The organism is Rhizobium sp. A22-96, assembly GCF_053521805.1.
Genome location: NZ_JBNWDQ010000006.1, coordinates 168,540 through 224,566, shown reverse-complemented (window position 1 = coordinate 224,566; position 56,027 = coordinate 168,540). Strand labels below are relative to the sequence as shown.

57 protein-coding genes (1 of these 57 only partly in view) are annotated in these 56,027 nt (G+C 59.8%); 31 read left to right on the top strand and 26 right to left on the bottom strand.

Annotated features, from left to right (window positions below):
- Positions 1–27 precede the first annotated feature (27 nt).
- Entirely contained in the window at positions 28–1,230 is a 1,203-nt protein-coding gene (locus ACQZ6F_RS25810) for an NAD-dependent formate dehydrogenase (protein ID WP_449094586.1), read from the top strand.
- Between the two features lie 68 nt (positions 1,231–1,298).
- Positions 1,299–1,799, top strand: coding sequence for an HPP family protein (locus tag ACQZ6F_RS25805; protein ID WP_449094585.1), 501 nt, complete (start codon positions 1,299–1,301; stop codon positions 1,797–1,799).
- 635 nt (positions 1,800–2,434) lie between these two features.
- Here the strand turns inward: ACQZ6F_RS25805 and ACQZ6F_RS25800 are convergent.
- Both ACQZ6F_RS25800 and ACQZ6F_RS25795 read right to left on the bottom strand, forming a co-directional pair.
- Positions 2,435–3,526: a porin gene (locus ACQZ6F_RS25800; protein WP_449094584.1), complete on the bottom strand. Its 1,092-nt coding sequence runs from the start codon at positions 3,524–3,526 to the stop codon at positions 2,435–2,437.
- Positions 3,527–3,928: 402 nt separating this feature from the next.
- Positions 3,929–4,414, bottom strand: a complete 486-nt coding sequence (locus ACQZ6F_RS25795) for a GNAT family N-acetyltransferase (protein WP_449094583.1) — start codon at positions 4,412–4,414, stop codon at positions 3,929–3,931.
- Positions 4,415–4,848: 434 nt separating this feature from the next.
- Here ACQZ6F_RS25795 and ACQZ6F_RS25790 point away from each other — a divergent pair, with 434 nt between their 5' ends.
- The 11 genes from ACQZ6F_RS25790 to ACQZ6F_RS25740 all read left to right on the top strand — a co-directional run bounded on the left by ACQZ6F_RS25790 (position 4,849) and on the right by ACQZ6F_RS25740 (position 14,649).
- Positions 4,849–5,463 carry a cupin domain-containing protein gene (locus tag ACQZ6F_RS25790; RefSeq protein ID WP_449094798.1) on the top strand — a complete coding sequence of 205 codons (615 nt, stop codon included), beginning with the start codon at positions 4,849–4,851 and terminating at the stop codon, positions 5,461–5,463.
- A 120-nt stretch (positions 5,464–5,583) separates the two neighbouring features.
- The gene (locus ACQZ6F_RS25785) at positions 5,584–6,525 is read left to right on the top strand and encodes an ABC transporter substrate-binding protein (protein ID WP_068399354.1); all 942 of its coding nucleotides are present in this window, start codon (positions 5,584–5,586) and stop codon (positions 6,523–6,525) included.
- An 89-nt stretch (positions 6,526–6,614) separates the two neighbouring features.
- Positions 6,615–7,412, top strand: a complete 798-nt coding sequence (locus ACQZ6F_RS25780) for an ATP-binding cassette domain-containing protein (RefSeq protein WP_449094582.1) — start codon at positions 6,615–6,617, stop codon at positions 7,410–7,412.
- Positions 7,413–7,414: 2 nt separating this feature from the next.
- Entirely contained in the window at positions 7,415–8,422 is a 1,008-nt protein-coding gene (locus ACQZ6F_RS25775) for an ABC transporter permease (RefSeq protein ID WP_246662799.1), read from the top strand.
- A gap of 3 nt (positions 8,423–8,425) precedes the next feature.
- A complete protein-coding gene (locus tag ACQZ6F_RS25770; RefSeq protein WP_449094581.1) occupies positions 8,426–9,517 on the top strand; it encodes a phosphotriesterase family protein in 1,092 nt (363 codons plus the stop codon).
- Between the two features lie 28 nt (positions 9,518–9,545).
- Positions 9,546–10,316 carry a glutamine amidotransferase gene (locus tag ACQZ6F_RS25765; RefSeq protein ID WP_449094580.1) on the top strand — a complete coding sequence of 257 codons (771 nt, stop codon included), beginning with the start codon at positions 9,546–9,548 and terminating at the stop codon, positions 10,314–10,316.
- 4 nt (positions 10,317–10,320) lie between these two features.
- A complete protein-coding gene (locus ACQZ6F_RS25760) occupies positions 10,321–11,235 on the top strand; it encodes a ribokinase (protein ID WP_449094579.1) in 915 nt (304 codons plus the stop codon).
- Positions 11,232–12,074, top strand: a complete 843-nt coding sequence (locus tag ACQZ6F_RS25755; RefSeq protein ID WP_449094578.1) for a BtpA/SgcQ family protein — start codon at positions 11,232–11,234, stop codon at positions 12,072–12,074. The genes ACQZ6F_RS25760 and ACQZ6F_RS25755 overlap by 4 nt, the downstream gene beginning before the upstream one ends.
- A complete protein-coding gene (locus tag ACQZ6F_RS25750; RefSeq protein WP_449094577.1) occupies positions 12,071–13,333 on the top strand; it encodes a Zn-dependent hydrolase in 1,263 nt (420 codons plus the stop codon). The genes ACQZ6F_RS25755 and ACQZ6F_RS25750 overlap by 4 nt, the downstream gene beginning before the upstream one ends.
- Positions 13,334–13,477: 144 nt before the next feature.
- Positions 13,478–13,972, top strand: coding sequence for a MarR family winged helix-turn-helix transcriptional regulator (locus tag ACQZ6F_RS25745; protein WP_449094576.1), 495 nt, complete (start codon positions 13,478–13,480; stop codon positions 13,970–13,972).
- Positions 13,969–14,649, top strand: coding sequence for a GNAT family N-acetyltransferase (locus tag ACQZ6F_RS25740; RefSeq protein ID WP_449094575.1), 681 nt, complete (start codon positions 13,969–13,971; stop codon positions 14,647–14,649). The genes ACQZ6F_RS25745 and ACQZ6F_RS25740 overlap by 4 nt, the downstream gene beginning before the upstream one ends.
- Positions 14,650–14,675: 26 nt before the next feature.
- Here ACQZ6F_RS25740 and ACQZ6F_RS25735 read toward each other — a convergent pair whose 3' ends face one another.
- A complete protein-coding gene (locus tag ACQZ6F_RS25735) occupies positions 14,676–15,887 on the bottom strand; it encodes an MFS transporter (protein WP_449094574.1) in 1,212 nt (403 codons plus the stop codon).
- Between the two features lie 79 nt (positions 15,888–15,966).
- Between ACQZ6F_RS25735 and ACQZ6F_RS25730 the strand changes: the two genes are divergently transcribed.
- The gene (locus ACQZ6F_RS25730) at positions 15,967–16,773 is read left to right on the top strand and encodes an AraC family transcriptional regulator (RefSeq protein ID WP_077467417.1); all 807 of its coding nucleotides are present in this window, start codon (positions 15,967–15,969) and stop codon (positions 16,771–16,773) included.
- A 6-nt stretch (positions 16,774–16,779) separates the two neighbouring features.
- On the opposite strand, the gene ACQZ6F_RS25725 is transcribed toward ACQZ6F_RS25730, so the two are convergent.
- Positions 16,780–17,406, bottom strand: coding sequence for a LysE family translocator (locus ACQZ6F_RS25725; RefSeq protein WP_449094573.1), 627 nt, complete (start codon positions 17,404–17,406; stop codon positions 16,780–16,782).
- Positions 17,407–17,555: 149 nt separating this feature from the next.
- Entirely contained in the window at positions 17,556–18,881 is a 1,326-nt protein-coding gene (locus ACQZ6F_RS25720; RefSeq protein ID WP_077467416.1) for an MFS transporter, read from the bottom strand.
- Between the two features lie 429 nt (positions 18,882–19,310).
- On the opposite strand from ACQZ6F_RS25720, the gene ACQZ6F_RS25715 reads away from it, so the two are divergent.
- From ACQZ6F_RS25715 to ACQZ6F_RS25665, 11 genes are all read left to right on the top strand, one after another.
- Complete coding sequence (locus tag ACQZ6F_RS25715; protein ID WP_449094572.1) at positions 19,311–19,754, top strand: hypothetical protein; 444 nt, start codon at positions 19,311–19,313, stop codon at positions 19,752–19,754.
- A 74-nt stretch (positions 19,755–19,828) separates the two neighbouring features.
- On the top strand, positions 19,829–20,179 hold the full coding sequence (locus tag ACQZ6F_RS25710) for a hypothetical protein (RefSeq protein WP_449094571.1): 351 nt from the start codon (positions 19,829–19,831) through the stop codon (positions 20,177–20,179).
- Positions 20,180–20,192: 13 nt separating this feature from the next.
- Positions 20,193–20,792, top strand: a complete 600-nt coding sequence (locus ACQZ6F_RS25705; protein WP_449094570.1) for a TetR/AcrR family transcriptional regulator — start codon at positions 20,193–20,195, stop codon at positions 20,790–20,792.
- Between the two features lie 252 nt (positions 20,793–21,044).
- Entirely contained in the window at positions 21,045–22,076 is a 1,032-nt protein-coding gene (locus ACQZ6F_RS25700) for a 2-aminoethylphosphonate ABC transporter substrate-binding protein (RefSeq protein WP_449094569.1), read from the top strand.
- The gene (locus tag ACQZ6F_RS25695; RefSeq protein ID WP_449094568.1) at positions 22,076–23,221 is read left to right on the top strand and encodes an ABC transporter ATP-binding protein; all 1,146 of its coding nucleotides are present in this window, start codon (positions 22,076–22,078) and stop codon (positions 23,219–23,221) included. Before ACQZ6F_RS25700 ends, ACQZ6F_RS25695 begins: the two co-directional genes overlap by 1 nt.
- Positions 23,214–24,083: a 2-aminoethylphosphonate ABC transporter permease subunit gene (locus ACQZ6F_RS25690; RefSeq protein ID WP_077467410.1), complete on the top strand. Its 870-nt coding sequence runs from the start codon at positions 23,214–23,216 to the stop codon at positions 24,081–24,083. The genes ACQZ6F_RS25695 and ACQZ6F_RS25690 overlap by 8 nt, the downstream gene beginning before the upstream one ends.
- Positions 24,067–24,864, top strand: coding sequence for an ABC transporter permease subunit (locus tag ACQZ6F_RS25685; RefSeq protein WP_077467409.1), 798 nt, complete (start codon positions 24,067–24,069; stop codon positions 24,862–24,864). Before ACQZ6F_RS25690 ends, ACQZ6F_RS25685 begins: the two co-directional genes overlap by 17 nt.
- Positions 24,865–24,971: 107 nt before the next feature.
- A complete protein-coding gene (locus ACQZ6F_RS25680; protein WP_449094567.1) occupies positions 24,972–25,874 on the top strand; it encodes a LysR family transcriptional regulator in 903 nt (300 codons plus the stop codon).
- Positions 25,875–26,028: 154 nt separating this feature from the next.
- Positions 26,029–27,183 (top strand): TIGR03364 family FAD-dependent oxidoreductase, encoded by a 1,155-nt coding sequence (locus ACQZ6F_RS25675; RefSeq protein WP_449094566.1) that lies wholly within the window; start codon positions 26,029–26,031, stop codon positions 27,181–27,183.
- Complete coding sequence (gene phnX / locus ACQZ6F_RS25670; protein ID WP_449094565.1) at positions 27,180–27,983, top strand: phosphonoacetaldehyde hydrolase; 804 nt, start codon at positions 27,180–27,182, stop codon at positions 27,981–27,983. The genes ACQZ6F_RS25675 and phnX overlap by 4 nt, the downstream gene beginning before the upstream one ends.
- Before the next feature lie 121 nt (positions 27,984–28,104).
- Positions 28,105–29,106: a hypothetical protein gene (locus ACQZ6F_RS25665; protein ID WP_449094564.1), complete on the top strand. Its 1,002-nt coding sequence runs from the start codon at positions 28,105–28,107 to the stop codon at positions 29,104–29,106.
- A gap of 25 nt (positions 29,107–29,131) precedes the next feature.
- Here the strand turns inward: ACQZ6F_RS25665 and ACQZ6F_RS25660 are convergent, their stop codons facing one another.
- Entirely contained in the window at positions 29,132–30,151 is a 1,020-nt protein-coding gene (locus ACQZ6F_RS25660; protein ID WP_449094563.1) for a LacI family DNA-binding transcriptional regulator, read from the bottom strand.
- Positions 30,152–30,258: 107 nt separating this feature from the next.
- Between ACQZ6F_RS25660 and ACQZ6F_RS25655 the strand changes: the two genes are divergently transcribed.
- Complete coding sequence (locus ACQZ6F_RS25655) at positions 30,259–31,452, top strand: phytanoyl-CoA dioxygenase family protein (protein ID WP_449094562.1); 1,194 nt, start codon at positions 30,259–30,261, stop codon at positions 31,450–31,452.
- Between the two features lie 7 nt (positions 31,453–31,459).
- Positions 31,460–32,269: an SDR family oxidoreductase gene (locus ACQZ6F_RS25650; RefSeq protein WP_449094561.1), complete on the top strand. Its 810-nt coding sequence runs from the start codon at positions 31,460–31,462 to the stop codon at positions 32,267–32,269.
- Positions 32,270–32,360: 91 nt separating this feature from the next.
- On the opposite strand, the gene ACQZ6F_RS25645 is transcribed toward ACQZ6F_RS25650, so the two are convergent.
- The 11 genes from ACQZ6F_RS25645 to ACQZ6F_RS25595 form a co-directional block, all read right to left on the bottom strand.
- Positions 32,361–33,515: an alpha-D-ribose 1-methylphosphonate 5-triphosphate diphosphatase gene (locus tag ACQZ6F_RS25645; protein WP_449094560.1), complete on the bottom strand. Its 1,155-nt coding sequence runs from the start codon at positions 33,513–33,515 to the stop codon at positions 32,361–32,363.
- Positions 33,502–34,248 carry a phosphonate C-P lyase system protein PhnL gene (locus ACQZ6F_RS25640; RefSeq protein ID WP_449094559.1) on the bottom strand — a complete coding sequence of 249 codons (747 nt, stop codon included), beginning with the start codon at positions 34,246–34,248 and terminating at the stop codon, positions 33,502–33,504. Before ACQZ6F_RS25640 ends, ACQZ6F_RS25645 begins: the two co-directional genes overlap by 14 nt.
- 10 nt (positions 34,249–34,258) lie before the next feature.
- Complete coding sequence (locus ACQZ6F_RS25635; protein ID WP_449094558.1) at positions 34,259–35,086, bottom strand: ATP-binding cassette domain-containing protein; 828 nt, start codon at positions 35,084–35,086, stop codon at positions 34,259–34,261.
- The gene (locus tag ACQZ6F_RS25630; protein ID WP_449094557.1) at positions 35,086–35,997 is read right to left on the bottom strand and encodes an alpha-D-ribose 1-methylphosphonate 5-phosphate C-P-lyase PhnJ; all 912 of its coding nucleotides are present in this window, start codon (positions 35,995–35,997) and stop codon (positions 35,086–35,088) included. Before ACQZ6F_RS25630 ends, ACQZ6F_RS25635 begins: the two co-directional genes overlap by 1 nt.
- Positions 35,994–37,085 (bottom strand): carbon-phosphorus lyase complex subunit PhnI, encoded by a 1,092-nt coding sequence (locus ACQZ6F_RS25625; protein ID WP_449094556.1) that lies wholly within the window; start codon positions 37,083–37,085, stop codon positions 35,994–35,996. Before ACQZ6F_RS25625 ends, ACQZ6F_RS25630 begins: the two co-directional genes overlap by 4 nt.
- Entirely contained in the window at positions 37,085–37,630 is a 546-nt protein-coding gene (gene phnH / locus ACQZ6F_RS25620) for a phosphonate C-P lyase system protein PhnH (RefSeq protein WP_077467397.1), read from the bottom strand. The genes ACQZ6F_RS25625 and phnH overlap by 1 nt, the downstream gene beginning before the upstream one ends.
- 2 nt (positions 37,631–37,632) lie before the next feature.
- Positions 37,633–38,091, bottom strand: a complete 459-nt coding sequence (locus ACQZ6F_RS25615; RefSeq protein WP_449094555.1) for a phosphonate C-P lyase system protein PhnG — start codon at positions 38,089–38,091, stop codon at positions 37,633–37,635.
- A 147-nt stretch (positions 38,092–38,238) separates the two neighbouring features.
- Entirely contained in the window at positions 38,239–39,039 is an 801-nt protein-coding gene (locus ACQZ6F_RS25610) for a PfkB family carbohydrate kinase (protein ID WP_449094554.1), read from the bottom strand.
- A gap of 7 nt (positions 39,040–39,046) precedes the next feature.
- Positions 39,047–39,886: a carbohydrate ABC transporter permease gene (locus tag ACQZ6F_RS25605; RefSeq protein ID WP_449094553.1), complete on the bottom strand. Its 840-nt coding sequence runs from the start codon at positions 39,884–39,886 to the stop codon at positions 39,047–39,049.
- Positions 39,883–40,767, bottom strand: coding sequence for a carbohydrate ABC transporter permease (locus ACQZ6F_RS25600; RefSeq protein WP_449094552.1), 885 nt, complete (start codon positions 40,765–40,767; stop codon positions 39,883–39,885). Before ACQZ6F_RS25600 ends, ACQZ6F_RS25605 begins: the two co-directional genes overlap by 4 nt.
- A gap of 10 nt (positions 40,768–40,777) precedes the next feature.
- Positions 40,778–42,025 (bottom strand): extracellular solute-binding protein, encoded by a 1,248-nt coding sequence (locus ACQZ6F_RS25595; RefSeq protein WP_449094551.1) that lies wholly within the window; start codon positions 42,023–42,025, stop codon positions 40,778–40,780.
- A gap of 223 nt (positions 42,026–42,248) precedes the next feature.
- On the opposite strand from ACQZ6F_RS25595, the gene phnF reads away from it, so the two are divergent.
- Entirely contained in the window at positions 42,249–43,007 is a 759-nt protein-coding gene (gene phnF, locus ACQZ6F_RS25590) for a phosphonate metabolism transcriptional regulator PhnF (RefSeq protein ID WP_077467683.1), read from the top strand.
- Positions 43,008–43,075: 68 nt separating this feature from the next.
- On the opposite strand, the gene ACQZ6F_RS25585 is transcribed toward phnF, so the two are convergent.
- Together ACQZ6F_RS25585 and ACQZ6F_RS25580 are read right to left on the bottom strand one after the other, a co-directional pair.
- On the bottom strand, positions 43,076–44,002 hold the full coding sequence (locus tag ACQZ6F_RS25585; RefSeq protein ID WP_449094550.1) for a cation diffusion facilitator family transporter: 927 nt from the start codon (positions 44,000–44,002) through the stop codon (positions 43,076–43,078).
- A gap of 130 nt (positions 44,003–44,132) precedes the next feature.
- Positions 44,133–45,053: a helix-turn-helix domain-containing protein gene (locus ACQZ6F_RS25580; RefSeq protein WP_449096339.1), complete on the bottom strand. Its 921-nt coding sequence runs from the start codon at positions 45,051–45,053 to the stop codon at positions 44,133–44,135.
- A gap of 87 nt (positions 45,054–45,140) precedes the next feature.
- Here ACQZ6F_RS25580 and ACQZ6F_RS25575 point away from each other — a divergent pair, with 87 nt between their 5' ends.
- The 3 genes from ACQZ6F_RS25575 to ACQZ6F_RS25565 all read left to right on the top strand — a co-directional run bounded on the left by ACQZ6F_RS25575 (position 45,141) and on the right by ACQZ6F_RS25565 (position 47,598).
- The gene (locus ACQZ6F_RS25575; RefSeq protein WP_449094797.1) at positions 45,141–46,370 is read left to right on the top strand and encodes a cytochrome P450; all 1,230 of its coding nucleotides are present in this window, start codon (positions 45,141–45,143) and stop codon (positions 46,368–46,370) included.
- 28 nt (positions 46,371–46,398) lie between these two features.
- Entirely contained in the window at positions 46,399–46,719 is a 321-nt protein-coding gene (locus ACQZ6F_RS25570; RefSeq protein ID WP_267553423.1) for a 2Fe-2S iron-sulfur cluster-binding protein, read from the top strand.
- 444 nt (positions 46,720–47,163) lie between these two features.
- Entirely contained in the window at positions 47,164–47,598 is a 435-nt protein-coding gene (locus ACQZ6F_RS25565) for a hypothetical protein (RefSeq protein WP_449094548.1), read from the top strand.
- Positions 47,599–47,650: 52 nt separating this feature from the next.
- On the opposite strand, the gene ACQZ6F_RS25560 is transcribed toward ACQZ6F_RS25565, so the two are convergent.
- The 7 genes from ACQZ6F_RS25560 to ACQZ6F_RS25530 all read right to left on the bottom strand — a co-directional run.
- Entirely contained in the window at positions 47,651–48,418 is a 768-nt protein-coding gene (locus tag ACQZ6F_RS25560; RefSeq protein WP_449094547.1) for an SDR family NAD(P)-dependent oxidoreductase, read from the bottom strand.
- Between the two features lie 69 nt (positions 48,419–48,487).
- Entirely contained in the window at positions 48,488–50,548 is a 2,061-nt protein-coding gene (locus tag ACQZ6F_RS25555; protein WP_449094546.1) for an ATP-binding protein, read from the bottom strand.
- Complete coding sequence (locus tag ACQZ6F_RS25550) at positions 50,532–52,040, bottom strand: ATPase domain-containing protein (protein ID WP_449094545.1); 1,509 nt, start codon at positions 52,038–52,040, stop codon at positions 50,532–50,534. Before ACQZ6F_RS25550 ends, ACQZ6F_RS25555 begins: the two co-directional genes overlap by 17 nt.
- 219 nt (positions 52,041–52,259) lie before the next feature.
- Positions 52,260–52,421 (bottom strand): DUF1328 family protein, encoded by a 162-nt coding sequence (locus tag ACQZ6F_RS25545; RefSeq protein ID WP_068399696.1) that lies wholly within the window; start codon positions 52,419–52,421, stop codon positions 52,260–52,262.
- 248 nt (positions 52,422–52,669) lie between these two features.
- A complete protein-coding gene (locus tag ACQZ6F_RS25540; protein WP_449094544.1) occupies positions 52,670–53,248 on the bottom strand; it encodes a TetR/AcrR family transcriptional regulator in 579 nt (192 codons plus the stop codon).
- 226 nt (positions 53,249–53,474) lie between these two features.
- Positions 53,475–54,557 carry an LLM class flavin-dependent oxidoreductase gene (locus ACQZ6F_RS25535; protein WP_449094543.1) on the bottom strand — a complete coding sequence of 361 codons (1,083 nt, stop codon included), beginning with the start codon at positions 54,555–54,557 and terminating at the stop codon, positions 53,475–53,477.
- On the bottom strand, positions 54,554–56,027 hold the 3' portion of the coding sequence (locus ACQZ6F_RS25530) for a dipeptide ABC transporter ATP-binding protein (RefSeq protein WP_449094542.1). 257 nt of this gene lie beyond the right edge of the window; the window shows 1,474 of its 1,731 coding nt (coding positions 258–1,731); its start codon lies off the right edge, out of view — the gene reads right to left on this strand; the stop codon is at positions 54,554–54,556. Before ACQZ6F_RS25530 ends, ACQZ6F_RS25535 begins: the two co-directional genes overlap by 4 nt.

The following is a 56,027-nucleotide window of genomic DNA, read 5'->3' as shown; positions in this document are numbered from 1 at the left end:
CCTGCTGTCGCAGCTGAGGAAACGAACATGGCAAAAGTAGTTTGCGTTCTTTACGACGATCCTATCGACGGTTATCCCAAATCCTACGCCCGCGATGATCTGCCGAAAATCGAACACTATCCCGGCGGCCAGACCCTGCCGACGCCAAAGGCCACCGACTTCAAGCCCGGCACCCTGCTTGGCAGCGTCTCCGGCGAGTTGGGCCTGCGCAAATATCTCGAAGAGAATGGCCACACTTTCGTTGTCACCTCCGACAAGGATGGCCCAGATTCCGTTCTGGAACGAGAAATCGTCGACGCGGATGTCGTCATCTCGCAGCCCTTCTGGCCGGCCTATCTGACGGCCGAGCGCATTGCCAAGGCGAAGAACCTGAAGCTCGCATTGACCGCCGGCATCGGTTCCGACCATGTCGATCTGCAGGCGGCCATCGACCGCGGCGTCACGGTTGCCGAAGTCACCTACTGCAATTCGATCAGCGTGGCCGAACATGTCGTCATGATGATCCTCGGCCTGGTGCGCAACTACATCCCATCCTATCAATGGGTGGTGAAAGGCGGCTGGAATATCGCCGACTGCGTCGCGCGGTCCTATGACGTCGAAGGCATGCATGTCGGCACGGTCGCTGCCGGCCGTATCGGTCTTGCTGTGCTGAAGCGGCTGAAGCCCTTCGACATGCATCTGCATTATACCGATCGTCATCGCCTGCCCGAGGCGGTCGAGAAGGAACTGGGTCTGACGTGGCATGCCACGCGCGAGGAGATGTACGAAGTCTGCGATGTCGTCACCCTCAATTGCCCGCTTCATCCCGAGACCGAGCACATGATCAACGACGAGACGCTGAAGCGCTTCAAGCGTGGCGCCTATCTCGTCAACACGGCGCGCGGCAAGCTGTGCGACCGCGATGCGATTGCCTGCGCTCTCGAGAGCGGCCAGCTTGCCGGCTATGCCGGTGACGTCTGGTTCCCGCAGCCGGCACCGAAGGATCATCCGTGGCGCACCATGCCGCATCATGGCATGACGCCGCATATTTCCGGCACCTCGCTTTCGGCCCAGACCCGCTATGCCGCCGGCACGCGGGAAATCCTCGAATGCTTCTTCGAGGGCCGTCCGATCCGCGATGAATATCTGATCGTCGATGGCGGCAAGCTCGCCGGAACCGGCGCGCATTCCTACAGCGCGGGCAATGCGACCGGCGGCTCGGAAGAAGCCGCCAAGTTCAAGCGCAGCTGACACAACCGCGGAGCGTGGCGGCTTGCGCGACGCTCCCTCATTCCGCCTGCGAACAATCGAGACGACACATGACCGAAATCAACAGTCTTTCGGAGCCGAGCTGGGGCATGCGCATCGGCCGCCGCGTGCGCACGGCACTGGTGTCGGGCTTCGGCGGTTTTCTGGTGATCTATATTCTGTCGCAGCTCAGCGCGACCCTCGGCGTATTCCTTCTGGTGGCGCCATTCGGCGCGAGCTGCGTTTTGGTCTTCGCCTTGCCGCAGAGCCCGCTCGCACAGCCGAAGAATGTCATCGGCGGCCACCTCATCTCGGCCTTCATCGGCGTCGCGGCGTTTGCGCTGTTGGGTGCGCATCCCCTGTCGTTTGCGCTCGCCGTCGGTCTTGCGATCGCGGCCATGCAAGCAACCGAGACGCTGCATCCGCCGGCCGGCGCCGATCCGATCGTTGTGATCGCGGCCGGCGCATCCTGGCCGTTTCTGGTCACCCCCATGCTCGCCGGAACGATTTTGATCGTCGGCGCGGCCTATTGCTACCATCGTTTCATTTCACAGCGCTCGTACCCCAGTTGAGGCGCCAATCGAGCAGCCGGGCAGCAATCAGGGCATGGGTTGAGAAGCTGATATTGCCGGGATGGGTGAGGCTCAGGCATCGATCGACGATATTCCATAAAAGCAAAAGCGGTCCAGTCTAGGGAAATAACTGGGCCGCTCTTTGCTGGATTGGAGGTCAATCAAATTCAGCACCCTAATAATAAGTGCGTCTTAGCAATTGTCAACGGGAATTGCGAATGCCCGCACATGCGCTCAATGCCGGCCTCTATAGATCATTGATAATCCGACGCAGTCCCGCCTGATCCACTGCCGATGCTGGAGCAAATCCATAGCGAAATGTTCTAATATGAATAGGCCGGAAATATGGCGCCGCCGCTCATCTAAAAATTCGGCAAGCTATTGAGTATTATGAATAAAATTTCACTGAGGAGCTTATTGCCCGATGATCCTATCGCGGTTTAGGAGCATGTTCCGCGGTTGCCAGCGGTGAGGGCTGCAGGTCTTGAAATTGATTGTCTTGAACTCAGAAGGATCCGGAGGGAAACCGGATCCTTCCGTCTTTGATCGGAGGTCAACCGATCGTTGTGAGAAGCCCGATGGATCGGTACATCGGGCTTCTCATATCCGGTCCCAGGTAGACCAGATAACTGGTATTAGAAGCTGCGCTGGAAGCGCAGGATACCGGCCCACTGATCCTGGTTCACAGAATCGAAGTTGGTGTAGGACAGTTCCGGCTCGATGAGCAGGTTCTTAACCGGGTTCCACTTGACGTTCGTCGTAGCGGCGAAGATCTTGGAGTCGGTGTAGGCGAGCTGGAGGTTCCACTTCAGCTTTTCGTTGATCGGAACGCCAACGCCGCCCCAAACTGCCCAGTCACCCCAGCCGCACTTCGATGCGTCGTTTGCCGGGCAAGAAGAGCGTGCCAGGTTGGTACCGGCATACTTGTTCAGGTTGTCGCCATCGGTGTTCCAGCCGCCCATCAAGAAGGCCGAGAAGACGCCGAAGTCGGCATCGACACGAGCCTTGATTGCGCCTTCCGACTTGATCGAGTCGTAACCGCCAACGACCTTGAAGCCCCATGCGCCGGACTTGAAGCCAGCACCGGCAACAACGTCAGGAGCGTAGTGGTTGGCCTTGTCGTCCGTTGCCCAGCTTGCGCCGTAAGCAGCGCCCGAGCCGCTGGAGTTGCTGTCTTCGAGCGAGACCACAGCGGTGAAGCCGTTGCCGGCGTCGTAGTTGTAGGTCAACTGGTTGAGCTCGTACGGGCCGTCATAGATCACGTCATCGTTGATGACGTCGCCGGCATAGCCCATGTAGTAGTTGTACTGGGAGTCAGCCTTACCGACGAGGAAGCCACCGAGGCTGATGTTGGCCCAGAGCAGCTTGGTGCTGGTGCTGTTGCCTTCCTGCCAATCCCAACGGATAACCGTGTTGGTCTTCAGCGGGCCGTATTCGGTGTCGGTCGCGGTGTCGAGGGCCAGCTGAGCGCGGGTGTGCCACAGCGTGCCGTTGTGGCTGTTGGCGTTGTAGGCGTCGTACCACTTGCCTTCGGTACGGACCATGCCGCCGATCTTGAGGCAGGTTTCAGTGCCTGGAATGAAGAAGTAGCCTGCGCCGTAGGCGTCGCAAATGCGAACGTATTCCAGCGGCTCCGGCTCGGCAGCAACGATCGCGTCAGCCGCGTGAGCACCGGAAACTGCTGCCAGCGCAGCAGCGGAGCCGAGAAGAAGGCTCTTGATGTTCATTATAAACTCCTGGTTTTGATTGACCTCATATCCCAAGGAGCGGGTATAATACGTGATCCCGGACACGCCTCTTTTGAACATAAGGCAAGCCAGGCAATGCATCAGCAATTGACCGTCTGTATCGTCCCCACCCCTAAAAGACCTCGTCAGCTTGCGGCTGAAATAACCCCACCAGATCGCAAGCTAAGCATGATCTTGAACGTAAAGGTATATACATTCAGGTTGTTTGTAAATTCATGTTGGCCGCCTTCGGGGACGGAAAAGCTGACTGTTGATTTAATGCAACATGTGTTGAGCGCACCGTCTGTGCGTCGATGATCCTTTTTCAGGATGTGATCATGATCGATGGGAAGGTCCGCGATGGCGCCGCCACCGGGCATTTCGGAGAGTGGGGTACCCACTTCAGCAGCCGCGAAGGAGTGCGTAGCAGTGTTTGAGAACCGTTTCGCTTCGGGAGCGTAAGAAAACGTCCGTGTTCTCGACTCGCGTGAAGCCGAGCTTTGTCAACACTAGCCCAGACATGGGATTATCGGATGCATGACCCGATGTAAGTTTCGATAGGCCGACCTCATAAAAGACAAAGCGGATCAGAGCCTGAGCCGCCTCGAATGCAAAGCCCTTGCCCCAGCTTGATCTTTCCAACCAATAGCCCAGGCTCCCTTCGCCGTTTAGAATTTCATCGACATCGACAACTCCGACCATTTGTTCGTGGTGTTCAATGGCAAAGCGATAGGCTGTGCCCGCCTCCCACTCATTCTCGTGACTTGAGAACCAGCGCTCAATTTCCCGCTGGCTCGGAGGAAAGGAGGTGTTGAGCATGCGGGTCACATCCCAATCGCTTTGGATCCCGAATGCTCGCTCCGCATCGCCGGCCGAGGTCGGACGCAAAAAGAAGACGCTCTGTCCGAATCGTCGAGCGAGGGATTTTTCGTGCGTCCGGCTTCATCCGCCCAGCCTATCGAATACACGGGATAAGGGGAGTCTGGTGACCCTCGTTTCCAGCAATTGTTCGCATTCGCGTCGGATAGCCGATTCTCCCGCGCAATCGCCGACGACTTAATATTCTTTATAGACAGCCTATCTCTCGCCGCAATCGGCGAGCAAAAGCGCCGCCTCTTGCAGGTGCGGCCTGCGGGAAATGCAGGGCCGGACGTAAGAGCGTTCCATTACGAGGGGCGAACCCCCTTTTGCGGACCGGTCCTGTTTGCCGCAAACGCTCGAACTTGAGCGGCTGCCGGGCACGCTCTGATCGCTGCCTAGACATCGGGGATGGGGAGGCGCTAAGCTTCATCCTCCAACAATGCGATATCGAAACCATGAATATGATCGAGCCCCCACGGAAATCCGGCGACAACGGCGAGGACAAGATTCTTGCCAATCCAGCGCGCCTCGGCGGTCGGCTGAAGCTCGCCCGACAGACGCGAGGATTGACGCTGAAGGCTCTGTCCCTGGCCGCCGATTGTTCCGAAAGCCTGCTGTCCAAGATCGAAAATGGCAAAGCCTCTCCGTCCCTTCCGATGCTCCACAGGCTGGTCGGCGCGCTCGGCACCAACATAGGCTGGATGTTCGAGGAAGCCGATGGCGAGGAGGGCATCGTCTTTCGTTCGGGCACCCGGCCGCTGATCGGGCTCGATCCGTTGCGCAGGGGTGAAGGTATTTCGCTGGAGCGGATCATTCCCTATTCGCCCGGCCATCTCCTCCAATGCAATATCCACCACATCGAGGCGGGCGGTCAAAGCGCCGGGCCTATCCAGCATATCGGCGAAGAGGTGGGCTATGTGCTTGCCGGAGAAGTCGAACTGATGGTCGGCGAACGCACCTTTCGGCTGGCGGTCGGCGATAGTTTCGTCTTCAATTCCGAGCTTCCGCACTGGTATCGCAATGTCGGGAGCGAAAGGGCAAGCATCTTCTGGGTCAATACGCCCGCGACTTTCTGAGTGCATGGCCCGCAAGTTTTTCTAGTACGTGTTGAATGAGCAAAATTGAAAATTCAAGTCACTTGACAGAAATTCAAGTAACTTGAATAATGCCCCTGCAATTAAAAAAGGGGAACTATCATGCGTCTTACAAACTATGTCTTCGGCTGCGCTGTCGTCGCAACCGTAGCCCTCGGGTTCAATGCAAGGTCGGCCATGGCCGATACGCTGGCATTGGTGACCATCAACCAGCAGGCCCTGTTCTTCAACCAGATCAATGACGGCGCCAAGGAAGCGGCCAAGAAGGCCGGCGTCGATCTCGTTATCTTCAATGCCAACAACGTTCCGAGCGCGCAGAATGACGCGATCGAGAACTACATTACCCAGAAGGTCGATGGCATTATCCTGGTCGCCATCGACGTCAATGGCGTCAAGCCGGCAATCACGGCTGCCAAGAAGGCTGGCATCCCGGTTATTGCCATCGATGCGCAAATTCCGAATGGCGACAATATCGCCTTCGTCGGCGTCGACAATACCAAGGCCGGCGGAGAGATCGGCAAGTTTTACTCCGATTACGTCAAGGACAAGCTGAGCGGCAGCGCCAAGATCGGCGTCGTCGGCGCGCTCAACTCCTTCATCCAGAACCAGCGTCTCGATGGTTTCAAGGCGGCCGTGAAGGCCGGCGAACAGAAGGTCACTTTCCTCGATACGGTCGATGGCCAGAATGTCCAGGATGTGGCGCTGAGCGCCGCTGAAAACCTCATTACCGCCAATCCTGACATGACGACCCTCTACGCAACCGGCGAACCGGCATTGCTCGGCGCCGTCGCCGCCGTGACCAGCCAGGGCAAGACCGGCAGCGTCAAAGTATTTGGCTGGGATCTCACCAAGCAGGCGGTCGAAGGCATCGACCAGGGTTGGGTCACCGCCGTGATCCAGCAGGATCCGGCCGGCGAGGGCAAGGCTGCGGTCGAAGCCCTGGTCAAGGTCAAGAAGGGCGAAAAGATCGACCCGATCATCAACGTGCCGGTGACCATCGTCACCAAGGAAAATGTCGACAAGTTTCGGGGCATGTTCAAGTAACCCGGACCCCTCGTCACGTCATGGCCGATCGTCTCGGCCGTGACGTTATGGCATTATGGCTTAAGCCATTTCCGCAAGGCAGCACCGAGATGACAAATGCTGATACCTACCGCGTCAGAATGACCGGTATTTCCAAACGCTATGGCACGATGCAGTCGCTGGAGAATGTATCGTTGACCTTGAAACCGGGTGAGGTTTTAGGCCTGGTCGGCGACAATGGCGCCGGCAAGTCCACCTTGAGCAAGGTGCTGTCCGGCGCGGTTATCCCGGATTCGGGAACGATCGAGATCGATGGCAAACCTGTTTCCTTCGCCTCGCCGGCCGATGCACGCGCGGCGCATGTCGAGATGGTCTATCAGGATCTGTCCCTGTGTGACTCGGTCGATGTGGCAGGCAATCTCTTTCTTGGGCGCGAGCCCAGATGGAAGCTTGCCGGCATTCCCATGCTGGACAAGAAGACGATGCATGAGCGCGCCCGCCACATGCTTGAAGGTCTCGGCATCGTCATTCCCGATACCAGGCTGAAGGTAGAAAATCTGTCGGGCGGTCAGCGCCAGTCGATCGCGATCGGCCGTGCCGCCTCATTCAACCCATCGGTGTTGATCATGGATGAACCGACGGCGGCTCTGGCCGTCGCCGAGGTCGAGGCCGTTCTCGAACTCATTCGCACCGTCAGCGCTCGCGGCGTCAGCGTCATCCTGATCACCCATCGCCTGCAGGACCTGTTCCTGGTCTGCGACCGTATTCAGGTGATGTATGAGGGCCAGAATGTCGCCGAACGCCGGATCGAAGACACCAATATCGAAGAGGTCGTCAACCTGATCGTCGGCCGCAAGTTCGCCGCGCGCTCCGCCGGCCCATCTCCAGATCGAGGCGTTTCCGCATGACCATGACCTCTTCTCATGCCCAAACTGGCCAGTCGACCCGCATGCGCAAGGCGCGCCTCTACGACAAGGCCATGGCCAATGGCGGCATCGTGTCGATCGCGCTGTTCTTCATTGCCGTCTGCATCTTCTTTTCGCTCTTCACCAATGTCTTCCTGACAGCACCGAATTTGCTGAACGTCGTCAGGCAGTCGGCGCCGCTCCTGATCGTCGCCGCGGCGATGACCTTTGTCATCACCACGGGCGGGATCGACCTCTCCGTAGGCTCGGTGCTGGCTCTGGCCGCAACGCTTTCGGCCGCATGCCTGCAGGCCGGCATTCCCTGGCCGCTAACGGTGTTGCTGATGCTGCTTCTCGGTGCGACAACCGGTCTGATCCAGGGCTATTTCATCGCCTATGAGCGTATTCCGGCCTTCATCGTCACGCTTGCCGGGCTCTCCGTCATCCGTGGGTTGGCGCTCCTCATTACTGGCGGCTATTCCATCCCCGTCGCTCCGGAAAGCCCGTTCACGGCCATCGGCCAGGCGTGGTTCTTCGGCATTCCCGCGCCGGCGCTGATTGCGGTCGTCGTCCTGGCCGCAGCCTATGTCGCCTTCAACGAGACGCCCTTTGGCCGCTATGTCACGGGCATCGGCGCCAATGCCGAGGCGGTACGACGTGCCGGCGTCAATACGCGTGGGGTGACGCTGTTTGTCTATGTGATCTCCGGTGTTGCCGCTTCCATCGCCGGCGTCATTCTCGCGGCGCGATTGGGATCGGGCTCGTCCAATTCCGGCCAGGGTTTTGAACTCGATGTCATCGCGGCCGTGGTGCTTGGCGGCACCAGTCTGTTTGGCGGACGCGGGTCGGTCGTCGGCACGGTGCTTGGCGCACTTACCGTGGCCGTCATCGCCAATGGGCTCATCCTGTCGCACATGTCGCCCTTCTTCACGCCGATCGTGACCGGTGTGATCATCCTTGTGGCGATCTGGCTCAACTTCCGCCTGTTCAAGGGCGCGGTCAGGAGCCGTTGAGCGATGCTGGAACATCTCTTTCCCGAGACCGCAAAGACACGTCACGCCATCGGCGTGCAGACGGGATGCGCCATGACGGTATTGGGGCCGATCCCGGTGTCCGAGATGGGCGTGACCTTGATGCACGAGCATATCTTCCTCGATGGCGCCCGAACGTGGAAGTGCCCTTGCCATCCAGATGAGCGAGCGATTGCCGAACAGCCGCTCGGTATCGAGATCATCGGCGATCTGCGAATGAACCCTTACATGAACCGCGACAACGTCTCTCTTGATGATGCGGATCTGGCGCTCGCCGAACTCGGCCGTTTCCAGTCGCTCGGCGGCCATACGGTGGTGGAAACCACCAATTTCGGCATAGGCCGCGATGCCGAACAGATGCGCCGCATCGCCCGCCTCTCCGGCCTGAAGATCATCATGGGGACGGGGTTCTATCTCGAGCATACCCATCCCGAATGGCTGAAGGATATGGATATCGATGAGGTCACGGCCTTCATCGTCAATGATGTCGGCGGTGGCGAAACGCAACCGGAGATCATGGCCGGCATCATCGGTGAAGTCGGCGTCAGCAAGGATTTTACCGCCGAGGAGCAGAAGTCGCTGCGGGCGTCGGCGAGGGCATCACGGCTGACGGGGCTGCCGCTGTCGATCCACCTGCCGGGTTGGGAGCGCCTTGCCCATCGGGTGCTCGACATAGTGGAAGAAGAGGGTGCGGATCTGCGCCACACCGTCCTTTGCCACATGAACCCCAGTCACAACGATCTCCGGTACCAGATGAGCCTCGCCGAGCGCGGCGCCTTCCTGGAATACGACATGATCGGCATGGATTATTATTATGCCGATCAGGACGCCCAGTCGCCTTCCGACGAGGAAAATGCCCGAGCGATCGGCACGCTTGTCGACATGGGTTTCGCCGACCGGCTGCTGCTGTCGCAGGACGTTTTTCTCAAGATGATGCTGACCCGCTACGGCGGCTTCGGCTACGGTTACATTCTCAAGCATTTCCTGCCGCGGCTGAAACGCCTCGGCGTCGATCAGCAGGCGATCGACCGGATGCTGATCTCCAATCCCCAATCGGTATTTTCCGCCTCGGCCTGACGGCCGCTGGTGCAGACAAGGAGCAGACATGAGCAAGAAAAAGGTTCTCCTCGCGGGCGAATCATGGATTTCCACCGCGACCCACATCAAGGGTTTCGACCAGTTTCCGACGGTCACCTATCATACGGGCGCCGATGAGCTGCTTAAGGCGCTGAAGGACAGTGCTTTTGACGTCACCTTTATGCCGGCGCACGAGGCCCAGCGCGACTTTCCGCTGACGGCGGAGGCGCTTGACGAATATTCGGCGATCGTTCTCTCGGATATCGGCGCCAACACGCTGCTGCTGCATCCAGATACCTGGATCCACTCCAGGCGGACCCCGAACCGGCTGAAACTCCTGCGCGATTACGTGGCGAAGGGCGGTGCGCTGCTGATGTTCGGCGGCTATTACAGCTTCCAGGGCATCAATGGCGGCGCCCGCTATCGCAAGACGCCAGTCGAGGATGTGCTTCCGGTGGCCTGCATGGCGGTGGACGACCGCGTCGAGGTTCCCGAAGGCTTTACGCCTGTTGTCACCGGCGATGCGACGCATCCGGTCCTCAAAGGCCTGGGCGGCGATTGGCCATATCTGCTCGGCTTCAACGAAGTGACGGTCAAGCCGGGCGCGGACGTGTTGGCGACGGTGTCGGGCGAATATGGCTCGCTGCCGCTGCTGGTGACCGGCACATATGGCTCAGGCCGGACGCTTGTCTGGACTTCGGATGTCGGTCCGCATTGGCTGCCGCCGGAGTTCATCGCCTGGAACGGCTACAAAACCCTGTTCGAGCAGATGCTGGCTTGGGCAACGACGAAAGATTGACGCCATGCGCCTTCATGTCGTCGGCAATGTCTGCCTCGATACGAGCTTTCGCCTGCCGCGCCTGCCGCGGCCGGGCGAAACGCTCAATGCGCTGACAACGATCGAGGGACTTGGGGGCAAGGGCGCCAACCAGGCGGTCGCGGCAGCGCGAAGCGGCGCGGATGTTTGTCTGTGGTCCGCAATCGGGAATGACGAACTGGCGGACAGGTTGGTCCGGATGTTGCAGGCCGATCTCGATACAGGCCAGCTGATCCGCCTTGCCTATCCGACCGATCGATCAACGATCCTGCTCGACGAAGACGGCGAGAATTCCATCGTCAGCGCTGTCGAGTGTGCCCGCGCCTTTGATCCCCTATCGCAGACGGATCTGCAGGCGAGATGGCAGGTGGGTGAAATCCTTTTGCTGCAGGGCAATCTGCCCTGGGACGTGACGGCTGCCTGCCTGCATCATGCCAAGCGGTCGGGTCTTATGACGGTGCTCAATCCGAGCCCGCTGCCGGAGCGGCAGGTCAGCGACCTCACCGATGTTGATCTCGTCATTGTCAATCAGGGCGAAGCTTTGGCACTGACTGATCTTGCCGATCCTGAGCAAGCGGCACGCATGCTCGCGGAGATGGGGGCTGCAGGCGTCATCATTACGCTCGCAGGCGAGGGGAGCTTGATCCTCGATGCGAAAGATGCCGGCCTGCTCCGGCTGCCGGCGCAAAAGACGGTGGTTGTCGATACCAGTGGCGCCGGCGATTGTTTTGCCGGCACGGTTGCCGGCTTGCTGGCGCAGGGAAAGAATCTCGGCCAGGCCGCAGCGGTAGCGACGAAGGCTGCGGCCATGGCCGTCAGCCGTCTTGGGACACTCGCCGCCTATCCCACAAGGACGGAATTCTCAGAACTCTTGAAGATATCAGAATTGGAAAACACATGACTGGAACAGCAAAGCCAATCGGCCAGACAACGGGCAATGCGCTCATCGATCTCTTCGGCCGCGACAAGGCCATCATTGGCGTCGTTCATCTGGCGCCGCTGCCGGGCGCACCGCGCTACTCGGGCGAGGATATCGAGCTGGTCTACCAGCGCGGCCTCGATGATGCGCGCGGTTATCTTGCCGGTGGCTGCGACGCCGTGATCATCGAAAATCATGGCGACATTCCCTTTTCGAAGCCAGACGATATCGGTCACGAGACATCGGCCTATATGTCCGTCATTTCCGATCGTATCAGACGCGAGCTCGGTCGCCCGATCGGCATCAATGTCCTTGCCAATGCCGCCATTCCCGCATTGGCGATTGCCAGTGCTGCCGGGGCCGGTTTCGTGCGTGTGAACCAATGGGCCAATGCCTATGTCGCCAACGAGGGCTTTATCGAGGGCGCGGCGGCGCGCGCCATGCGTTACCGTGCGCACCTGAATGCCCGTGGCATCCGCATCTTCGCCGATGCGCATGTGAAGCACGGGGCTCATGCCATCGTCGCCGACCGGCCGGTCGAAGAGCAAGTCAAGGATATCGTCTTCTTCGATGCGGATGTGGTCATCGCGACCGGCCAGCGGACGGGGCACGCGGCGGATATTGGTTATATCGACATGATCAAGCGGGCATCGGGCCTGCCGACGCTCGTCGGCAGCGGCGTTACGCCAGACAATGTCAACGACATCCTGTCGGTGGCCGATGGTGTGATCGTCGCAAGCTCGTTGAAGCATGATGGCGTCTGGTGGAATGCGGTCGATCCGCAGCGCGTGAAGGATTTCGTGGCAGGCATTCGCCGATGAATGGCAAGCCGATGATCGATGCGCGGAGATTGTTGCAGCGCATCGCCGATTTTGCGGCCATTGGCGCCACCCGGGCCGGAGGCGTCAATCGGCAGGCGCTGAGCCCGGAAGATAGGGCAGCGCGTCGTCTGCTTGCGGAGCTTGCTTTTGCACGCGGATTTCAAGTCTATCAGGATGAGGTCGCCAATCTCTTCATCCGGCGCGAGGGGCGCGATCCCTCGCTTGCGCCTGTCCTGATCGGCAGTCATCTCGACAGCCAGCCGACCGGCGGCAGGTTCGATGGTGCGCTCGGCACGCTATCCGCCTTCGAGGTGTTGGAGACGCTGGAAGACGCGGGCGCGGTGACGGAGCGGGCTATCGAAGTGGTCTCCTGGACCAATGAAGAAGGCAGTCGCTTCTTTCCGGGCTGCATGGGCTCGATGGCCTTCGTCGGTGCCGGTGATTTGTTCAATTGGCGTGAGATGCGTGGCGCGGATGGCGCGAGACTGGGCGATGAGCTGGCGGCAACGCTGAGCGCATTGCCGCAGGCCGAGGTGCGCCCGGCCGGCCATTCCGTCTCCGCCTTCGTCGAAGTCCATATCGAGCAAGGGCCAATTCTCGAACGAGAGGAGATACCGATCGGTGTCGTCACCGGCGTGCAGGGGACCAAATGGCTCGAAATCTCCTTCATGGGTGAGGCTGCTCATGCGGGTACCACGCCGCTCGAGTTTCGCAGGGATCCGATGGCAGCGGCGGCAGAAGCGATCACTCGATTGCAGGAGGCAATCATGCCGGCTGATCCTCTGGCGCGATTAACGGTCGGGCGCATGGCCGTGGAGCCGAGTTCCATCAATGTCATCCCAAGCAAGGTGACGCTGACCGTCGATATCCGTCATCCGGAAGAGGATGTGCTGGCATCCATCGAGGCCCGGGTCGAGGCTGAATGCCGCGCGGCTGCCGCCCGTCATATGAGCGATGTGCACATCGAAAAGCGGTTTGACATGGCGCCAGGCAAATTCGATGCGACCGTTGTCGCGGCGATTGAGAATGCATGTGAAGGGCTTGGCGTTGCCAGCATGCGGATGGTCTCGGGCGCATTTCATGATGCGCTCTTCCTGAGCCGCGTCGCACCGACGGCGATGATATTCGTTCCGTGCCGGGGTGGCATAAGCCACAACGAGGCCGAATTCGTCGCTGACGAGAATATCGAAATCGGGGCCAGAATATTGTTTGAGACGACAATTGCTTTGGCTGGCGACAAGGCAAGCCGCGGGCTGTAGACGCGGCTGCATGGTCTAAAGGGCGCGTCGGCATCTCGATTTCGTCGAGAAGGTGGTGCGGTCACAGCCAATCGGAAGTGCGCTTGACGGCAATTGCATAAGCAATTATATAACTTGTTATATAATTGGTACCAGGAGGCTTCCTTGGTAGAGGATATCGTGAAATCGCTCGGCTTACTCTGTCTCGGCAGCCGCTTCCGCCGGATTGGCGAGCGGCTTCAGGCCGATACCCAGCAGATCATCGAGGAACTCGGTGTTTCCATTCAGTCGGCCCAATATCCGTTCCTCGCGGCGATCGACGGCAACGGCCCACTCACGATAGGCGAACTTGCCCAGGCCGTCGGCATCACCCAGCCGGGTGCTACGCGCACGATCTCCCAGCTTCTGGAACTCGGCTATGTCGACATGCAGGCCTCGGCGGAGGATCAGCGCCGAAGGCTGATCTCGCTGACGCCGAAGGGGCAGGATATCGTCGCTTATTCGAAGCAATCGGTCTGGCCCCGCATCGAGCAGGCGGTGGCCGAGCTTTGCGGTGATATGTCGGGGCCGATCCTGCAGCAGCTTGCCGTGATCGAAGAAGGTCTGGCCGAAGCTCCACTTGCCCGCCGGGGAAATTTCCAAAAGGAACAGAAGCAATGAAACACCTCCTTGATCGCCCCGTCTGGAGTGCCCTTCAAAGCGGTCATGCGGCATTGGCCGAAGGCGGCGAGTGGGCAAGGCGCTATCCGCCCTCTATCGTCCCCTTTGCCGCCTGCGCCGACAATTCCAAAGAGAGCCTTGAAGCGCTGCAAAGTCTGCCTGCGGCGGGCGAAGTGATGGCTCTTGTCGAGGCCGCGCCCGTCGTGCTCCCGGAGGGATTGACTGCCGTCACGAAAGCCACCCTCGTGCAGATGATTGCCGAGCGGCCTTATGAGCGAATTTCAGACAGCCGCATCGAACCACTGACGGAGGCTGATGCTGAGGATATGCTTGCCCTGGCAACTCTCACCAAGCCCGGCCCGTTTACCCTGCGCGCCCAGAGCCTCGGTACTTTCTGGGGCATCAAGATGGACGGCCGCCTCATTGCTATGGGCGGCCAGCGCATGCGGCAGACCGGCTTTGCCGAGCTCAGCGGTCTCTGCACGCATCCGGATTTCCAGGGGCGTGGCCTCGGCAAGCTGTTGTTCCGGTTTGTCGCCGGCGAAATTTCCGCCAGAGACGAGACGGTCTACCTGCATGCCTATATCGGCAACACCTCGGCGATCGCGCTCTATACGGCACTCGGCTTTCGCCTGCGCTCCGAAATGAATTTGCGGATCGTCAAGCGACGCGACTGAGGCACCGGACCGGGCGATGCCCGTCCTCAATCCTCGACGTTCGGCAGCAGGATGGTCAAAAGCCCGATCAGTGGCAGGAACGCGCAAAGTTCGAACACGAATTCGATGCTTGTGCGGTCGGCCAGTGCGCCGAGTGCCGCGGCCCCGATGCCGCCCATGCCGAAGGCGAAGCCGAAGAACAGACCCGAGACCATGCCGACGCGGCCGGGCATCAACTCCTGTGCATAGACGACGATTGCCGAAAATGCCGACGCGATGACGGTGCCGATGATCGCGCTGAGGATGACGGTGATCTCGAGGCTCGCATGCGGCAGGATGATCGTGAACGGCAAGATGCCGAGGATGGAACCCCAGATGACCTTCTTGCGGCCGATACGGTCGCCCACCGGGCCGCCGATCATGGTGCCGAAGGCGACGGCGGCAAAGAATACGAACTGGCAGAGCTGCGCCGAGCGTTCGGAAAGCCCGAACCGGTCCATCAGGTAGAAATTATAGTAGCTGGTGAAGCTCGCGAGGTAGAAATACTTCGAGAAGATCAGCGCGATCAGCACGGCGATGGCAATGCCGACACGCGTGCGCGACAGGGTCAGGGCCTTGTGCTTTCTGCCCGACTTGGCCGGAGCGCGAAGGCTTTGTCCGTTCATCTGGTACCAACGGCCGAGACCGCCGAGAATGAGAATGCCGACGAAGGCGAGCACGGCGAGGAAGGCCATGCCACGCTGCCCGTGCGGCAGGATGAAGAAGGCGGCCAGCAACGGCCCGAGCGACGTGCCGAAATTGCCGCCGACCTGAAACACCGATTGTGCAAAGCCATGCTTGCCGCCCGATGCCAGTCGCGCGATGCGCGATGCCTCGGGGTGGAAGATCGAAGAGCCAAATCCGAGCAGCACCGCACCCATGACCAGAACCGAATAGCTTGGTGCGAAGCCCAAGGTCAGCATGCCTGCGCAACTGCAGGCCATTCCGAAGGGAAGGGAATAGGGCTGCGGCTTGCCGTCTGTATACCATCCGACGAATGGCTGCAGGAGCGATGCGGTAATCTGGTAAACGAATGTGAGCAGTCCAAGCTGAGCAAAGCTTAGCTCAAAACCGGCCTTCAGGACCGGATAGCTCGCCGGCAGCAAGGATTGGGTGACGTCGTTGATGAAATGGCCGAGGCTGGCGACCATCAGGATCGGATATATGGTGGTTGCCGCGCGGGGCGCGTTCATGACCTGGCTCATGGCACTCGCTTTCAATTCGTCTGTCGCGCTGATATTGAAAGAACAAATCGCCCGCCACCGCGATTAGGCGTAACTGTTACGAGACTGGGCCAAAATGGTCAGGAACAGCCGAATTGATCCTTTCATCGATGTCGAGCGGCCGTTGGTGGCGCTCGGCAACGAGTACAAGGATGGGCACCGCGTCGCCCCGCATCAGCATCGCCGCGCGCAGTTGCTCTATGGCTTTTCCGGCGTGGTGCTGGCGACGACCCCGAACGGTACCCTGGTCATGCCGCCCGAACGAGGCATGTGGATTCCTCCGGGCGTCGTTCACAGCGTTCGCATGCTGGGCAATGTCAGCATGCGCAGCGTCTATATCGAACCTCATGCCATCGAGAACATGCCGGATCATTGTCAGGTTGTGGAGATATCGCCCTTGTTGCGGGCGCTGATCGCCGAGGCTGTCGATATTCCGGTGGAATACGATCCGAACGACCGCTCAGGGGCGCTGATGGCGCTTCTTCTGCACGAATTGGCACGGCTGAAGCCGCTGCCGCTTTCCCTGCCATTGCCGAACAATCCGGTGCTCGCCCAGAGGTGCCAGGATTTCCTCCTGCATCCCACCGCGCATGACACCATCGACGCATGGGCAGACCGGATGAGCATGAGCCGGCGCGCATTTACCCGGATGTTTCGTCTGGAAACTGGGTTGAGCTTCGTCGAGTGGCGCCAGCAAGCCTGTCTGCATGCGGCACTTCCGCGGCTGGTCGCAGGCACGGCGGTCACCACGATCGCGCTGGATCTCGGCTATAAGAATCCCGCCGCCTTCACGTCGATGTTCAAGCGCGCCTTTGGCTACGCCCCGCGTGAAATCGCCCGTCAGCAGATCCAGCCAGACAGCCTGCGGAATGACAACAGTTGAACAGGCCTACTGTTGCTGGAGGGCGAGCCTGAGGCCGAGCGCCACGTAAATCGTGCCGACGACCTTCCCCTGCCACCGGCCGACGCTGCGGTTGCGGCGCAGCCAGCCGCCGATCGAACCGGCTCCAACAGCCAGAAGCGACGTCACGCATATGCTGAGCCCGACGAAGATAGCGCCGAGCACGGCGAATTGCGCAATGACGGAGCCGCTTTCCGGGTGGATGAACTGTGGCAGGAACGCCAGGAAAAACAGGGCGGTCTTCGGGTTCAGTATCTCGGTAAAGAACCCCTGCCGAAAAGCGCGTTGGGCGGTAATGGCCTGCGCGGCCGGCATGTCCAGGCTCTCGGTCTTCTCGATGAAGGCCTTGAAGCCGAGATAGATCAGATAGATGACGCCGGCATATTTGACGATCTCGAACGCCAATGCCGATGTGGCCAACAATGCCGACAAGCCAAACGTCGCCATGATCGTATGGAAGAGATCGCCGGAGGCGATGCCAAGGCCTGTCGCCAGGCCAACACGCCTGCCGCCGCTGACAGACCGAGCCAATGTCAACAGCGTGGCTGGCCCAGGAATAAGCATCAGCCCCAGCACGACGATAAAATAGGTTGTCAAAACACCAAAGCTGATCATCGGTTTCCTACACTTCCGCATTCAACTCCGACGAAGTTGAAGATGAGACGGCTCCGTTGCCATGCGCAACGGCTGCCGTCCCAACTCAAGAACCTGACGATGCAACCTGTCAATGGCGGACGCGTCACATTCTCGACGATGCGATCCTTTCAGTGCATACGGCTGGCGCGGGGAGCCGGTTCGGCATCGACGATCCAGCGGCGATGCGAGCCGAGCGCGATCAGGAGCACGACCGACAGGAAGCAGCAGCCGGCGAGGATATAGAATCCGACATCGCCGTTCCCGGTGGCCGCATCGACATAGGCCTTGATCTGCGGTGAGGCAAAGCTGCCGAGATTGCCGAGCGAGACGATGAAGGCAATGCCGCTTGCCGCGCCGACGCCGCCCAGATAGCGGGTCGGCAGGCTCCAGAAGACAGGCTGCGAGGAGGCTAGCCCCGGAACCGCGATGCAGGCGGCGATGACCATGACCCAGGGGTTCATCGTCAACCCGATCGTCGCAAGCGCAAGCGTGCCGATCGTCAGCATCGAGATGCAGACAATGCGGTGATTGTCGTGCTTATCGGCATAGACGGTGAAGACACGCGTCGCGATGAGCGCGCAGAACCAGGGAAGGCCGAGCAGGACGCCGACCCAGGTATTGATGCCGCCACCCATTGCCTGTGCCAACCGTGCTGGCAGGTAGAAGGTAATGGGACCGACGCCGACTTGGATGAAGAGGTAGATGCCGATAAAGGCCAGAACGCGCCAATCCTTCAGCACGCTGAAGACGGAATGCTTGACCTCGGAGAGCTTGCCGCGTTCTTCCGCCTCGATGACGCCAATCAGCGCGTTCTTCTCTTCCGTCGTCAGCCACTTCGCTTCGTTCGGACGGCTCGTCAGGAAGAAGAGCGCGAAAATACCGACAACCGTCGCCGCCAGCCCTTCGACAGCGAACATCCATTGCCAGTTGGTGAGACCGAGCACGTCGTGGTGGGTGAGCAGCCAGCCGGAAAGCGGGGCACCGATCACCAGCGATAGAGGTATGCCGAGATAGAACAGACCGGTGGCGCGCGCCCGTTGCTTGGCAGGGAACCAGTAGGTCAGATAGAGCAGGACGCCTGGATAGAACCCGGCTTCGCAGACGCCAAGCATGAAGCGCACGATGTAATAGGTCGTTGCGGTGTGGGCAAAGACCATGCAGGCCGAGACAATCCCCCAGGTGATCATGATGCGGCTCAGCCAGAGGCGGGCGCCGACACGCTGCATGATCAGGTTGCTCGGTACTTCGAATGTCGCGTAGCCGAGATAGAGAATGCCGGCGCCGAAGGCATATGCCGCATCAGAAAGACCGGTATCGGCCTGATAGGCCGTTTTTGCAAAGCCGACGTTGGAGCGATCGAGGAAATTCAGGATCAGCATCAGGCCCAGAAAGGGCAAAAGGCGAATGGTTGCCTTGCGCACGGCGCTCTGCACCGCCGGATTGTCGTCCGTCATGTCACTCCTCCCGAACGGTGAAATCCCCAAGTGGCACAATGCCGCTCGAGGCCGCCTCCGTCCTCACCGGATCTCCCTCCGGTCATTTCTACGATGGCTCGCATATGGCGAGCAGTTTGCATATACGCAGATTATATTTATGGGTGAAAAGGTCAATAGCCGTCCTGTCTGGTTTCACAGGCAGTTTCGCGGAATGGCTTCATGGCCATTCACCGCGTAGATTTGCGTGGCCTATCCAGAAAATCGGGCTTTTCGGCAGGGAGGTTTACGGAGTGAAATCACTCGCCTTTACAAATGACCGACGGTCAGTCATATATTTGCCGTGTTGTTATATCGGTATGAAGAACGGTCGTCTGCGTGGGGCAGGAGCCTCATGAACAGTTCGCGCCGCAGCCGTCATTCCTATTTCGCATAGGAGGAATCCTTGTCATGATCCGCCACGATCTTACGCATTGGCCACTCGTGCTTTCCGCTGCCCAAGGCTCCATGTCGCTCAAGGAGCAACTCGACTTCCTGTCCGATTGGACGGCCTGGCTCGACCGTGGCGAAACCTTCTCCACCCTGCGAGTCTTCACCGATAGTGAAGCGCTCAAGCGTCCTGACGGCGGTGCGAAGGAGGCCAAGGTCTGGCTTCAATCCAATGGTGATCGAATCAGGCAGCTTGTCATCGGCATGGCGACCGTCGTGCCGCCGGCGGCCCTGGAAGAGATGAGCCGAATGAATGCCGAAAAGATGTTCGGTGTTCCCGCGCAGATATTCGACGATGTGAACGAGGCAACCATGTGGCTCGCTTCCGTTTCGGCCACCGTCGGAATGCCGGTGCATATGGGCAGTGTTCTGCGAAGCCTCACCGCGATGCGCGCGCCGTCATGAGGGTGTGCCCATCGATGGTACCGGATTGCGATGAGACCCATTGGCCGCTTGCCATTCTGGTTGCGGAAGCTCCGTTGGATGCCGAAGCCATCCAATCGGGCCTTGATCGGGTCGAGGATTGGTTGCAGCGCAAGCAGCCGTTTGCGCTCCTGTTGATTGCGGCTTGCGAGCCCCTGTTTTTTGGTGATGCTGCAATGCTGCGGATGGTGGCGCAACGGGTCGAGGATGCTGGAGATACTCTTCATCGATCGCTACTCGGGGTCGCCGTCGTCGTTCCCGAGGCAATAACTGATGCTGCACGGCAAAGTCTTGCTCGTCTTCCGCTCGATATGCCGTTAGAAATCTTCGAGAAAGGCCTGCACGCGGCAGAATGGTTATGTCGGTCCGTTCTTAAGCCGGCCGGCCTTGCTATCGACAGCCTGTGAACAAGGAGACCCCGTGACCGTCGCAGACCGCCAGCGCCCGCGCACCAAGCCGCCGGAAATCCGTCGCGAGGAATTGATGGATGCTGCCCAGCACCTGTTTCTGGAAAAGGGCTTCGCCGCCACCAGCGTTGCGGAAATCGTTGAAGCCGCCGACGTCGCAAAGGGCACTTTCTACCTCCATTTCCAGACCAAGGATGATGTGCTTGCCGGTTTGAAGATCCGGTTTATCGAACAGTTTTGCCAGAAGGTTGATGCGGCCAATGCAGCGGCCGCTACCGGCAGCTGGATGTACCGGTTTGATGTCTGGATGGAGACCTGCGTGTTCGGCTATCTTGACGCGGTCCCGCTGCACGATCTGGTTTTCCAGCAATTCCACCCCGCCAAGCGCGGCATGAAGCGGGCCAACCCGATCGTAACCCGCCTGACATCCTTCCTGCTGGAAGGCCGTGATGCCGGCGCATTCTCGTTCGTTGATGCACGGCTGACGGCTGTCATGCTGTTCAATGCGATGCATGGCGCGGTGGATGACTGTCTGGCCGACGGACCATCGGTCGACCGGCAAAAGCTTGCTGGTACGGTCACTGACTTCTGTCGACGCGCCGTCAGTTCGTAAACTGACATGGAGCGAGCGCAACACGCGCTTCATCATAGAAGACGCTGATGGCTTGGCGTTTGACGCGGCTTCAACGCTCACCTGCATACCTCTATCCAAGACAAAATAAGCGCTAAGATTACCTTATTAAAATTATAGCCAATGACTATTGTCATATAAATGAAATAGTCATTGGCTATGAATTTGCTCGCACCGTTTCACATTAACCCACTCCATGCCGGCTGGGTCAGGTCATTGAGCAAAGGAAATATCATGAAAACCAAATCCATTTTTGCGATTGCGGGCTTGCTTGCTTCGGTCGCGCTGCCGGCAATGGCGGCGGATAATGTCGTGACGATCTACAGCGCCGATGGCCTGCATGACGGCACGCCGAGCTGGTACGGTAACGAATTCGAAGCCTTCACCAAGGCGACCGGCATCAAGGTTCAGTACGTTGAAGCAGGCTCGAGCGGGGTCGTCGACCGACTGTCGAAGGAAAAGTCCAATACCCAGGCAGACGTTCTCGTTACCCTGCCGCCCTTCGTGCAGAAGGCAGCCAGCGAAGGCCTGCTCGATGCCTATACGCCAGCCGGCGCCGACAAGATCGACGCGCGCGACAAGGACCCGAAGGGCCTCTATGTCGCGATGATCAACAATTACCCGAACTTCATCTACAACAGCTCGGTGCTGAAGACGCCGCCGGCGACATATCAGGACCTGCTCGATCCGAAGTTCAAGCAGAAGATCCAGTATTCCACGCCCGGCCAGGCAGGCGATGGCACTGCCTTGATGCTCCAGGCATTCCACGCCTTTGGCGGCAAGGATTCCGGCCTCGATTATCTGAAGAAGCTTCAGGTCAACAATCTCGGCCCGTCCGCCTCGACCGGCAAGCTGACCGCGCTGGTCAACAAGGGTGAGCTCTATGTCGCCAACGGCGATCTGCAGATGAACCTGGCGCAGCAGGCTGACAATCCGAACATCAAGATCTTCTTCCCCGCAGGCCCGGATGGCAAGAAGACCGCGTTCCCGCTTCCCTATTACATTGCGCTTGTTTCCAGCGCGCCGCATTCGGACAACGGTAAGAAGCTGATCGACTTCCTGCTCAGCGAAGACGCCCAGAAGGATGTCAGCGCCGTCGCTCAGGGCTTGCCGGTTCGCACCGACGTTCATCCGACCGACGAGAACTTCGCCAAGCTTCACGCCATCATGGAAGGTATCGAAATCTGGTCGCCGGACTGGACCAAGGTGCTTGCCGACCTGAAGCAGGACGTCGATGCCTACGGCAAGGCGATCGCGAGCAACTGATGTCGATAGCAAACGCAAAGCTATCCGAAAACGGCCGGCCGACGACATCGTCGTCGGCCGCAGCCGCCAAGCGTATCACCTTCGAGAATGTCTCGGTTGCCTATGGCGGCCTCACGGTTCTCGACTCGCTGAACCTCACGGTCAGCCCCGGTGAGATCGTCGCCCTGATCGGCCCGTCTGGCTCGGGAAAAACCACGGCTCTCAGAGCTGTGGCCGGTTTCGTGCGTCCATCCGGCGGCCGGATCATGATCGGCGACAGGGATGTCACCAATCTCGCGCCGTATGACCGCGACATCGGCATGGTCGTGCAGAACTACGCGCTGTTTCCGCATATGCGGGTCGAGGAAAATGTCGCTTTCGGATTGCGGGCTCGCCGCGCGCCGGAGGAGATTATTCGCGCCCGTGTTCCCGAAGCGCTCGCGATGGTCGGAATGGCCAATTACGCGAAGCGTTATCCGCGTGAGCTTTCCGGCGGCCAGCAGCAGCGTGTCGCCATCGCCCGCGCCATTGCCATCCGGCCACAGGTGCTGCTTCTCGATGAGCCGCTTTCGGCGCTCGATGCGCAGATCCGTCGCTCGATGGTCGACGAGCTCGCAAGGCTGCATCGCGAGCTGCCGTCGCTCACCGTGCTTTATGTGACCCACGATCAGTCAGAGGCGCTGACGCTCGCCAACCATATCGGTATCATGCGCGATGGAAAGCTGAAGGCGTTCGGCGATGCCCAGTCCCTATTCCGCTATCCGCCCAACCGCTTTGCCGCCGAGTTTCTTGGGCGCGCCAACCTCCTCGAAGTCAAGGGCCTGCAGCCGCTTGACGACCAACGGGCGCAGGTGAGGTTCGGCGATCAGGTGCTGGTGGCACGCAACCATCATCGTCTGCCGATGGGAAGCGATTGCCTGCTTTGCGCAAGGCCGCATGATTTTCGGCTGGATGCCGCTGAGGGCGAGAGCAATAGGCTGACCGGCGTCGTGCGCAGCGTCCAATGGCAGGGCGACACGCACAACGTCACGCTCGAAGTGGCAGGGCAGGAGGTCAGAATGTCCTCCGCGCCGATGAGTGCGCCGCCGTCTCTCGGGTCCATGCTGACGCTCCACCTCAATTCCGCCGACGTGACATTGGTGCCGGAGGACGGCCGCAATGGCTGATGTCGCCGCAGCAACACTTGCGCCCAAGCCGCGCTGGGACCGCTTCTGGACGGTGCCGCCGCTTCTGGTCCTCGCTGTATTGTTCTTCTATCCGCTGGGGCTGATCGTCAGGCAATCGCTTGGGGATCCCGGCACTGTGTCGCTTGCGGCATTTGCCGAGGTATTGTCGTCCCGCGAGTTTCTTGACGGACTTCAGCATACGATCGTCATCGCGCTCGGCTCGACGGCGGGGTGTCTTGTGCTCGGCTTCATCTTCTCGCTGGTGATCGCCTTCGTTCCTTTTCCGGGTGCGAAGTTCTGCGGGCGGCTGATCGATACGTTTATCGCCTTGCCGACCTTTCTCGTGACGCTTGCCTTCACCTTCATCTATGGCTCGGCGGGTCTCGTGAACGAAAGCCTGATGCGGTTGATGCATGTCGACCTGCCGCCGCTCGACTTTCTCTATTCGCAGTGGGGCGTGATCCTGGCGGAAACAACTGTCTATACGCCCTTCGTCATGCGGCCGCTGCTGGCGACTTTTTCGCAGATCGACCAGGCGCAGATCGAAGTTGCCAGCAGCCTCGGCGCAAAGCCGTGGCGTATCGTGCGGCAGGTGATCCTCCCGGCCGCCATGCCTGCTCTGATCGCCGGCGGCAGCCTCTGCCTGCTGCTGACGGTCAACGAATTCGGCATCGTGCTGTTCATCGGCGCCAAGGGCGTCATAACGTTGCCCGTCCTCGTTTACGCCAAGGCGATCCAGGAATTCGATTATACGACCGCCTGTGTTATCGCGGTGGTGAACGTCGTGCTGTCGCTTGGTCTCTACAGTCTCTATCGGGCCGTGATCGCCCATTTCGGGGGCAATCGTGCTGGTGTGGTCTAAATCGGGGCGGATGCTGGTCTGGGGCGTCGCCATCCCGCTGTTTATCATCGTTTATGGATTGCCAATCGCGGTCATTGCCTTGGCAAGCATCAGCGGCCAATGGAACGATATTCTTCCGACAAAGCTAACGCTGGTTCACTATGCCAATGCCTTCAGGAGCGATTCCTTTGACAGCCTGAAAGCCAGCATCGCCACGGGAGCCATCGCCAGCGTTGCAGCCCTCATCAGCGGCACATGGGCGGCTTTGGCTTTGCGGAAACTGAACCCTTTGCGCAAGCGCATCCTCGATCTCGTCTTCTTCATTCCGAGTGCCGTTCCGTCGGTCTCCATCGGCCTTGGCCTGCTCGTCGCCTTCAGCCAGCCTCCGCTATTGTTGAACGGAACGCGGCTGATCGTGCTGATCGCGCATTTCGTGCTGATCTCGGCATTCACCTACGGCAATGTCTCCGCCGGCCTTGCACGCCTGCCCGTCGAATGCGAGCAGATCGCCGAAAGCCTCGGCGCCCGTCCGTTCTATCGGCTGCGCCGGATCACGCTTCCGCTGCTGATGCCCTATCTCGTCGCTGCCTTCAGCCTCAGCTTTGCGCTGTCGATGGGCGAGCTGGGAGCGACCGTGATGATCTATCCGCCGGGCTGGGTCACCTTGCCGGTCAATATCTTCGCGCTCTCGGATCGTGGCGCCATCTTCGATGCCGCAACGCTGACGATGATCCTGGGTGTGGCGACGCTGATCGTGCTTTGGGGGTTGTCGCGCCTCTCCAACAGATCGGTCCAGCGCTGACGCCACGCGCTAGCATGTCCGGCCTTTGTGGAAAGCGAGTTGCCACGGTGGGGTCGGCGACTTATTGAACTGTATATCTGTGCGATTTCAGGGTGGGACCATCGCGAATGCCGTCTGTTACGCTTGCGCAAATGAAGGCCGTCGAAGCATTGGCACGCACGGGAAAATTCTCGCGTGCGGCTGAAGATCTCGGGATTAGCCAGCCGTCGGTTTCCACACAGGTCCAGTCGTTTGAGGAATTGTGCCGTACCCGCGTCTTTATCCGTGATGGACATAACATCAGCGTCGCACCATCCGCAGTCAGTCTGATCGCCAAGATCAGGGTGACGCTGAAATGCCTCAATGAGGTCGACCGGGCGATCACCGACACCACATCGCTGAACATCGGCACGATCTCCATCGGCTTCAGCGCGCACCGGCTCATCATGCCGGTCTTGACGGCCTTCGTTCGGCAATTTCCGTCTCTGCGTTTGACGACGCGGGGCGGCCCGTCTCTGGAACTGGCCGATGCAGTACTGCGTGGCGAGCTTGATGTTGCGACGATTTCCCAGGTCACGCCCGACAGCCGCTTTTCATCGCTACGGCTGCATGAATCCCGCGTGGCGATCTATGGCCGCAAGGGAGATCCCATGCTTGAGAAAGGTCGCTTGACTTTGGCCGATCTCGATAGCCACGACATGGTGCTGTGGAACAAATCCTCCGGCACCCGCATGCTGCTCGAAGACGCTGCCAGCAAGCAGGGCGTGAAGCTGAAGCCCGTCCTCGAAGTGGCGACGCTTGATGTCGCCTATGCTGCCGCTGCCGCCGGCATAGGGTTGGCGATTTCCATCGAGGGGGAGGTCCGGTCCGACGATCACATAGACGTCGTTCCGCTGGTCGAACCCGAACTGGCCATCGGCCACTATCTCGTTACCTTGCCGGAATGCCGCGATCACGCGGCCATTGCAGCCTTCTTCGAGGTCGCGAGGGAGCATGCGCTTGAGATGGACGGCGAGCTCCCTTTCAATTGATAGAAAAATATAGTCAATTCATATAATTTCACAGAATTTATAATTCTGTCATATGATTTTGCTATGCCTTACCCTATAAAGTCCGACCAAAGGCTCGGTGGCGTTTACAAGGCCAATCGAAGAGAGCTGGGCTGGCTGAGGAAAGGGCAGTGTGATGGCAGTTGGATATGATCTTGCGGTAGTCGGCGCTGGTATCGTCGGGCTCGGTATGGCGCTGGCTGCGACGCGGCAGGGCAAGAAAGTCGTCGTCATTGAGCGCAATGCCAAGGCCGTCGGCGCCTCCATTCGCAATTTCGGCTTCGTCACCATTTCCGGACAGAAGGCTGGCGCGCATTGGGAGCGGGCCATGCGCAGCCGCGACATCTGGGCCGAGATCGTCGCTGAGGCGGATATCGCGGTGCTGCATCGCGGTCTGGTGATGCCGGCCCGACGTGATGAGGCTGCGGTCGTGGTCGAGGCCTTTCTCAAAACGCCGATGGGCGAGAAATGCCGCCTGATGACGGCAACCGAGGCGGGGGATCTCGTGCCCGGCATGCGCCTCGACGAAGTCAAGTCGATCCTCTACAGCCCGCACGAGCTGCGTGTGGAATCTTCCGAGGCTTTGCCGAAACTCGCCGCCTGGCTCGAAGCCAAACACAAGGTCGACTTTCGATGGAACACCGCCGTTCGGGCGATCGACGGCACGCGGATCGAAACAAGCCATGGCCTCATCGAAGCCGAAGCAGTAGTCGTTTGCCCCGGCGACGATTTCTCGACGCTTTTCCCCGATGTCATCGGCAGTCACCCGTTGACGATCTGCACGCTGCAGATGCTGCGTGTTTCGCCTGGGCAGCCAAGCCGATTTGGCGCCGCTGTCATGTCGGATATGAGCTTGGCGCGCTATGAGGGCTTTGCCGATTTGCCGGAGGCTGCAGCGCTCGGAACGCGGCTGGATCGGGAAGAAGCCGAGAGCCGCGCCGCCGGTATCCATCTGATCGCCGTCCAGTCTGCGGATGGCTCGCTCGTTGTCGGCGACAGCCATGTTTATGGCAATGCCCAGCAGCCCTTTGCAAGCGACCGCTTCGACCAACTCATTCTCGACGAATTCGACCGCGTCTTCGACCTTCCGGGCCGGCATGTGGTCAACCGTTGGATCGGCACCTACGCCTCCTCGAAGAAGCGCAATGTTCTGGTCGAGCGTCCTGCGGACAATATTCGGCTCGCGATGGTAACGGGCGGCACCGGTGCTTCGACCGGCTTCGCATTGGGCGAACAGATCATCGAAGATCTTTATGGTTCAAAATCGGGTTCATGGGAGACAGAGCAATGAGCCAGCTGAAAGCCGTTGTATTCGATTGGGCAGGAACCGTGATCGATTTCGGGTCCTTCGCTCCGATGGGCGTATTCGTCGAAGCCTTCAGCCGCTTCGGCATCGAGGTTACCATCCCGGAAGCGAGAGAGCCGATGGGGCGCCCGAAATGGGATCACATAGACGCGATGCTGAAGCAGCCGCGCATTCACGAGCTATGGACGGCGCGCCATGGCAAGGCGCCGACGGCGGCAGACGTGGACGCAGTCTACGAGGTCTTCGTTCCGATGAACGAGGAGGTCGTGCATAAGTTTGCGGATCTCGTGCCCGGCACCATCGAAGTCGTCGGATCTTTGCGTCAGCGCGGCCTCAAGATCGGCTCGACGACGGGTTATACCCGTTCGATCATGGAGCGCGTCCTGCCGCTTGCCAAGGAACAGGGCTACGAGGTCGACAATCTCGTCTGCGCCGGCGACCTGCCGCATGGCCGGCCGACGCCGATGAACATGTACAAGTGCTTTCTCGATCTCGACGTCTGGCCCGCCAATACGGTTGTCAAGGTCGATGATACCGGCGTTGGTATCGACGAGGGTGTTGCCGCCGGCTGCTGGACGGTCGGTCTCGCATTGAGCGGCAATGAAGCCGGTTTGACGCCGCAGGAAGTCGCGACCATGGCACCCGACGCGCTTGCCACGGTCCGCGAACATGCGTCCGGTGTGCTGAAGAAGCACGGGGCTCATTATGTCATCGATACGGTCGCCGATCTGATGCCTGTCATTGACGACATCGAACGTCGGCTTGCCGCTGGCGAGCGGCCTTGATCTGCCAAGGGCTCAAATAAGGATTATTCGACAGCACGACAACGAAACGCATCGCGGCGAAGAAAGGCCTTTGCTATGATGTGGGAAGACCCAGGCTAACGTCATCACAAGAGGATGCCGCATGCTCTTCCATCGTTTCCCGGCATGGAATCTTGCTCATGCGCTCTATTTCGATCAGCGCATGGGCGCCGCCGACAGTCCTTTCATTCGCCATCGCTTCAAGGAAGGCTTTGACGAAGGCTGGATCAGCCCCGCGCATCAGCGCCAGGCGCTTGAGATGTTCGTTCTCGCCGAGGAGCCTTTGCTCCCACCCGATCTCGACATCGATCCGCGGCCGATCGATGGCCACCTTCACTGGATTGGCCATGTCGCTCCTGATCTCAACGTCCGGCCTATGGGGCGCTATCAGGTCGATGAGCTCCGCGCGCTCAAAAACCTGATCATTTCCAATCTCGCCGTACGGAATATCACCGTCTCCTCCGCGAGCTTCGATGAGATCACCACGGATTTGGAAGAAATTCCGGAAAGGGTGCGTTGGTTCGCCGGCGATCGGATGCTGCACGAGGTCGAGTTGGAATTCACCATGGCGTCCATCAGCCTGGAACTCACCCGCCGCGGCATTCCGACCTATAGCCAGATCCTGCCCGATATCATCGGTTCCGAGGCAAAGGCGGGCAATACGGAGCCTGCCGATCTGGCGATCGTGAAACTCTATTTTGAGAACCAGATCGAGGTGCCATCGCCTGCGACATTTTCCGAGGCTCTCAATCTTCGCGAGAACCCGCGCATCGAGGCCTGGCGGGGAAAGGTCCGCTCATGGTCGGATGAACTTCAGGCTGGAAAGATCGATTTCGGGCATATCAAGACCGCTATTGACGACGCCAATGGCTATTTGAAAGGGGCAAGCCTGCCCTCGCGGCTGCTGCCGCATTGGTCGTGGATCTGCACTCTGCCCATGGGTTTCGTCGAAGTATTTGTTGCAAGAGAGGAGCTCGCTCATCACATCGGAGCTGGCCTGCTGGCGATAGAGAGCCTGCATCTTTTAGGAAAGGCGCTCAATCACGCAGTCCGATCGCCGGATCCGCTTCAGTATAAGTGGTTTCTGGTGAGCAGCCGGGATTAGGAAGTGGCATGCAAGGTCGTTGCAGTCAGTGCGTCGGCTCGAAGGGGGTTGCGATTGCCACTCTCGACGGAGCCACCTGAAAATCGGGCGGCAGCATCCGGTGATAGGCGAGCATGAGCTGACAGGCACTGCGGGCGTCGTGCCGCAGATCGTGGTGAATGACGAAGGTAATGGCGCCGGTCGCAAGCAGTCTGACATTGTCCTGATCGAGATCATGCGCGGCGAAAACGGTGCATTCGCGCCGGGCTTCGGTGAAGGCTTTCAATATGGCGCGATTGCCGCCGCCGATCGAATAAACCGCGCGAATATCCGGCTCCCGTTCCAAGGCGTCTCGGACGAGCAGCTGGGTTGTTCGGTCGACGCCAAATCCCTCGGAAATCCGTACGGTCGAAAGATGAGGGAAACGATCCGCGAGAACATTGCGGAATCCCTGCTCGCGCTCGTCCTCGCCGGCAAAGAGCCTGCTCGACAGCGTCACCAGCACCTTGCCGGGTTGTTCTCCGGCCATGCGGCCGAGCAGATAGGCGGCGGTTGCGCCCGCCACCCGATTGTCCATTCCGACATAGCCGATGCGGGCATTCGCCGGCAGATCGGTGACCAGGGTGACAACCGGAATTCTCGCCGCCATCAGTTGGGCGGCAAGTTCGGCAATAGCCGGTGTCGAGGCAGCCTTCAGGACGACGCCGTGGCTGCCGCGCCGGCGGATGGTATTGAGGATAGACAGCAGCTCCTGCTCGCTCATCGTCTCGGCAACATGAAACCGCGCAGAGAATGAGGCCGGGCGCATACCGGGCAATTCCGCCTCGAATGCTTCGCGCACTGCCGTGGAAAAACGTTGCGGCGTATCCATCACGATGTCGATGACGAAGCGCCGCCCGGCGAGGCCCGATTGTACATATTGCCGTTCCAGCTCGGAAATTGCTGCTGCGACGCGGGTGCGTGTCACGGTACGAACGCCGGCGCGTTCATGCATCACCCGGTCCACGGTCGCCAGACTCAAGCCGGCCTGTAGGGCAATGTCTTTCAGTGGGAAGCGCGATTTCACCTGCTATCCTTCTGAGGTGTTTTTGAGGTATTTTCTGTCTTTCTCATAGACCGGGGCGAGGTTACCTTCAACACATAAGTCGAACGTCATCTCGGGAGGAGAACATCATGGACGCTCAAACACTGACCAGCCGGCGCAGCCAAAAAGTTTGGCTTTCGGCCGATTGCGGCGATCTCGATCATTTCAGGGACATGGTCGAAAAAACTGCAAATCCCTCGGACTGGCCGTTGGCGGCAAGTATCGAGAAGAACATCCTCATTTATGATGGCGATCTGGTTCGGAGTACCGCCGAGGATGAAGACAAGCGGTGCGAGCTGATGGCTGAGTGGGTCGAAGCCTTTACCGCAGGGCCGGGCATCATCGTCATCAAGAATGCCCTGCCGGATGCTGCGGTCGTTGATCGGGCTACCGCCGTGTTCGAAGCCATCGTCCGCGACGAGAAAGAGAAGGGCAAGGGGGCAGGCGATCACTTTGCCAAGCCTGGCGCCAATGATCGCATCTGGAACTCCTTGGAGAAACATTGCCTGGCGGACCCCGAGAATTTCGCTCACTACTACGCCTCGACTGCCGTCGCGATGGTATCGGAAGCCTGGCTGGGCGTGGGCTACCAGATGACCGCGCAGATGAACCGGGTGAACCCCGGCGGTACGGCGCAGAAGCCGCATCGCGATTATCATCTCGGCTTCATGACGCCGCGGCAGATGCAGGCCTATCCCGGCCATATCCATGCGGTTTCGCCACTTCTGACCCTGCAGGGAGCGGTCGCGCATTGCGATATGCCGCTCGAAAGTGGACCGACGCTCTTCCTGCCCTATTCGCAAACCTTTTTCGAAGGCTATATCGCTTTCGGACGCTCGGAGTTTCAGGCCTATTTCGCCGAGCATCACGTGCAGCTGCCACTGGAAAAGGGCGATGCCGTCTTCTTCAACCCGGCGGTCATGCATGGCGCCGGCAACAATGTCTCGAAGGATATCTACCGCATGGCAAACCTCCTGCAGGTGTCATCGGCCTTTGGGCGGGCCATGGAAAGTGTCAACAGAAGCCGTATGTCGGTGACGGCCTATCCGGCGCTGCTCGCCGCCGTTCAGGCAGGTGCGCTCAGCCGCGCTGAGGCGGCGAATGTGATCGCATCGACGGCCGAAGGCTATGCCTTCCCCACCAATCTCGACAGCGATCCGCCGGTCGGAGGCCTCGCGCCGAAAACACAGGCTCAAATCATGGCTGAGGCCCTTGATGCGGGGATGGATGCGGGGCAGTTTGCCGAGCTGATCGCCGCACATGCGGCACGCAGGGAGGCGTGAGGATTCTATGAACCGACTGGATGGAAAATTTGCCGTGGTGACCGGTGGCACGCAGGGCTTGGGTGCGGAGGTTGCGCGTCTCTTTGCCGAACGCGGGGCGGCAGGGATCACGATCTGCGGCCGCAGCACCGCAAAGGGTGAGGCCAAGGCGCGGGAGATTGGTGAGCGATACGGCACGCCGGTCGTCTTCGTTGCGGCCGATCTCGGCCGCGTCGAGGACTGCCGCAAGGTCATAGAGGCTGCGGCTGGGCAGTTTGGCCGGATCGACGCCCTGGTCAACGTCGCGGCGACCACTGATCGGGGAACCATTCTCGACACCAGCCCGGAACTGTTCGATCAGATCTTCGCCATCAATGTGCGCGCGCCGTTCTTCCTTATGCAGGACGCAATCAAGAACATGATCGCCAACGGCGTCGAGGGCACGATCGTCAATATCTCCTCGATGTCGTCGATGGCCGGGCAGCCCTTCATCAGCGCCTATTGCTCGTCCAAGGGCGCGCTCGACACGCTGACCCGTAACACTGCCTTCTCGCTGCTCAGAAACCGGATCAGGGTCAATGCGCTCAACATCGGCTGGATGTCGAGCGATGGCGAGGACCGTATCCAGCGGGAGTATCATGGCGCTGCCGATGACTGGTTGGAAAAGGCAGCCGCCAGCCAGCCCTTCGGCCGGCTGGTCGATCCGGCCGAGGTAGCGCGCGCCGTCGCCTATCTGTCCTCCGAGGAATCCGGACTGATGACCGGTGCGACGATCAATCTGGATCAATCGATCTGGGGTGCCTATGAGGGCACGCCGCACCCGCAGAAGGCGATGTAAGGTATATGATTGGGCGGGAGGGCAACGCCCTCCCGCTGACGACGGGGTGTTGCGTCTCGACGCGAAGCGCCAACCAGCCGTTTCGAGTGGCCTAGAAGCCTTTGATGGAGCCGTCGGACCACACCATCTTGCCGCCGCGGATCGTGCTGCGCACCCGTGGCACACGGCCGCGCTCGGCGATCACGAGATCGGCGCGCAGCCCTGCGGCGATCCGGCCGCGGTCATTGAGGCCGAGCGCCTTTGCCGGGTTGGCGCTTGCCAAGGCAGCCGAGGCGGGAAGGCCGCCGGTGCCGATTTCCGCAAGCGCGATGACAGCCGGAAGAATGGCTGACGGATGATAGTCGCTGGCGAGGATATCGAGGACGCCGGCCTCATAGGCTTCACGGGCGGAGAGATTGCCGGAATAGGACAGGCCTCGCAATGCATTCGGGGCACCCATCGCGGTCGCCAATCCGAGTTTCCTGGCTTCCGTTGCCGTCGCGATATTGATCGGAAACTCGCTGATCGCCGCACCGAGGCTGTGCAGCAGCGCGACCTTCTCGATCGTGTCGTCATCATGGGAGGCCAGCACGACACCGTGCTCGCGCGCCAGATCCGCCAGTCCGTTGATGATGTCCGTGCTGTCGCCGTGTTCGGTGCGGGCCGCCATGCGCTGCTTCACAAGATCTGCAGCCTGGGCTTCGCTGATCTTCTTTGCCTTTGCCGTATTGGCGATATGCAATTCGATATCGCGGTATTGCCCCTGGCCCGGCGTATGGTCCATGAGCGAAATCAGGTGGAGCGCGCCGGCGTCGATCAGCGCCCTTGCTTCTTTCAAAGCAGGCAGGAAGGTCACCTCGAAGCGGCCGTGGACGCGGTGGTCGATCAAGAGTTCGTCTCGCATCGATGCGAGTTTTTCGATCATTGCTCGGGTATTTTCCGCCGAGCGGACATGGCCATAGGTTGCCGGGGTGAAGGCAACAGCCGCATAGGCGGTCGTCACGCCGTTGGCAGCAAGCATCTTGTCGAGGTCGTAGACGCCGAGTTCCAGCGGCATTCGGACATTGACCCGCGGCTCCACGCATTTCTCGATCATATCGCCATGCATGTCGACGAAGCCGGGCAGCAGAAACCGGCCGTGGCCGTCTACATCTGCGCCCTCGACCGGCCGTTCGCTGATCTCTGCGATCAGCCCCTCTTCGATCCTGACGGCGCCGCGCTCGATCACGCGGTCCTGTAATACAATCTCAAAATTACTCAGCCACATCGTCTTGCTCGTCCTCGATCTTGATGGCTTCCAGATATAATTCCCGGTCGATCAATGCCCTTACATCTTCGGGATGGTGAAAGACACCGATCATTGCAACGCCGGATGCCTTGAGTTGCGCCAATCTTTCGACCAGTGCCTTGCGTGCCGCATGATCGAGCGAGGCAGTCGGCTCGTCCAGCAGCAGCAGGCGTTGCGGCAGGATCAGCGCACGGGCCAGATTGACCTTCTGCTGCTCGCCGCCTGAGAATGTGGAGGGATAGGCAGACCAGAGCTGCTTCTTCACACCGAAAGCGTCGAGCCAGCGCCGCGCTTCGGTAAGGGACTCTGCATGTGATTTGCCGGCGAGCCTCAGCGGCTCGGCAACAAGCTCCTCCGCCGCGACACGCGGACGCGCATTCAGGAACTGGGTGACGAAGCCGATTTCACGCCGGCGCAGGACGGCGATATCGACATCGGCGGCAGTCGCGAGATCGATGATCCCTTCCTTCGTATGATAATAGACGTGGCCGCCACGCGGCAGGTAGGAACGATAGAGTGTACGCAGCAATGTCGATTTACCCGCGCCATTCTCCCCTTTGAGCAGAATGAATTCGCCTTCGCCGAGCTCGAAGTCGATATTCTCGAAGGCAAACAGTGTGCGCTTCAAATGATGCATTTCGAATTGCTTCGAGAGACCTTCGACGCGCAACACCGGAGCTGGAACTTGTCGGGTGGAAACCTGAATGTTCATCGTCTTTCCCTCAAAGCTTCGCGTGCACGAGTTGCTGCGTATAGGCGTGCTGTGGGTCCTGGAAGATCTGGTCGGCGAGGCCCTGTTCGACCACCATGCCGTGCCGCATGACCAGAACCCGGTCCGCCATGGTGCGGATGACGCCGAGATCATGCGATACCAGAACCATGGTGATGGAGCGGTCGCGCTGCAGGCGCTTCAGCGTATCGAGAACCAGAGCCTGGACGCTGACGTCGAGGCCGGTCGTCGGCTCGTCGAGCAGCAAGACGGCAGGTTCAAGCGCGATCGCCTTGGCGAGCTGCACGCGCTGCTGCATGCCACCGGAAAGCTCGTTCGGCCGGGCGTCCATGCGCTCGATCGGAAATTCCGACGCGTCAAGGGATTGGCGTGCCCTTTCGCGCAGCTCGGCGAAATTGCGATTGCCGGCAATCAGCAGGCGTTCGGCGACATTGCCACTGCTGGTGTGGTTCATCAGCAAGCCGAGATGCGGGTTCTGATAGACAATGCCGATGTGATGCGCCCTCAGCATCCGCCGCTCAAAGCGATCGAGTGTGAAGAGATTGCGGCCCTCATGTCCTGGGAGCGCCAGATTATAGGTGCCGGTATCGGGCGTATCCTCAAGGTTCATCATCCTGAGGAGCGTCGACTTGCCGGAACCGGATTCGCCGACGATCCCGAGCACTTCGCCCGGATAGACGGTGACGTCGACGCCGGCAAGCGCTCGCACGTCACCATAGTTCCGCGCGACATCGCGCATCGTCAGAATGGGGTCTGCAAGCATCAGTCTCGGCGGCTGGCGGATCGGCTCCGCTGGTCTTGCGAGGTCAAGGTTGGCCATCAGTCCATCCTTCCATTGTTGTACCAGGTCTCGCCGATCTCGACCGCTTCGGCCTCAGTCTTGCGGATATGCTTGACGCCGAAATGACTGTCGGACAATTCGTATTGCGAGGAGCCATTCTCCTGGGGAATCTCATTCATGAAGAAGCCGGTGACATTGCTGCGGTAACAGGTCTTGTCCTGGTGATCTTCGACCCGGTAGGGCACATCGTCGAAGACCAAAGGCTCGACGCGCGTATAGGGCGGCACGGCAAAGATGCGTTTCTCGCGCCCAGCCGAAAGGATCGTCAGATGGTCGGCCTGGTTGAGCTTCGGCACATCCCAACGCGGGATCGGCGATGGTGTCATAACGTGTCGACCGTTGACCATGCTGGGATAGCTTGATCCCTGCATGATGCGGCCGGATTTGACGAGTTGTTCATAGAGGATGAGCCAGAGCTGGCCGTAATCGGCATCGCCATGCATCTCGCGCGCCACCGACATGTCAGGCTGGACCGGGCGCAAAGGCTCCGGGTTCGGAACCTGCAGCACCAGGATCTGATCCTCGTGCAGCTTTTCCTCCGGAATTCGGTGGCGCGACTGGATGATGGTTGCAGCCATCGTGTCCTCGGTCTCGACTGCGCCGCCGACGCGGGCGACGAATTTGCGGATGCTGCTGGCATTGACGGAATCATCCGAACCCTGGTCGATCACTTTTACGACCGAGGTTGGCTTGAGCAGCGTCAGCGTCACCTGCAGGCCACCCGTTCCCCAGCCGCGGGCGATCGGCACTTCGCGGCTGGCATAGGGCACTTGATAGCCAGGCACGGCAATCGCCTTCAGAATGCGGCGGCGCATTTCGCGCTTGGCGGATTCATCGAGGAAGCCATAGTTGAAGGCCATCCAGGGCTTTGTCAGATCCTGCAGTTTCATAGTGCGACCTCCTCTTGTCGTGAGGGAAGCTTGTCGGTGTCCGCAGGTTTTGCGGCCGCGTTCTTGTCCGTCTTGACGCGGCGCAGTGCATCCAGGCTGGACTGGAACGTGACATAGTGCGGAAGCTTGAAGTGGATGCAGAAGCCGGAGCTTTCGACCGGCTCGGTATGATAGAGCACGAATTCCTCATTGGCGGCCGGATGCGGATTGGGTTGGCTGGAGGCGAGATCAAGCGTCGCAGCGGCGATGACCTTTACCTCGTTCCAGCCGAAGGTGGCCGAGAAGCCCAGTTCCAGCTCTCTCGATTTCGAGATGACTTCGGTCTGGCTGACGCGAACGCGGCCGGCGCTGAACACCGTGCCGCAGGGATGGCGCAGACGGACCGGTGCTTCGGCCAGGCGCAATTCATTGACGGTTGGATGCACGGAGCTATAGCCGCGCATGGTTGAATATCCGAGCGCCAGGGTTCCGCCGGTATCGGCGCGCGCCAGGCTCTGCAGTTTATGTGCCCGCGTTGCGGGAAAGAGCAGCGGTTCGCGCGTCAGGTCAGGGATATCGTCGGGCGCGACCGTTTCGACCGGGTGCTCCGGAATAAGACCTTGCGCCTTCTGCCAACTGGTGAGCGAAGGTTGGCTCGCAGGCGCCGGTTCGGCGGCCGGGATCACCGGCTCGGGCACATAGTCCACGCCCTTCAGCACATCGACCTGCAGCAGGCGATGCGAATAATCGAGCGTCGGCCCGAGGATCTGACCGCCCGGAATATCCTTAAAGGCGGCCGAGATGCGGCGAACGGTGAAAAGATCCGTCTGGCCGACTGGTTCTGCAACGGCAATCCTCGGTTGCGTCGTGCGGTAGGCGCGCAGCAGCAGGATCGCCTCATAGAGATCGCCGCCAGCCTGCGCCAAAGCGAGGGCAGCGAGATCGGGCTCATAAAGCGACGCCTCGCCCATCACTCGGTCGATGAGATAGGGAAGGCCGGTCTTGACCGCTTCGACACGCTCGCGGGTGATCGCGCCGAGATCGCCGCGGAAGAGCCGCTCGGCCTGGTCGATGGCATATTCGCCACCTCGGGTTGCTACATAGGCCATCAGAGCACCTCGATTGTGGTTGAGCGGGGAATGCCGAGCAGGCGCTTGCTGTCGACGAGATAGAGGTCCCAGCCGAGCGGATAGCGGATCGCCTTGCGGCGCATCTGCCAGAAGCCGGGGTCGATGCCGTCAATCTCGATCGTGATGCTGTCCTTAATGCCGGGGCCGGTGAGGCGCAGCCGCTGCCCGATGCCGAACTTTGCAGTCACGAATAGGGTCGCGGCATCATCCGGATAGGCGAGGGTGCCGATGCGCAACGACGAGAGAGCCTCGACGCTTTCGGCGGAGTCGATCGCCGCGAAAACATAGTCTGCCTCGGCAAGCGGTGCTCGCCGAGCCCCGGTTGTGGCCAACATCGTGTCCAAAGACGGATCATTCGGAGCGTGGAAGCTGCATTCGCGATCAAGCAGGCTCTCTGCGAGGATCCAGAAGCCTTCTCCCGGCATCTCGCGTAGCTGGCCGGGCCGGCTGAGTGCCCACATGAGTTCTTCGAAGGTCGCGTTGGTGCGGGTGTCGTCCAGGGTAGGCAGAAGATTGTGTGCCATGGTCAGAACGTCTCCATCTGCACGCGGGTCGCTTCGACTTTTTGCAGCAGCAGCCGATCCTCTGCTTCCTGATGACGCCGTTCGGCATCCAGAAGTTCAAGGATGATGTCGGCCTGATGGCCGGCGGTGATCGCCGCATCGATGATCGCCATCGCCATGGCATGCTCGAGATCCCGGCCGATGACCGCGCCATAACCTTCGACAGATCGCTCCGGCACGCGGATATGCGCCTCGGACACCAGAACCTCGCCCAGATGAAAGGCCGTGCCGCAGACCGTATCGGTCAGTGGAAGCATGGCAAGGCCGGTGCGGTTGACGAGAACGGCGACCTCGCCGAGCGTGTCGAGCACCTGTTCGGCAACCGCCTTTATGTTGGCAGGACGGCCTGCGGCAAGAATTTCCAGCGTCTGCGCATGAATATAGGATTCACGGACCGGACTACCGGTCTTCTCCTCGGTCATGGTCTTCTTCCTTGGCAGTTGTGGTTCGTTCAGGCTGGACGCCTGACGTCAAAGACATTCGAATAATTTCTATAATCATCCGAATGAATTGTCCATGCCGTTTCGCTGCGCAAGGGCGATATTTCTGATCCCGAAGGAGGGGGATGCTCAGCCTTCGCGCCGGCGCAACCATTCCGCCGTCACGCGGCTTGCTTCCCGCGCCGCGGCTGCCGGCTCCAGCCCTTCCAGCAAGGCGAACAGCAAGGCGCCGGCAAACCGATCCCCTGCGCCGATCGTATTTGCGGTATCGACCTTTGCCGCCGGCTCCACTTCCACGGTCGTCGATCCATCGAACAGGCTGATCGGGCGAGGCCCATCGGTCAGCACAAGCATCTTCAGGCGCGGACCGGCGATTTGACCGGCGCGCAGCCAAGCGACGTGGAGATCATCCGCGATATCGTCACGGGAGGAGATCACATAGTCGGCGGGACGCGGCGTTGCAGGCCGCAGCGGAAATTGGGAGATGACGAGCGGCTGGGCATCGATCTGACCGACAAGGCTTTCGTCGAGGCTGAGCGCATTGATGTAGACGCCCGCGCTCGAGAGTTTCTCGCTGGCCGTTAACGGCGCCAATTGCCTCGTGGGTGCGAGGATGGTCCTCTCTCCATTCGGTTCGAGGAAGATTTCCAGCGGCATGGTCTCGCCCGGCGCCATCATGATGTATTGGCTGTCGAAGCCATCGGCGACGAGAGATTTCAGCGCTGCTTGCCCCTGTTCGTCCTGCATCAGCCGCGAAAGGATGGCGACGTTGGCTCCCAGTTCCAGAAGCTGTCGACCCGTATAGAAGGCACCGCCGCCGAGCCGGGTTGTCCGGGATGAGAACTGTATCCGCCGGCCCGGCACCAGTGGTGCGTCCAGCTGCCATATGCGATCGTGGTTCACCGATCCGATAACAATTACACGGGGCATGCTCTGCCTATCTGTCGTCAATGCCGGGGGCCAGCGCATCGACGATGAAGCGCTGTGCCAGCAGGAATATCAGAAGAACGGGTACGATCGACAGCAAACTCGTGGCCATCAGTGGTCCCCATGCCCGATCGGCTCCCTCGAGATCGGCAAAGGAAGCAATGCCGGTCGTCAGCGTCTTCTTGAAGGCGTCGTCCAGCACGAGCTGACCCCAGAGATAGATGTTCCAGGCGCCCATGAAGGAGATGACCGAAAGCGCCGCGATCGCCGGGATGACATTTGGCAGGCCGATCTCGATGAATTGCCGCCCCAGGCCGCTGCCATCCATCCGCGCTGCCTCGAACATCGAGGCCGGCAGCGACCGGAACGCCTGCCGCATGTAGAAGACGTAGAAGCCGATATAGGGGATCGACGGAATGATCATCGCTCCATAGGTGTTGAAGGCCTGCAGTTTAACGACGGCGATATAGGTCGGGATGATCGCCAGCACGCTCGGAAAGGACATGGTGGCGATGACGAACCAGAAGAGTGTCTGCCGTCCCGGAAATTCCAGCCGCCCGAAGGCAAAACCCGCAGGGACGGCGAGAATGAGCTTTCCGATGGTGATGAGGGTAGCCGTCAGCAACGAATTCCACAGCCACATCCAGATGGGATGACGGCTGGCGGCAACGGTGAAGTTCGATAATGTCGGATCTTCCGGCCAAAGTCGAACCGACTTCGACATGATGATCTCGTTCGGCGTGAAGGCAGCCGAAACCATCCAGACCAGCGGAAATACGGTGACAATGCAGATCGCCAGCAGCGCGATATGAAGCAGCAGCCGGTGCAGCTTCGAGCCAAGATTGTTCATCTGTAGTGGACCCGCTTTTCGCTGACGCGGAACTGCAACCAGGTCACGGCAAGCACGAGCACGATGATGATGACGGCAACGGCACTTGCGGGTCCGAACTGGAAGAACAGCAGTCCTTGCTGCCACAGGAAATACAGCAGGCTCGAACTGGCGCCCGCAGGCCCGCCATGGGTCAGGACGTCGATAATGCCGACAATGTCATCGAGGACGTGGAAAAAGGTGGTGACGCTGATGAAGAAGGCCGTCGGCGTCATCAGCGGCAGGCTGATGTTGAAGAAATGCCGCAGCGAGCCCGCGCCATCGAGCTGCGATGCCTCACGCAGTTGATGCGGCAGGTTTGCCAGCGCCGCCAGCCAGAGAAGCATGTTGAGGCCGAAGGTTTTCCAGAATGTCACGAGGCTCACGCACAGCAGCGCCAGGCTCGGATCGGTGTGCCAACGCGACGGCGGAAAGCCGAAATAGCCAAGGATTTCGTTGAACAGGCCGTTGATGGGGTTGAACAACCAAGACCAGGCGACGCCCGCGACGGAATAGGCGACGATCGTCGGCAGAAACAGGCTGCCGCGATAAAAGGCCTGCATCGGGTTCTTGCGCACCGAATGAAGCATGACTGCAAAGATCAATGGCACGATAATCTCGGCCGGGATGAGGACTACGCAATAGAGCAGCGTATTCCAGGCCGCGGCGCGAAAATCGGCATTAGCGAAAACGGACGCATAATTGTCCAAGCCGACGAAGCGGATGTCCGACGACAGCAGATTCCAGTCGATTACGGACAGCACCATCGAAGCGATGAGCGGGCCATAGAGGAATATCGCAACGGCGAGAACGGCTGGCCCCACGAACAGATAGGGGGCCAGCGATCTAAGACGAAATGGCATGATGCTGTGCCTATGCCGAAATCAGGCCTGTCAGCTCGTCATGAGCGCCCTTGATGCCGTCGGCGACAGTCGTCTCCTTAAGCAACATGCGCGAAACCCACTTGCGCCACACGGCCTGACCTTCGAGGCCACGCTTGCCCGGCCAGATGGTTTCTGCGGTCAAGCCGTCCATCAGCTGGCCGGCTGCCGGCTTCATGAAGTCGTTGATCAGGGGAATGTCATGCGTCGACGTGTTGAGGTAGCCGGTCTGCGACCAGAGCGCTTGGCCTTCCTTCGACGCGCAGAATTCAAGGAAGGCGAGCGAGGCTTCCGCCTGTTCCTTGTTGCGGGTGTAGACGGCGATGAAATTGCCACCGCTGTTCATCTTGCGTGCATGGCCGGGAAGGCTCGGGAACTTGGTCGTGACGGCTTTTGCAGCGCCGAACGGGAAGGTGACGGCCGAGGTCGAGCTGGTCGTGCAGATGGCAAGGGCACCGGATTGGAATGCGGCGGTCTGTTCCTTGTCGCTGACGGGGAGCCAAAGGCCCTCATGCGCCGGAGCGCAATATTCCGTCATGCCGGCGATGGCTTCGGGGCTGTTCAAGGCCAGCTTGCCGGCCGGGTCGATAATGAAGCCGCCCGCGTTCTGGATGAAGGACTGGCTCGTCCATTCGTTGTTGGAGAGCGAGATCGGCGAACGATAGGTCGGATGCTTGCCCTTCAGCGCGGCATCGAGCTTGCGGGCACTGTCGTAAAGCCACGTCGTATCCGGTGTTTCCGGCAGGTTCGGATCGAGCCCGGCTGCCTGCCAAATCTCGCTGTTGATATAGGTGATCGGTGTCGACATGGCCCAAGGAAGGCCGATGACCGCGCCATCAATGGTGACGAGCGGCAGCACGGAAGAACGGAAATTGGCAAGGATGGCCTCTGCCTTCGCGGCATTGATTTCACGCAGATCGCGGGCGCCAAGCGTGCGCTTGGCGAAATAGCCAAATTTCCAGCCGGTGATCATCATCGCAGGCGGACGACCGGCGGCGATGCTGGCAACCGCCTTTGCGGTCACCGCTTCATAGTCACCGTCGAAGCGGTTCGTAACAGTGACGCCGAGATTCTTGGCGTTGAATGCGTCGACAACCTTCTGGAACGGCTTGTCGGAGCCCCAGGTGCTCGAGATTTCAATGGCCGCATCGGCCGATCGAGCTTTTCCGGTCAGCGCGATGTTTGCGCCGATGACTGCTGTTGTACCTGCAATAAATTGCCGACGATTAAGCTCTACCATTATACCCTCATTATCCGAATGAATAATATATCATCCGAATATTTATCTAATGGTGGCAAATGACATCCGTATGAAGAGGCGTTGGCCTAATGGCAGAAGATCACGGGTAAAATTCGGTTCATCAACGATCCATGGGACGTTCATCATTGAACAGAGATTGAAATACAATGCTGAAGCCGATATATGACATTCGAATGACATGGCTGGATTCGGATGGATGGGCATGGAGAAGAAGTCGCTGCACGGACAATGGCAGCAGGTCGAGAGCGATATTGCCGAGGATATTCTGACCGGCCGTCTGTCGCCCAAGGCACAGCTGCCGACGGAAACCGACCTGATGGACCGTTTCGGCGTCGGGCGTCATACGATACGGCGCGCTATTTCCCGTCTGGAAAGCCGTGGGCTTGTTCTGGTCGAGCAGGGACGCGGAACCTTCGTCAGGGATAGCCGCCTCGACTACCGTTTGTCCGAACGTACGCGTTTCTCCCAGAACCTGCTGGATCAGGGCAGGGAGCCGCTGGGGCAGGCCATCCACGAAGAAGTGGTTCCCGCTCCCGAGTTCATCGCCGAAGCTTTGCGGCTTCCGCACGGAGAGCCGGTCTATCATATCGTCCGCCGCGGCTTCGCCGACGACGAGCCGATAAACTATTCGCACGCCTATTATCCCGTACGCCGTTTCCCCGGCTTTGACGAAGCGCGGCGGGGCGGGCGGAGCGTGACCGTGATTCTGGCCGAGTACGGCATACCCGACTATATCCGCCTGCGCACCGACATAATCGTTCGGCTACCGACAAGCGAAGAGGCGAAGCAGCTATCTCAGTCGATGTCCCAGCCGGTGGTGGCGCTTAGAAAGGTCGACGTCGATCTCAAGGGCACACCGATTTCCTATTCGGAGTCGGTTTGGCCGGGTGAGCGTGTGCAGTTCTCGATCGACAATACCAGCCAGCTTCTGGACGTGTTGACGCGCGGCGATGCGGGTTAAACCGGCCTTGGCGGGAGAGCAAATCTGGCTCGATAAACTGACGACCGCAGACGGGCGCTCCCCATATACTAGATGGCCCATTCGGGATCGGTCGTGAAGGCAATGGTCAGCCAGCGGTCCGGGCTTTCATCACCGATCGCCTCACCGATCTCGTCGCGGATACGATCCCATTCCTCCAGTTTTCTCGCCGGTCCATCCTTGGGCACGATGAAGTAAAGCTCGATCTGCTTGCCGCGCCCGACGCGGGCGACATAGGAGCGGTAAGATTCGAAATTGTAGCGCTGGACGACGTCAGTGGCGACACGGTCGACATGCTCCCTCAGATCAGCCGGCGTCATGAGCATGATATCGGCAAATGCCTGTCTGATCGTGCCGGCCGGTATGGGGATGACGATGATGCACACAAGAGCAAGCGCCACAGGGTCGACATAGGGCGACATCCATTGCAGGCTCGTTCCCTGAATGAAGAAGCCGAAGATGAAGGCGATGAGCAGTGCGGTGCTGAGGCCGCCGGTCATCACCCAGGCCTTGGCGTCCAGGGCGATGAAGCTCGATCTGAGCGTCCTGTTCATCCTCTGGGCGTAGACTGCCATGGCGAAAGCAATGATCATTGTCAGCACGGCATAAATGATGGCTTGGTCGAAGGAGAGGTGTCGACCGCCGGCCATGATGCTGGCGACCGCATTGATCAATGCATAGATCGCCGCACCCGTCAGCAGGATGCCGTTGAGCCCGAGCACCATGGGTTCCAGATGCCAGAAACCCATGGTGAAATGCTTGGCGAACCTGCGGCTGCCCTCCGTGTCTGTTGCCGACGAGATGATCAGGTTGGAAACGATCAGCGCGACGATGGTCATGATCGCATCGGTCAAAGCGTAGACACCGTCGAAGACGATGGCGTAGGAGCCGGACAGGACGCCGAAGATGATGCCCGCGGCCGCAAGAACGAACGTCACGATGATGGAGACGCGCAAGACGCCTTGTTCAGTGCTCACTCTTCGATCCTCCTGAGGGATATCTCACACATGCTTCGATCGGTCCTTCTGTATACGGTTATACGACAGCTTTTCACGGCGTCCTAAAACGGGCCAATTGATTGGAGCCCATCGACAAGTGTCGCGATTTTCATGGGCTCCCAAAGGACGCGCTCCGCCCCTGCCGCCTGAACTCACTCGGGGTGACACCGGCCAACTTCTTGAAGTCACGCGCGAAATGGAAGGGGTCGGGATAGCCGCATCTGGCAGCGATCCGTCCGATCTGCTCTTCCGTCACGACGAGCAGTCGTTTGGCGGCGTTGACGCGCTCGTGGCGAAGCCAGTCGACAGGCGTCGTTCCCATCCTCTGACGAAACCGGCGAAACAATTGTGCCTGGCTGAGATTGGCGGCTGCGGCGAGTTCCGCCACGCTCCAGGGGTGTGAAAGATCCGTCCGTACGGTTTCCAGGACGCGTTGCAATCTCTGTACCGCGCCGCTGAGATCGTCGCCATCAGCGCGCTCGGACACCAGCGTCGATATCAGCTGTGCGAGCAAGGCAAAACACCGGCTGTCGGCCAGAAAGCCGCTTGTTTCCACCTCCCTGAGAATGTCTTCGAAAAGTGGCTGCAGATCATGTTGAGCCGCCGTCGCGAAGACAGGATTTCCGCCCACGCCCAGATTATCGAACAGGGTGTCGAGCCCGTGACCGACGAAGCCGAGCCAGAGATACGACCAGTGAGAATGATGCGGCTCACAGCCATGTGAGTAGAGCATTGAGGAGTCGAGCCAGGCGATTGTTCCCTGTTGTAGCAGGTTTGATTGTCCGTTGACGTCAAGCACACCTTTGCCGCTGAGGGTGAGGATCAGGGTATGCTGGTTAAAGCGCTGGGCGATTGGCGCTTCTGTGGGGCCGCAGATCCTCCGCCCAGCGGCCAGGAGCGAATAGGGTAGGGCGCGCGAGAGCCGGCCCGGTGTTTGAAAGAAGACCTCATCGAGGGCGCGGATTTCCGCCGCTGTTGCTTCGTCGACCATGGTGGCCCGACCATATCCGAGGATGAGAGTTTTATCCATATGGGCGCGGTTCGCATCCATGTCTTTCTGTCGTAGGGAAGGTTATTCTGCGCCAGTTTAACCGGAATGGAGGAGATCCAGGTGGCGATGACGGCAACCCAATCATTTGATCCGCTCTCGCAGGCATTCGCAGAGGATCCCTATGCGTCCTATCGCGAACTGCGCGCCAACGAAGGTCCGGTTTATTACGAGCATTTCGATATATGGCTGCTGTCGCGCTACCAGGATGTTGCCGCCGCCGCCGGCGACAAGACGCTGGTGCGCTCGCTTGAATTTTTCCTCTCTCCCGAGGAAATCCAGGAGCACAAGGTTCGGTTGAACTGGCATGATATGCCGAACCATTCGCGCTTCGTGCAGTTCAGCATGCTGGATTCCGATGGCGAAACGCATGACCGTCTGCGGCGCAAGGTTTTCCGCGAATTCACTCCCGCTCTCGTCGCCCGCCAGCGCGGGATGATCCAGGATTTCGTCGACAAGCTGCTCGCCCGGCTGCTCGAAGCGGGAACGATCGATTTCGTCGAGGATCTTGCCTCGGAAGTCCCGGGCCATATCATCGGCTCGGTGCTGGGTGTGCCGGACGAATATGCGGGGCAATTGCGTCGATGGTCGGAACAGGTGGTGCAGTATTTCGACGTCGACCGCAGTGCCGAGCGCAAGGCGATTGCCGAGCGCGCGACGACAGAGTTCTACGAATTGCTCAAAGAACTCATTGCCGATCGCGTGCGCAACCCGCGCGACGATCTTCTCTGTCGGCTCACGCAGGCCTATACCGCCGGCGAGCTCACCGAAGACGAACTCGTTTCCACCTGCATGCTGATCCTGATGGCCGGACACGGCTCGACGATCGACGTGCTGGGCAGCGGAATGCATGCTCTCTTGCAGTATTCAGACGCTCTGACCAAGCTCAGGGAAGCGCCGGCCGCGATGCCGACCGCCATTCAGGAAATGTTCCGGTACGAGTCGCCGCTGCCATTCTTCCATCGCTATCTCACCGAGGAAAAGGTGATCGCGGGCAAGAGCCTGCCGAGGGGCACCAAGGTCGGCCTGCTCTATGGTGCTGCCAATCGTGATCCAGAGCAGTTCGACGCGCCTGACCAATTCAATATCGAGCGAAGCCCCAACCGCCATCTGGCATTCGGCGGCGGTGCGCATTTCTGTCTCGGCAATCACCTCGCCCGTCTCGATATGGAGATCATTTTTACGACGCTGCTCCAGCGTACCCGCTCGATCGAATTGCTGGACGAACGTCCCGCCTACAAGCGCGGACTGTCGGTTCGTGGCCCGCAGCGGCTTAACATCAGGCTTATTCCCGCTTGAGCGGGTTGTCGAAAGCATGGAGAATGCAATGTGTGAAATCGTGTTCGTCGACTCCGCTGGTCAGGAAAAGCGCGTGCGTGCGGAAAATGGCGAGACGCTGATGGCCGTTGCTGTCAGGAACGACATCGACGGTATCGTGGCGCAATGCGGCGGCGCCTTGGCCTGCGGGACGTGTCATTGCTACATCGATCAGCCTCACCTCGAGCTGCTGCCCCCGCCTTCGGAGGAAGAAGCTGACATGATCGAGTTCGTGATGGATCCGACCGCCAATAGCCGCCTTAGCTGTCAGATCCTCATGAGCAGCGTCACCGACGGAATGCGTGTGGTCGTTCCGGATAGCCAGCACTGATCCCATGCATCTCGGCAATCGACAGGGTTGCTGAATAGAAGACGCTGCCATTTTCTATTTCGAAGGCTTGGCTTGGCAGAATTGCGATCGAATGCAGCGGGGGTTTCCAATGGAAGACAATCCGCTATAAGGTTTCTTCCTGGAAAGGTCATAAGCGATTGCGCTGTCGCGATCGCGATTATGAGACAATCCTCAGCCCTTCATCCAAGCTGATCCCCAATCAACTGCGGCCCGTCACAGAGCGCACATCCGAGCATTATGGCTAAACAGACCAAACCCTTCGTCCTCGAAATCAAATCCTCCCGCCGAATGAGAACAAGGCCCGCCCAACAGGCGAAGTCGATCTGGGGCTCCTTCGCCTCTGACCTCCGGCAGAGCCTGACGGAAAAAGAGGCGGCGGCGGTTAGCGCGCCCGCTGGCGAACACTGTCCCGAGGTGTCAGATTTGGCCCAGACGGTTGCAGCCGATCACGATGAAACCGCGATCTCGCCCGCCAAATCTCACTTCATCGAAAAATGGGCTGCGAAGAGAGCGGAGAAGCCGAAGGCCGGCGCGGCGGATATGGTCGCAACATTTCTGAGGCGGCTCGAGCGGCAAAAGACCTTGCTTGCCGAATTCGAGGCGGATCCCAGTGGGTTCAAGAGCTGGCGGTCGGCGTGGTTTCGCAAGGTGAATGGCGGCTTCGGCGTCAGCATCGGTTATGACCGGATCGATGCCGGCGGTGGTCTGCGATACATCGTTGTCGGAACTCTTCAGGATGTCTCCGAATTCCTCGATGATCTCGGCCACCACGCACAAACCGACAAGGATTTTCAACGCGCCCTGAGCGAAAGCCGGTCACGGCGTGCCGGGCGCAGAGCTGGCGCCACGGCAGCCTAAGGAATCTTATCGTCTCTCGAGACAGTGTCTTTTAGTCCGAGGCGCCATCCGGCTAAATTGCCGTGAAGCCATTATCGACGAAGAGATGGATGCCGTTCACGAAATTGGATTCGTCAGAAGCCAGGTAGAGGGCGGCTCGCGCCACATCCTCCGGCTCACCGATCCGGCCCTGTTGCGCGGCGATTACCGCATCGGAAACATCGACACCGAGGACCTGCAGCTCGGCGACCTCGCGCAGGCCATGCGGCGTGCGGATAAAGCCAGGGCAGACCGCATTGCACCGGATATTCCGGTCGCGGAATTCGACGGCTATGGCGCGAGCGAACATATGAACGGCACCTTTGGTGGTGTCGTAGAGTACTTCCATCGGCGTAGCAGCAACCGCCGAGATGGACGATGTGCAGACGATGGAACCGCCGCCGGCCGCTATCATGCCCGGCAGGACGGCTTTGGTCATCAGGAACATCGAACGCACGTTGACTGCGTGCAGCCATTCCCATTCATCAAGCGTCGTTTCGAGAAACGGTTTGATGACTATCGTTCCGGCGTGATTGAAGAGTACGTTTGCGGCACCGAAACGGTCCTCGATGCCCTTAACGGCAGCATTGACGGCCGCTTCGTCCGAAACATCGGCGACCCAATGATCGGCAACGCCGCCAGCACTGCGAATTGATTGCACCGTCTCCGCCGCGGCATCGCCATTTCGGTCGATAATTGCGACTTTCGCGCCTTCTGCTGCAAACAGACGTGACGCCGCCCCGCCCATCCCCGTGGCTCCGCCAGAGATGATCGCAATCTTACCCTTTAGCCTGTCCGTCATTGGTTCCTCGCTTGATGTCCGAAAGTGTGGATCGAACTACAATTGGCGCACGACATAAAGCGATATTTCTCAACGATCCGGGGATATAAGCTTGCCGATTTCGGCAGCCAACTGCGTTTGCGTATACGGCTTTCCGAGCCTTGCGACATCGAGATCCGCACCGGCCGGCAATTCGGCATATCCGGAGGCAATGAGGATCGGTAGGTCGGGAGCGATATTACGAGCTGCTTTGGCCAATTCCGCACCGGTCATGCCGGGCATGGAATAATCGGTGATCATCAGGTCGAAGCCGCCGCCGTTATTCAAATATTCGAGCGCCTCCTTGCCCGAATGCGCCTCAGTCACCTCATGACCGAGATCGCTGAGCATGTCGGCGGAGCTCATCGCGATCAGGACATCATCGTCGACGAGCAGGATCTTCTTTGGTCCCGCGGCCTCTTCGGGGCTCACCGGCGTCACCTCGACAACGACGTCGCGGGAGGTCGTAGATGTCGAGACCGGTATCCAGAGCTCAGCCGCCGTCCCCTTGCCGATGCTGCTGGCTAGTCTGAGATCGCCTTTCAACTGCAGGGCAAGCCCATGGATCATGGATAGGCCTAGCCCCGTTCCCTTTCCGAGTTCCTTCGTGGAGAAGAACGGCTCAATGGCCTTTTGCAGCGTTTCTTCGTTCATCCCATGCCCCTCATCGATCACCGACAGAACGAGATAGTTCCCGGCCGCAAGCGTCTCTGTTCTCGCGGCCTGTTCTTCCGCCCTCAGTTTTATCCATATGGTGCCGCCATCGGGCATGGCGTCCCGGGCGTTGACTGCGAGATTAAGCAGCGCCAACTCCACCTGGTTGCTGTCGGCCGACACGAAAGGGAGGGCGGCGGGAATCGACGATTCAATTCGAATGGCCGAGCCGACGGATCGCTTCAGGAGGTCTTCCATTCCAACGACAAGCCCGCCCAGATCGACCGGACCGATGCGAAGGTCCTGTCGGCGTGCAAAAGCCAGCAGTCGCTGGGTGAGAGAAGCGCCTCGCGTGGCGCCTTGCAATGCCCCATCGATCAGGCGGCCTGCCTTGACGTCGTCTCCGACATGTTTGCGGAGCAGCTCAAGATTGCCGAGCACTGCCATCAGCAGATTGTTGAAGTCGTGGGCGACCCCGCCGGTCAGCTGACCGATCGCCTCCATCTTCTGTGCGTGACGAAGCTGTTCCTCCGCGCGCTCACGCTGGCTGACCTCCGCCATGACGACCGCGTGCGCCTGCTCGAGCTCGAGCGTGCGCTCCGCCACTCTTTCCTCCAATATTTCATTGAGCTGCCGCTGATGTTCCTCGGCCTTTAGCCGTGCGGTTATATCGGCCGACACACCGACCAGCTTGATCGCCTTGCCGGCTCGATCTCGATGAAGCTGGGCGTGGATTTCTGCCCAATGGACGGAACCGTCGCCCCAGATCGTCCTGTATTCGATCGAGTAGTCCGCCCCTGTGTTGACCGTGGTGGCTACCGCATTCTGCATGCGGTCGAGGTCTTCCGGATGAACGGTATCCAGCAGGTCACGATAGGTGAAGCCAAGGTCGGGGTCGCGTCCAAAAATCCGCTTGCAGGTTGCCGAGGTGATCAAGTCATTGGTCGCAAGGTCGAGTTCCCAGGCGCCTAGCCGCCCGGCCTCGATTGCGGTTTGCAGCCTCCGCTCGCCTTCGTCCAGGGCTTCGATGCGCAATCGCGCTTCGTATTGGCGCCGTCGCCCCCGCAACGCCGATCGGGCGACGCTGACGAAGGTCGTTACATGGAACGGACGTTCGATGAAGCTGACATTGCCGAGGATTTCCGAAAGCCTTGCGGCGGCGGGATTGCGCTCGGGGCCGCCTCCGCGGTTCGTCATGATGATGAACGGCAGGTCGGACCAGCTCGGCTGGGCCTCGATCCAGGCGGACATTGCGCGCAGGTCGGCTGAGCGCAATGTCTCTTCTGTGATGATTGCAAATGCGACATCGTCGCTCAGACTGGCGACAAAGGAGGTGAGATCCGGCGCCACTTTCGAATTGACGCCTGCCTCCTGCAGCAACGAGGCTGCAATCTGTGCATCGCGTCCGAGAGGAGCGTGGATAAGGCCGATGGTATCTCTATTAGGAATGATCGCCATCCTCGTCTGAATTCGAAAGCAGCGGGTGCCTTTCGTTCATGAAAGTCGGTACGCCCCGCAGGACGCCTTGAAAGCCGGAAAGAGGTTCGCCCAGAGTCAAGCCGGCATGCGTAATTCGAAATTCCCGAATGGTGTCTTCATGTTTGCCTGTGCGTTTTTTGATGACGGATACTGCCCGCCGGACCTTTCCCAGCGCTTCGAAATAGCGAAGCAGGATAACGGTATCGGCGAGATAAGTCACATCGACGGGAGATTTCATATCTCCGACGAGCCCGTGCTGGGCAACTGTGAGGAAAGTGTTGGCGCCCTGCCGGTTGAGATACTGCAGCAGCTCATGCATGTGCAGAATGAGCGCGTTTTCCTCCGGCATCGACGCCTGGTAGCCGTTGACGCTATCGATGACGACCGCCTTTGCGTCATAGCTCGCGACGCGGTCTCTGACGCGCTGGGCAAATTCACCGGGTGACAGCTCGGCCGCATCCAATTGCTCGATGTGGATCAGACCTTCATCGCGCATGCTCTCCAGATCGAAGCCCATTGCCTTGGTCCGCGAGAAAAGCAGGCCTAGTTCCTCGTCAAAGACGAAAATGGCCGCCTTTTCCCCGCGCTTGATGGCCGCATCGACGAACTGCAGTGCAAACAGGCTCTTGCCCGTTCCTGCCGGACCGATCAGGAGCGTGCTCGAACCTCGCTCGATGCCGCCACCCAGAAGATCGTCAAGCTCCGGGATGCCGCTCTTAAGCGTGGTGCGCTCAAACCCCGTCTTATGTTCTATCGCACGCAGACGGGGGAATACTGCGACGCCGCCCGTCTTGATGATGAAATCATGATAGCCGCCGCGGAATGATTGCCCGCGATATTTGATGACCCGCAGCCGCCGACGCTCCGATCCGTAATCGGGGGCGAGCTGCTCCAGATGGATGACGGCATGAACGACGCTATGAACGGTCTTGTCGAGGATGTCTGAAGTCATGTCGTCGAGAAGCAGGACAGTAGCGTCGGACCTTGAAAAGAAGTGCTTGAGTGCCAGGATCTGGCGGCGATACCGCAGCGAACTCTGCGCCAGCAGCCGGATTTCCGAGAGGCTGTCGATGACCACTCTTTGCGGCTTCATGCGCTCGAATGTCTCGAAAATGAGCTTGGTCGTCTCGCCCAGTTCGAGGTCGGACGAATATAGAAGGCTTTGCTGCTGATCCGCGTCGAGAAGGCTTTCGGGCGGGACAAGCTCGAAGATCCGGATCTGATCGCCGATTTCCATGCCATGGGAACGGGCGCTGTCCCGCAACTCGTCTTCCGTTTCTGAAAGGCTGATATAGAGACAGCGTTCGCCGTTGACAGCTCCCTCCAGAAGGAACTGCAGGGCAATCGTGGTTTTGCCGGTACCCGGCGAGCCTTCCAAGAGAAATACGTGACGGCGTGTCAATCCACCGGAAAGCACATCGTCGAGACCCGCAACGCCGGTCAATGCCTTTTCATGTAACTCTTCAACCATTTTTTCTCCTAATCTCTCCAGGACGCAGAGCTTAGATTGCAAAAGCAGATACCGGCCTCCGGCAGCTGCTCGAATGCTTGTTCTATCCTCAGCAAGCCTGAGGATCGCCCGATGATGATGAAGAGGCGATCTTCGCTGTATATCTCGCTGTAGCGTGAAGGTTGGTGCAACGATAAGCCGGCACCATCAGCCCATGTTTCATTGTGCGACGGCTATCGTTCAGCGTCGGATTACGCGCATGAGAAGCGACGCGACGAACAATATGAGAAAAAGAAAGAATAGGACGTGGGCAATGGATGCCGACGCGCCTGCAAGACCACCGAAGCCGAGAGCACCTGCAATCAAAGCAACGACAAGAAATAGCAGTGCATAGTAAAGCATTTTATCCTCCATCTGCGGTCAGACAGAGAACGAGAATAGCCCTTGCTTTGTTCCATCCCGGCGAAGCAAGCACACACCGGAAGAGGAAACGGCCTCGAGATCTTCGGTCATTATCATGCACGGCAAGTGCGCGAAGAACTCAGAGATCGGCGTCTAACATTGCTGCGGCAGTGGCTGATATTTGCTTTGCGCTACGACGGCACGCGAATGATGGACCGTCGAGTTTCTGACCCGTTGGCGCTGTCATCTCATGGCCGGTTGATGCGGTTCAGGGCCGCCTTTGCCCCATCGAAAACGGTAAGAGCGCATTGGCCGGCAACGAGTACGGCTGCCGGATCGCGATCGACGGCAACGGTGGCAAGTGCACCTTCGTAGAGAAGAGCAAGATGTCTCGCCGGCTGGCTGTCGGTAATGCCGGCTTCGGCCAGAATAGTCGCGAAAATGGCGCGGACGGCGCGTTTGTGTTCTCGCGCGACGTCTACGATGCGAGCGGAATCGCCATGCTCGGCAACCGCCAGTGCGAAGGCGCACCCCCTGAATTCGCGGCTGTCGGCCTTCTTGAATAGCTCCTGGAAAATAACTTCTATCTGCTCGCGCTGCGTTGCCGTGCGCCGCCTTACATCTTCCAATGCGCTGATGACGCGCTCATGGCGTTGGCTCAGATAGGCCGCGACCAGATAGTCCTTGGAAGGAAAATGGCGATAGAGGGTCGCCTTGGCGATGCTGGCTTCCTCGATGATCCTTTCGATGCCCACCGCGCGGATGCCCTCGCGATAGAACAACACGCCAACGACCTCGAGGATTTGTTCGGATATGGACTGTCTCATGGGTATTCGTAGCGCCTATGCTCAGTTCGACATAAGGGAGCGGAAAACAGATATAAGGTTGTGGCGGGATTTGCATCCCCATCGGCAAGATCAACTCCAAGAGCTTGCCGGCGCATCAGATCCGTACCCGCTGGCCGCTTCGATCCCGGCTGTTTGATCGTTTAGCCTTGCTCCCTCGATAGCATCCTCACCGAAAGCTGCGACAAGCCTGGCCCTGCTGTGCCAGTCACCAAGTGGGCAACCAGCCGAGGTTTGGGGCTACGGTCTCCGCAAGATCGGTCAGCAGCCGCACATTTTCGGCGAGACCGAAGGCGGGCGGCAGGAAGAGCACGATCTCGTCTGCTGCGGCAAGGCCGGGATCGTTGAAGACGGCCGCGAGCACCTCGTCGGGCGTGCCGTGAAAGACCGGTGAAATCTGAGCGCCAACGGGCTGGCTGGCTGGCGCGAGCGCGCCCTTGGGGCGGGACGCGGCTATCCCCTGGGTGCGGCGCTCGAGATCGTAGGCGGCGTATTTCTCCCGGAGTTCACTAGTGGTGCCGACTAGAACGGAGGCGGCGACAGCCACCGGTGGCGGCTCGGTTCTCCAAGTCCTGCGCCAGGTGGTGCGAAAAGCCTCGATGCAGCGGGCCTGATATTCGCCGAAGCTCTCGCCTTCGGCGTGGTCGTGCTGCACGGTTCCGGAGATGAGCCCGATTCCGAGTTCAGCGGCCTGCACCGCGGAGCCAAAACTCGCCGATCCCTGTCGAATCCGGGACCGTAATGTCGGGCTGTGCGGCGTCACGCGCAGCTCGGCGCCGGCAGGAGCACCTTGGCCCGACCCGGCGACGGTGTGAAGGACTTCCCCCGAGATCGCGGCAAGGAAGCGGGCCTGGCGGCGCTTGGCCTCCATGCGGGCGTCGGTATCAACGGTGCCGAAGACGGCGTCAAATGCGGCGTTGGCACCGGTCGAGATGGCCAATTCCAGCCGGCCGCCAATCAGCAGATCGGTCGTGCCCGCCGCCTCGGCGAGCAGGATCGGGTCCTGATAGCGCATCGGGATGACAGCCGAGCCCAGCGTGATGTGCTGTGTGTGCTGGCCGGTTGCTGCGAAAAACGGCAGGGGCGACGACAGATAATGGTCGAAGTGCCGCTGATAGGCCCAGCCCGACTGATAACCCAGGCGTTCGGCGGCCTTGAACAGCTCGATCCCATCACGCAGTCCTTGCGCCGGCCCGGCATCATCGTTGAAGGACACCCTTGTGTTGAAGCCGAGCCGCTGCTTCGGGCGGAATGGCGAGGGCTGGAAGCCAGCGGACGCTGCGATGCTCATGCGATCTTTTCCTGATTGATGATCCGGCGGAGTTGCGGATGGAGCGCACGACCGATGCCGGCGACGCCGGACGGAATCGACTGCAGCAACGACACGGTGTAGGGCTGCTGCGGGTTGTCGAAGATATCCGTGACGGTCCCGTGTTCGACGATGCGCCCATGTTGCATCACTGAGACGGTGTGGGCGAGTTGGCGCACCAGGGCTAGGTCGTGGGAGACGAACACATAGGTCAGGCCAAGGCTGGCTTGCAGCGAGAGCAGCACCTCGACGATATCAGCTTGCACGCTCACATCGAGCGCGGAAGTGGGCTCATCGAGAACGATCACATCAGGCTTGAGGACGAGTGACCGGGCAATCGCCACGCGCTGGCGCTGGCCGCCTGACAAGGCTTGCGGCTTGCGGGAAAGCAGATGCTCGCCGAGCCCGACATTGGCGATCGCTTCGCGCACCCGCTCGGTCCGTTCGTTTCGCGTTCCGATCTTGAACCGGTCGAGTGGCTCGCGCACCAACTGCTCAACTTTCCAGGTCGGGTCGAGCGAGGTGAACGGGTTCTGGTAGACGAACTGAAGGTGGCGCCACACGTCGCGCAGCGACTCCTGCGAGCGGCCGGCAAGCTGTTGGCTGGCGACCGAGATATTGCCGGTGTCGGGTTGTTCGAGCCCCAGCAGCAAGCGGATCGTCGTTGTCTTGCCCGAGCCGGACTCGCCCACCAGCGCATGCGTGGTACCCGCCGGGACAGTGAACGATACTTCGTCGACAGCCTTCAGTATCCTGCCGCCCACCGTGAACGTCTTCGTGACGGCGGCGACCTCGATCTTCGGTGCCTTGTCGGCGGGGGCGTCGAGGAGGCGAAAACCGGGGTTGCGCAAAGAGGCATAACGGTCGGGGTTCAAGGCCGGGACGTCCGCATGCAGCTTTCTCGCATATGCTGAGGCGGGTGAAGAGAAAACGGTTTGCGTTCTACCAGCTTCCTGGATGGTGCCGTCCTTCAGCACAACCAGCGAGTCCGCCCTTTCGGCGGCGATCGCCAGATCATGTGTGATGAGAAGCAGGCTGATATCCAGATCTTGTTGTAACCGCGACAGCAGGTCGAGAATGCGCTTTTGTATGGTCACGTCGAGCGCCGAGGTCGGCTCGTCCGCGACCAGAAGCGAGGGCCTTGGAAGGACCGCAAGGCCGATCAGCACGCGCTGCAACATGCCGCCGGATAGCTCGTGCGGGTAGGAGTCATAAGCGCGCTGAGGGTTATCGAGCCCGACCTGAGCGAAGGTCTCGAGGATAAGTGCCTTGCGAATGACGGCATCGCGTTCGCCGATAAGCGCTGCGGCCTCCATCGCCTGGGCGCCGATGGTGCGCACCGGATTGAGCGCGTTGCCGGGGTCCTGTGGGATGAACCCGATGGCCTTTCCCCGCAGAGGCCTGAAACGGCGCTCGGGCAATGCCAGCACCTCCCGGCCATCGAACTCGACG

Coding starts and splice junctions, on each gene's coding strand:
- ACQZ6F_RS25570 (WP_267553423.1), top strand. CDS start 46,399: ATGTGTGAAATCGTGTTCGTCGACTCCGCTGGTCAGGAAAAGCGCGTG.
- phnX (WP_449094565.1), top strand. CDS start 27,180: ATGAGCCAGCTGAAAGCCGTTGTATTCGATTGGGCAGGAACCGTGATC.
- ACQZ6F_RS25575 (WP_449094797.1), top strand. CDS start 45,141: ATGACGGCAACCCAATCATTTGATCCGCTCTCGCAGGCATTCGCAGAG.
- ACQZ6F_RS25560 (WP_449094547.1), bottom strand. CDS start 48,418: ATGACGGACAGGCTAAAGGGTAAGATTGCGATCATCTCTGGCGGAGCC.
- ACQZ6F_RS25630 (WP_449094557.1), bottom strand. CDS start 35,997: ATGAAACTGCAGGATCTGACAAAGCCCTGGATGGCCTTCAACTATGGC.
- ACQZ6F_RS25535 (WP_449094543.1), bottom strand. CDS start 54,557: ATGAGCATCGCAGCGTCCGCTGGCTTCCAGCCCTCGCCATTCCGCCCG.
- ACQZ6F_RS25610 (WP_449094554.1), bottom strand. CDS start 39,039: ATGCCCCGTGTAATTGTTATCGGATCGGTGAACCACGATCGCATATGG.
- ACQZ6F_RS25765 (WP_449094580.1), top strand. CDS start 9,546: ATGAGCAAGAAAAAGGTTCTCCTCGCGGGCGAATCATGGATTTCCACC.
- ACQZ6F_RS25805 (WP_449094585.1), top strand. CDS start 1,299: ATGACCGAAATCAACAGTCTTTCGGAGCCGAGCTGGGGCATGCGCATC.
- ACQZ6F_RS25690 (WP_077467410.1), top strand. CDS start 23,214: ATGGCTGATGTCGCCGCAGCAACACTTGCGCCCAAGCCGCGCTGGGAC.
- ACQZ6F_RS25650 (WP_449094561.1), top strand. CDS start 31,460: ATGAACCGACTGGATGGAAAATTTGCCGTGGTGACCGGTGGCACGCAG.
- ACQZ6F_RS25725 (WP_449094573.1), bottom strand. CDS start 17,406: ATGATCAGCTTTGGTGTTTTGACAACCTATTTTATCGTCGTGCTGGGG.
- phnF (WP_077467683.1), top strand. CDS start 42,249: ATGGAGAAGAAGTCGCTGCACGGACAATGGCAGCAGGTCGAGAGCGAT.
- ACQZ6F_RS25655 (WP_449094562.1), top strand. CDS start 30,259: ATGGACGCTCAAACACTGACCAGCCGGCGCAGCCAAAAAGTTTGGCTT.
- ACQZ6F_RS25545 (WP_068399696.1), bottom strand. CDS start 52,421: ATGCTTTACTATGCACTGCTATTTCTTGTCGTTGCTTTGATTGCAGGT.
- ACQZ6F_RS25785 (WP_068399354.1), top strand. CDS start 5,584: ATGCGTCTTACAAACTATGTCTTCGGCTGCGCTGTCGTCGCAACCGTA.
- ACQZ6F_RS25595 (WP_449094551.1), bottom strand. CDS start 42,025: ATGGTAGAGCTTAATCGTCGGCAATTTATTGCAGGTACAACAGCAGTC.
- ACQZ6F_RS25760 (WP_449094579.1), top strand. CDS start 10,321: ATGCGCCTTCATGTCGTCGGCAATGTCTGCCTCGATACGAGCTTTCGC.
- ACQZ6F_RS25720 (WP_077467416.1), bottom strand. CDS start 18,881: ATGACGGACGACAATCCGGCGGTGCAGAGCGCCGTGCGCAAGGCAACC.
- ACQZ6F_RS25665 (WP_449094564.1), top strand. CDS start 28,105: ATGCTCTTCCATCGTTTCCCGGCATGGAATCTTGCTCATGCGCTCTAT.
- ACQZ6F_RS25775 (WP_246662799.1), top strand. CDS start 7,415: ATGACCTCTTCTCATGCCCAAACTGGCCAGTCGACCCGCATGCGCAAG.
- ACQZ6F_RS25550 (WP_449094545.1), bottom strand. CDS start 52,040: ATGGTTGAAGAGTTACATGAAAAGGCATTGACCGGCGTTGCGGGTCTC.
- ACQZ6F_RS25640 (WP_449094559.1), bottom strand. CDS start 34,248: ATGAACATTCAGGTTTCCACCCGACAAGTTCCAGCTCCGGTGTTGCGC.
- ACQZ6F_RS25555 (WP_449094546.1), bottom strand. CDS start 50,548: ATGGCGATCATTCCTAATAGAGATACCATCGGCCTTATCCACGCTCCT.
- ACQZ6F_RS25790 (WP_449094798.1), top strand. CDS start 4,849: ATGATCGAGCCCCCACGGAAATCCGGCGACAACGGCGAGGACAAGATT.
- ACQZ6F_RS25700 (WP_449094569.1), top strand. CDS start 21,045: ATGAAAACCAAATCCATTTTTGCGATTGCGGGCTTGCTTGCTTCGGTC.
- ACQZ6F_RS25635 (WP_449094558.1), bottom strand. CDS start 35,086: ATGGCCAACCTTGACCTCGCAAGACCAGCGGAGCCGATCCGCCAGCCG.
- ACQZ6F_RS25675 (WP_449094566.1), top strand. CDS start 26,029: ATGGCAGTTGGATATGATCTTGCGGTAGTCGGCGCTGGTATCGTCGGG.
- ACQZ6F_RS25600 (WP_449094552.1), bottom strand. CDS start 40,767: ATGCCATTTCGTCTTAGATCGCTGGCCCCCTATCTGTTCGTGGGGCCA.
- ACQZ6F_RS25540 (WP_449094544.1), bottom strand. CDS start 53,248: ATGAGACAGTCCATATCCGAACAAATCCTCGAGGTCGTTGGCGTGTTG.
- ACQZ6F_RS25770 (WP_449094581.1), top strand. CDS start 8,426: ATGCTGGAACATCTCTTTCCCGAGACCGCAAAGACACGTCACGCCATC.
- ACQZ6F_RS25625 (WP_449094556.1), bottom strand. CDS start 37,085: ATGGCCTATGTAGCAACCCGAGGTGGCGAATATGCCATCGACCAGGCC.
- ACQZ6F_RS25730 (WP_077467417.1), top strand. CDS start 15,967: ATGGTCAGGAACAGCCGAATTGATCCTTTCATCGATGTCGAGCGGCCG.
- ACQZ6F_RS25755 (WP_449094578.1), top strand. CDS start 11,232: ATGACTGGAACAGCAAAGCCAATCGGCCAGACAACGGGCAATGCGCTC.
- ACQZ6F_RS25615 (WP_449094555.1), bottom strand. CDS start 38,091: ATGACCGAGGAGAAGACCGGTAGTCCGGTCCGTGAATCCTATATTCAT.
- ACQZ6F_RS25810 (WP_449094586.1), top strand. CDS start 28: ATGGCAAAAGTAGTTTGCGTTCTTTACGACGATCCTATCGACGGTTAT.
- ACQZ6F_RS25580 (WP_449096339.1), bottom strand. CDS start 45,053: ATGGATAAAACTCTCATCCTCGGATATGGTCGGGCCACCATGGTCGAC.
- ACQZ6F_RS25680 (WP_449094567.1), top strand. CDS start 24,972: ATGCCGTCTGTTACGCTTGCGCAAATGAAGGCCGTCGAAGCATTGGCA.
- ACQZ6F_RS25740 (WP_449094575.1), top strand. CDS start 13,969: ATGAAACACCTCCTTGATCGCCCCGTCTGGAGTGCCCTTCAAAGCGGT.
- ACQZ6F_RS25780 (WP_449094582.1), top strand. CDS start 6,615: ATGACAAATGCTGATACCTACCGCGTCAGAATGACCGGTATTTCCAAA.
- ACQZ6F_RS25750 (WP_449094577.1), top strand. CDS start 12,071: ATGAATGGCAAGCCGATGATCGATGCGCGGAGATTGTTGCAGCGCATC.
- ACQZ6F_RS25605 (WP_449094553.1), bottom strand. CDS start 39,886: ATGAACAATCTTGGCTCGAAGCTGCACCGGCTGCTGCTTCATATCGCG.
- ACQZ6F_RS25695 (WP_449094568.1), top strand. CDS start 22,076: ATGTCGATAGCAAACGCAAAGCTATCCGAAAACGGCCGGCCGACGACA.
- phnH (WP_077467397.1), bottom strand. CDS start 37,630: ATGGCACACAATCTTCTGCCTACCCTGGACGACACCCGCACCAACGCG.
- ACQZ6F_RS25800 (WP_449094584.1), bottom strand. CDS start 3,526: ATGAACATCAAGAGCCTTCTTCTCGGCTCCGCTGCTGCGCTGGCAGCA.
- ACQZ6F_RS25715 (WP_449094572.1), top strand. CDS start 19,311: ATGATCCGCCACGATCTTACGCATTGGCCACTCGTGCTTTCCGCTGCC.
- ACQZ6F_RS25645 (WP_449094560.1), bottom strand. CDS start 33,515: ATGTGGCTGAGTAATTTTGAGATTGTATTACAGGACCGCGTGATCGAG.